This window comes from Halolamina salifodinae, from assembly GCF_017874235.1.
Classification (GTDB): domain Archaea; phylum Halobacteriota; class Halobacteria; order Halobacteriales; family Haloferacaceae; genus Halolamina; species Halolamina salifodinae.
Map to the genome: position 1 here is coordinate 717,225 of NZ_JAGGLC010000001.1, position 55,118 is coordinate 772,342.

Consider the following 55,118-nt stretch of genomic DNA (forward strand, 5'->3'; position numbering starts at 1 on the left):
TCGGTTCCAACACACCCACGTCCCGGTTCACTACACGGGCGTCGACTGTGTAGTACGGATCCTCGCCGAACCCGCCGAGACAGCCACCCGTCGCGACCGCCAGCCCAGACGCGATGATCCCCCGTCTGGTTTTCATGTGCTGGATATGTGTTGCAAGCTAAAAGAAGATGATGCTGGTACGGGGAACGCAGTCTGCGCCCGCTCCAGTCAGAGCCGATCGGCGTCTTCGTTCACCGCGCCGAACTGGAAGCCGCCGGTATCGTCGACGCCCGCCGACACCGTGCTCCCGTCGGGCAACACCGCCGGGTCAGCGGCGCGCTCGAAGTACTCGACCAGATAGATCGACGTGATGGCGCCCGCGACCGTCGCGGCCTCGAGGTAGTCGATCACCAGAATCACCGCGGCGGCGATTTCGTTGCCGAACTACCAGACGGTGGCGGCCAGCGCGGCCCCGGGCAGCGACGCCGCGACGGCGATGCCGACCGCGACCAGCGAGAAGCCGACGATGCCGAGCGGGTTCGCCAGCGAGAACCGGACCGCCGTCTTCAGCGACTCAGCCGCGTCGGCGTCGGCGACGACCGCCGCCGGCGCCGCGAACTGCAGCACCATCCCGACGCCGACTGTGAGCAACACGACCAGCAGCGACGGGAGCGCGACGAGAATCGCCGTCCGGCCAGCGCGGATGCTTGGGGGTCCACGAGGCTCCCGAGGCCGACGGCACCAAGGAAGAGGACTGCGCCGAGCGTGCCGACGACGACGACCCATAGCACCGTCACGGCGCCGTACGCGCCGACGAGGTCGATCCAGTGGTTCTCGACGGCCGACTGCGCGCCGGCCCACGCGCCCCGGTCGGTCCGGACGGCGTGGGCGCTCCCGACCAGCGCCGCGAGCACCTGACTCATGGTGGCATACGTAAGCCGAGAAAGAAATATCTGTGCGCGGCAAGGTCGTGTGCCGACCCAAAGGCACATTTACGCGTACCCCTAACCAAAAATAGAGAGATGTCACGCAGTCCGTCCCTTCCCGACCGTCCCCGGCTCGACTTGGATCCCGAGATGTCCCAGGCCGAGCGACTGGAGGCGATCCGGGAACACTTCGAGCGGCTCGTTCAGGTCAACGGGGAGCTGGACGACCGCCTCCAGGACGCCGAAGGGCGCAAGGAGGAGCTCCGTGGGGAGGTCGACCAGCTCAAACGGCGCAACGAGACGCTGAAAACCTCCTCGCTCTATCTCGCGACCGTCGAGGAGATCACCGAGGACGGCGTCGTGATCAAGCAGCACGGCAACAACCAGGAAGTCCTCACTGAGCTCTCCCCCGCGCTGGAGGGCCGGGTCGAGGCCGGCGACCGCGTCGCCATCAACGACTCCTTCTCGGTGCAGGAGCTGCTCGACGACGAAACCGACGCCCGGGCACAGGCCATGGAGGTCGAGGAGTCCCCGGACGTGGTCTACGACGACATCGGCGGCATCGACGACCAGATTCGGGAGGTGCGCGAGGCCGTCGAGGACCCGCTGATCAACGCCGAGACGTTCCGCGAAGTCGGCGTCGAGCCCCCGAGCGGCGTGCTGCTCCACGGCCCGCCCGGGACGGGGAAGACGATGCTCGCCAAAGCCGTCGCCAACGAGACGGACGCGACGTTCATCAAGATGGCCGGCTCCGAACTCGTCCGGAAGTTCATCGGGGAGGGCGCCCGCCTCGTGCGGGACCTGTTCGAACTCGCCTCCGAGCGCGAACCCGCCGTCATCTTCATCGACGAGATCGACGCCGTCGCGACCACGCGGACCGACTCGAAGACCTCCGGCGACGCCGAGGTCCAGCGGACGATGATGCAGCTACTCTCGGAGATGGACGGCTTCGACGAGCGCGGCGAGATCCGCATCATGGCCGCCACGAACCGTTTCGACATGCTCGACGAGGCGATCCTCCGACCCGGCCGCTTCGACCGCCTGATCGAGGTGCCCAAGCCCGGCATCGAAGGGCGCAAGCGTATCCTCGAGATCCACGCCCAGGACCTCAACCTCGGCGAGGACGTCGACTTCGAGGAACTGGCCGAAGGGCTGGAGGGCTACTCCGGCGCCGACATCGCCGCGCTCACCACCGAGGCGGGGATGTTCGCCATCCGCGACGACCGCGAGGAGGTCCGGACCGAGGACTTCGAGGCCGCCCACGAGAAGATCGAGCAGGCCGCCGAGGACGGCCCGACGACCGGCCTGACACACTACCAGTAAGGTGCAGACCACGGGCAGCCAGCCGGCACGGGGGATGACCCTCGCGGCGCTGCTCGTCTTTCTCGCGGTTCTTGCCTTCTACCTTACCCAACCCGGCTACACACAGCGGCGGCTGGTGCTGTTCGTCGCCCTCGGCACCGTGGCGACGCTGGGGACCATCGGCGCCTACACGGGCCGCGCACTCGTCGCCGCCGCGGGCGCCGTGCTGCTCGCACTCCTCGGCTTCCCGCAGGCGACGCTCTGGATCTTCGTGCTGCCGATGGCGGGCGTGCTCGCTGCCACCGCACTCCTGATCGCGCTGGACGAACGGACCGTCGAGCGCCGCTAGCCACCACAAAGCGTTTTTCGCGGCCGACACGAGCGCCGACTATGGTTCTCGACGACGTTCCCGACCTCCTCCTCGGCCCGCGATACCGTGGGTGTTGAGCGCCGTCGCCTTCGCGGGATGAGTCCGTAGCCCATTTCTCCGCGCGGCGCCGGTTTGGGGCATGAGCAGCATCATCCACGTCGTCGCCGGCGCGGGCACCGCGCCCACCGAGAAGGCCGCCTACGACGCCGCGCTCGCGGACGCGAACCTCCACAACTACAACCTCGTCCCCGTCTCCTCGGTCGTTCCCGCCGACGCCGAGGTGGTCCGGGTCGATCAGGCGCCGGATCTCGGCCCGGCGGGCAACCGACTCAACGTCGTGCAGGCGAAAGCCGCCGCTGTGGGCCCCGAAACCGTCGCTGCCGGCATCGGCTGGACCACGGGCCCGGGCCCGGGGCTGTTCTACGAGGCCGACGCCGAGGCCGAAGCCGACGTACAGGCCCGTCTCGAAGCCGGCCTCGATGCCGGCCGCGGGCTCCGGGACTGGACGTTCGGCCACGAGGAGACGCTGATCGAGGCCGCCGAGGCCGCGCCCGGCGAACATACCTGCGTGGTCGTGCTGGCGGCCTACGGCGAGAGCGAGCCGATCTGCTGAGCCGTCGCCGTCCCAGAAAGGTGAAAACGGTTCGACCGCACCCCTCCCTATGGAGTGGATCCCCGTCCTCGCCTATCTCCTCGTCGTTGGGGCGTTCACGGCGCTCGGCGCGCCGCTTGCCGCCGCGCTGTTCGACCACCTCCCCCGACGGGGGGCCGCGTTCGCGCTCCCGACCGCGATGGTCCCCTTCGCCATCGCCGTGTTCTGGATCGGCCAGCTAACGTTCGGCCTCCACACGCTCCTGCTCGGCATCGCCGCCGTCCTCGCGCTCACGGCCGCCGCGTGGCGCCTCGACGCCCGCCCGGACTGGCGGGCTGTCGGCGTTGCCTACGGCGTGTTCGCCGTCGGCTTCCTGTTCATGCTCTCGTTCCGCGCGGCGAACCCCGCCATCACGCCACAGGGCGGTGAGCAGTTCCTCCACTTCGCACTGGTCAACACCCTCGAGCGCGCCAACTCGCTCCCGCCGGAGGACATGTGGTTCGCCGGGCGGCCGCTGAAGTACTACTACGGCACGCAGATGCAGGTCGCGAGCCTCTCGATGCTGACCGGGACGGCGCTGCGCTACGGCTTCAATCTCGGCATCGCGACGTTCTACGGGATGCTGTTCGTTGTCGCCTACGGCGTCGGCGGCGCCGTCGTCTCCCGGCGCGGTGGCTCGTTCCGGATCGGCGGCGCGTTCGGCGCGTTCTTCGTCGCCCTCGGCGGCGCGTCGACGACGGCCATCCGCCTGCTCACGCCGTATCTCCCGGAGTTCCTCGCCGGCCCCGTCGAGCAGGCCGCATTCGGCTTCGTCGCCCGGCGCTTCGAGGGCGGCGATCTCGCGGCGACGGTCACGAACCTCTCGGACCCGTTCGACTGGGGCTGGTGGTACACCCGCTACGTCGTCCCCGGGACGATTCAGGAGGTGCCGCTCTACTCCTTCGTGAAGGCTGACCTCCACGGTCACACGTTCGCGAACCCCTACGTGCTCTTTGCCGGCGCGCTGGCGCTGGCGTACTACGTCACTCCGCCGGAGGAACAGAAGCGACGCCTCGCGCTGGTGTTCGGCGGCCTCGGCGCCGTCGCCGGCCTGTTCGGCTTCATGAACACCTGGTCGCTGCCGACCGCCGCGGGGATGGCGATGCTCGCCGTCGGCGCCGCCGACGCCCACCCGTCGACACTGCTACCCGACGCGTGGGGCGAGCGCCTCCGCCCGGAAACGGCTCCCGAGGACCGAAAAGAGTGGCTCGGCCACGAACTCTGGCGGGTCGTGCTCGCGGCCGTGGTTGGCGTCGTGGTGCTCCTCATCGGCGTCGTCGTCGCCTCGCCGTTCCTCGTGTTCGGCCACGTGCCGAGCAACGAGGGGATCGGCCTACTCCCGCCGCGGAGCCCGCTGCCCGCGTTCCTCGTGATGTACGGCGGCCTGCTGACCGCCTTCGGGGTCTACCTCACCGTGCAGGGCCGTGAGGCGGTCGAAGAGCTACCGGGCGAGTGGCTCGGCGCAGCCGGGGTGCTCCTCGTCGGCGCGCTCGGTTTCGCCGCGCTGGTCGAGAACGCCGCCGTGCTGGTGCTGCTCGGGACGTTCATCCTTGCTGGCTGGCTGCTCGTACGCTCCGGGAGGGCCGGCTTCGCGATGGTGCTGCTGGTCGCGGGTGCCGGACTCCTGCTCGCGCTGGAGTTGGCCCACGCCAAACTGCCGCTGATCGCCAACCCCCGGTGGAACACGTCGCTGAAGGTGGCCGTGCAGGCGTGGACGCTCGGCGCCGCCGGCGCGGGCGCGGCGTCGGCGCTCCTGCTTCGGGAGCACGGGGGGCGGCTCAAGGAAATTGCGACGGCGCGGATGGCCCCCAGTGGTGGCGAGGACGGCAGCACCCCGGAGAACGTCGCTGTCCTCTCCTCGGCGCTCGTCGTCCTGCTGGTCGTCGCCGTCCTGCTGGTCAGCGCGACGTTCCCGGTGATGATGTTCGCCGCCGAGGTGGGCGGCCCCGTCGAGGGCGGTCACTACGACCCCTCGCTGGACGGGTGGGAGGCCGTCGAAGGGTTCCACGCCAACGAGTACGACGCGCTGCGCTGGCTGAAAGAGCGCCCCGGCAAGCCCACCATCGTCGAGGCGCCGGGTGACTCCTACGGCTGGTCGAACCCGGCGTCGACGTTCTCGGGGCTGCCGACGATTGTCGGCTGGGACCACGAGGCCGAGTACCGGAGCCAGCAGGCCTACGAGCGCCGGGTGGGCTACGTCGAGACGGTCTACACCGGGGACTGGGACCGCGCGGCCGTCATCCTCGACTTCTACGACGTGCGCTACGTCTACGTCGGGCCGAACGAGCGCGAAGCCTACGACGGGATCCGCTCGTTCGAGCGGGAGCCGTTCTCAGTCGCGTTCGAGGGCGGCGCGGTCACCATCTACGAGGTGGATCAGTCCACGCTCCCCTACGAGGGAGACGGCGATTCCTGAGCCGCGTCGCCGTGACGGAACGGGCCACCGCCGGTGGGTTTATCAATCGATACCGCCAAGAACCGGCACTATGAACGGGAACTACGCCGGCGGCTACGGGATCACGGGTGGGACCCCCGAGGAGATCGAACTCTCGCCCGACGAGAAGCGTGGCCTCCGACGCGCCGTCTCCGGGATCGTCTCCCGCACCGAGTCTTACCTCCCCGACGGCTACGTCGTCGGCTCGGAACTCACCTACGGCTCCGACGGGCCGGAGGCGACCGTCGCCGTCCGACCGCCCGCGGGCCACCCCGTCAGCGCGGGGTTCCAGCCAGACGCCGAGGATATCGAAGCCGGTCTCGACGACGCCGACCGCGACGAAGTGGCGAAGGGTCTGGCCGCCAGCGCGGCCGCGCAGGTGATGTTCGCGATGGGCGACGATCCGGTGCCGGTCGCTCGGTAAGTAGCGGTTTTTGCGGTTTTGGAGGCGTTTTTCGACGGGTGGCGAGCAGCCGCTCTGTGTGGAGACCAGCAGCGGTCGAAAAGCCAGAAGATTCCGAGCGTACGAGGGTGTGCTGTCTCTCTCGAGCACTATTCGTTCAATACGAGTATAGGAGAATCAGCCGGTAAGTGGGGCTGCGCAGTAACCACGAGCGTTCGCGCGAACGAGGGGTCCGAAGGACCCGGTAGTGAGCGCGATTCCCCGGTCGAGCGTAGCGAGACCGGCTTTTTGGCATGAACGGGTTTTCGTCGAGCGGTGCGCGAAGCGCACCCGAGGCGAAAAGAGGTTCGTCTGCACTTATCTCTGAGTCTCCCCGAGTTTCCGATCAACGGAGTCCCGAAATGGCCGGTAATAGGGTTGCGTATCGAGCGCCAGAAGACACTTCCGTGACAGTACCGAGAGATTGGCCGTGTCTCCTCGTTCCGTACTCAGCGTTCTTGCGCTCGTCGTCGCAATATCGCTGATTGGTGCCCCGTTGACCATGCACGATTGGGGCGAGAAGGCCGCCATCCATGCCGAGCCAATCGAGAACACGTCGGGTGTCCCTGAGGAGACGCGAGTGCTACAGTACGAATCGCTATCCCCGAACGCACAGCAGGCGATTCGCGTAGCGATTCAACGGGGTGGTGTCACGATATACGGCACCGAAGACTGGCCGAAGGAGTTCTCGTACACCGACGTATTGGGGCGATGTGTGGTCGTCTACGAGGGACAATCCTACCGAGTAACAACTGCTGGAGGGCCCGGAGTGGGTACGAACCCGGTCGAACGTACGGCGCTGCAGTTGCCGTTTGTCGGCTACGGACTGTTCCTGCTGTACGTCGAGCGCCAAACCGACCGCGACGACCTCTCGCCTCGAACATCCGGCGCATTCGTCGCCGTCGGGGCCTCCTTCCACCTACTCGGCCCCGAGTTCGACTTCTGGATGCTCGGCCCGGTAGGGTACTCCGCACTCGGGGTTGTCGGGTTCCTCGTCATCGGCTGGTGGTCAATTCGTGACGCCCTATAGGTCGGCTCGTCATTGACGCCGAGTGATTTGTGCGTCTCCTGCACTAACCGACCCACACTGACCACCACCCGAAAAGCCCGACAGAACCGGTATCCCTCTACTTCCCCCAAAACGGGTCGCGCTTCCGCATCTTCTCCAGATACGCGTTCAGCGCCTCACGCTCGTCGGCCGGAATCTCCTCTTTCAGTTCCTGCTCCAGAATCTTCGCGTGCTTCTCGGGCAGGTGGATCCAGAGTTCGTCGCCCTCCTCGATATCCCGGCCCACCGTCGGGCCGTCGATGGCGACACTCACGCGACTCCCCGCGCGGGCCTCGTCGACATCCTCACCCTGCTCCTGCATCCCGGAGAGTTCGCCGATGCGCTCGGCGTCGCCGTTCTCGAACTTCGCGACGCGGCGGTTGTTCTCGATAGTGCCGGCCAGGATCTCGACGCCGACGACCGCGGGGTTGTTCTGCCGGAACGTGTGGTCCTCCAGGATCCGGAAGCGGGCGGGGCGGTGAATCTTGTCCAGCACCGTCTCCTGCTGTTCGCGCTGGCGCTCCTCGACGAACTCCTCGTAGTCCTCGACGAGCTGATAGATCACGTCGTGGTTGAACAGCCGAACGTCCTGCCGGTCGAGTTCGCGCTCGGCGTCGGAAAGCACGTCGACGTTGAAGCCGAGGATCACGCGGTTCTCGGCCTCGGTGGCGGTGCTGGCGACCGCGACGTCCCGCGGCGCCACGTCGCCGACCTCCGCGCGGAGGATCGGGATCTCGGCCTCCCGCAGCGCGTTGGCCATCGCCTCCAGACTGCCGAGCGTGTCGGCTTTGACGACGACGCCCTGCTCCTGCGTGTCGACCTCGATCTCGGAGAGCTCCGCCTCGACTTCGCCGATCACGTCCTCGAGATGCCGGCCGCGGACCACGCGGACCGGCGCGCCGGCCATCGCGTCGTCGAGGTCCGGCGCCGCGAGTTTCACACCCGAGGCCGCCTGCACGGAATCGAGGCGTTCGAACTCCGCCTCGGTCCGGATCTCCGAGAGCGCCCGCGGGCGCAGCAGTGCGCGGACCTCCGTGACGATGGGGCCCTCGACGCCGCCGACCACGATGCGGTCGCCCTCCGTGACGGTGCCGTCGTAGAGCACCACGTCCAGCGTGGCGCCGAACCCTTTCTCGTCTTTGACCTCCAGCACGGTCCCCTTCCCGGGGCCGCCGAGGTCGATCTCCATCTCGGTCTTCATGTAGCGCTGGGAGAGCCCCATCAGCACCGCGAGCAGGTCCGGGATCCCCTCGCCGGTCATCGCCGAGACGGGGACGACGCCGATGTTGCCCTGGAAGTTCTGGACGCGCCAGTAGAGGTCCGCCGAGAACCCCGCGTCCGAGAGCTGACCGATGATCTCGTAGAGGTTCTCGTCGAGCATCTGCCGGGCGCGGTCGGACTGGGAGTCGTAGGTCTCCTGGACCGGCGCGTCCGGCTGGGGGTTCCAGCCGGGAGTGGTGTCGATCTTGTTCGCGGCGACGACAAAGGGGGTCCCCGTGCGCTGGAGGATGTCCAGGGCCTCCTCGGTCTGGGGCTGGAAGCCGTCGTTCACGTCGACGACGAGGACGGCGATGTCCGCGAGCGCGCCCCCGCGGGCCCGCAGCGTCGAGAACGAGTGGTGCCCCGGCGTGTCGATAAAGAGCAGGCCGGGGAGGTCGAAGTCGTCGGCCATCACGAGGTCGCCGGCCATCGACGAGACGGTGTCGAGGGGGACGGCGGTCGCGCCGATGTGCTGGGTGATGGCGCCGGCCTCGCCCTCGCTGACCGCCGAGCCCCGGATCTTGTCCAACAGGCTCGTCTTGCCGTGGTCGACGTGACCGAGTACGGCGACGATGGGTGTCCGGAGCGATCCGGGGTCGGCGTCCGCGTCAGTGTCTGGGTTGGCGTCAGGCATCGAAAATCACCGAGAGAACGTCTCTTGAATCAGGGAAGTCGGGCGCGCCAGTTACCTGTTTCGACTCTCCGCGGGCGGCGGGGCGTCGGCGGGCGTCGACGCCCACGCGCCGGCCACGCCGGGCCGCGAACGCCGCCCCGTGGCGTTTATCACGCCACGGCCTGTTTAGCCGCGCATGGCCGATATACTCGCCGAGAACCTCTCGGGGAAGGCAGTCATGGGCTCGGACGGCACCGAGCTGGGGATGCTGTACAACATCACGATGGACCTCAAGACGGGCGAACTCCACGACCTGCTGGTCTCGCCCAACGAGGACACCCCGCGGGGGAAAGTGAACTTCGAGCGCGACGAGGGCGGCCGGTTCCGGGTTCCCGTCTCCCGGGTGCAGGCCGTGAAAGACTACATCGTCGTTCAACGGTAAGGATGGAGGTTCTCGACACGTCCGCGTTCATCCACGAGTACCACACCGACGACGAGACGATCTCGATCCCCCTCGTGAAAGAGGAGCTACAGGACGAGACCGAGTACCGCTTCGACGCGATGGAGGGCGCCGGGATGGAGCTCCATCTGCCGGCCGACGAGACGGTCGACCGGGTCGGCCGGGCCGCGACCGAGACCGGCGACGCCGGCGAGATCTCCGACACCGACACGCGCCTGCTCGCGACCGCGTTCGAACTCGATGCCACGCTCGTCACCGACGACTACGCGATGCAGAACGTCGCCGAGAAACTGGGTCTCGACGTGCAGGTGATCGCCCGCGAGGGGATCGCCGAGAAGCGCGAGTGGACGTTCCAGTGTGCCGGCTGTGGCCGTGAGTTCGACGACAACCGCGAGCGCTGCCCGATCTGTGGCAGCGACCTCGCCCGCAAGAACCCCGCCTGATTCTCAGATCGTCGCGTACTGGATCGCGTATATCGCGGCGTTGTAGCCGCCGTGGGCCACCATCGGCACGACGAGGTTCCCAGTGCGCTCGTAGAGATAGCCCAGCAGACAGCCCAGCAGGAACGAGAACGCCACGTACGCGAGCGCGCCGCTCCCACTCCCGATGTAGTGCAGCGACCCGAACAGCGCGCTGGCGCCGATGATGCCGGGCCACGGCCCCCACGCACGCTTCAGCAGCCCCTGAATCCCCCCGCGGACCAGTAGCTCCTCGGCCGGCCCGACCACCAGCACCGAGGCCGGGATCATGAGGAGGAAGTACGTGGCCTCGCGCCCGGTCGGATCGACCGCGGGGTTCTGGGACGGCGCCACGTCAACCAGCGAGAACAGCGCCAGCAGGACGATCTGGAGGACGTAGAGCGCCACGGCCGCGCCGACGGCGATGGCCGCACCCCGCCGGTCCGGGATCTCGAACGAGAGCAGGTCGCGGTCGCCTGCGGCAGCGACGAACAGCGCTACCGGCGCCGCGATGCCGACGAACTGCGCGACCGTGTTGGCGATCTCGTAAGCCGTCGTTCCCTCGGCGACGCCCAGCGCCGGCGCGGCGCCGGCCCACAGCGAGACACCGACGCTGCCGCCGACGACGCCGGCGACGAACAGCACGAACGCCTGAACCGTCCGTAGGAGGCGCGGCCCGGAGATGGGCCGGGTGGGCCGGGAGGACTGACTCATTGTCCGGGAAAAGTGGCCGCCGGGGCAAAGCGATGACGGTCGCGGGCGTCGACGCACGGCATCGACGTCGTCCGGGGCAGCGCTACTCGACGACCAGCCGATCCTTCCCACGTACCGCCTGGGCCTCCGCGAACTCGCCGCCGCCGAGCAGGCCGCGAGCGGCCTTCTTCCCCCACTCAACCGCGGGCTGGGTGAACGTCGAGAGGTCGGCGAGTTCGCCGTAACAGATGCAGGCAGCCTCCATCCCGAACAGCAGTTCGCCGAGGCCGCGCTCGTCGACGCGGTCGATCTCGATCCGGACGTTCGGGCAGTTCGCGGCCGTCAGACTCGCCTCGGTCGCCTCGAACTCCGCGTCGAGCAGCGTCCCCAGTGACTGGCCGCCGAGGTAGGAGAGCCCCTCCAGATCGGTCTCGGGAATCCCGCGGTCCGCGCGCTCGGTCGGGCGCACGAGCGTCACGAGTTTGTCCCGCGGGCCGGCGCGATAGAGTTGGAGCTGTGAGTGCTGATCGGTCGCGCCGAGCGCTCTCGCGGGCGTCTGGCCCCGCCCGTCCTTCCCGAGGCTCTCGGCCCAGAGTTGGGCGAACCACTCCGCGAACGTCTCCAGCGATTCGGCGTAGGGCATGAACGCGTTCGTGACGGCGCCGCGCTCGGCCAGCGCGTAGCTTGTCGCGCCGTAGGCGTACGCCGGCGAGTCGTAGAGCGACCCAGCCAGCCGATCCCGCTCCTCGGCGGCACCGGCGAGCACAGCCTCGATGTCGTGGCCCTGAATCGCCGCCGCCGCGAGGCCGACCGTCGAGAGCACCGAGAACCGGCCCGGAACGCCCTCGGGCACGTCGAGGGCGGGCAGGTCGTGCTTGGTCGCGAGATTCCGGAGGTTCCCCTCGGGTCCGGTGGTCACGAACGTCTGCTCGGCCCAGTCGACGCCCGCATCCGCCATCGCCTCGCGGACGACGAGGAAGTTCGAGAGCGTCTCGGCGGTCGTGCCGGAGTTCGAGACGACGTTTACGGCCGTTCGGGAGAGGTCCAGCGAATCGAGCAGGCGCGAGGTGTGCTCCGGGTCGACGTTATCGAGGAAGTAGGCGTCAGTCTCGCTCTCGAGACCGTTACAGAGCGTCGCCGCGCCGAGCGCGCTGCCGCCGATGCCGACGGTAAGGACTGCCTCGCTGTCGGCGAAGGGAGCGACCGCGTTCCGGATCCGGTCGGGGTCGGCGGTCTCGGGAAGGTTGAGCGCGGTGTAGCCGAACGCGTCGTCGGCCATGCCGTCGGCAATGCGTTCGTGGGCCGTGGCCACGTCGGCGTCCAGTTCGTCGAGGCCGTCGCGCGTGAGGGCGGGGTCGCCGCCCAGCGCGTTGCCGATGTCGGTGTGCATGGGTGGGGTGGCGGGTGGCTGGCGGAAGTAGCTTCGGAGAGCCAGCGCCGTCGACTCTGCCCCGTCGGAGTTATGCCGCAGCGGCCGAACCACAACCTATGTTCGACACCATCGTCATCGCCACCGACGGCTCCGAGAGCGTCCAGCGGGCGGTCGACGTGGCGCTCGACTTCGCCGACCGGTTCGACGGTCCCGAATCGCGTAGCGATTCGGTAGCCAACCAAAACGCTTCGCGTTCTGGTGACGCCGACGTCCACGCGCTGTTCGTCGTCGACGAGCGCGAGGTCGAGTCCTCGCCCGGGAGCGTCCGCGAGGAGCTCCGCGCCGCGCTGGAGAACGACGGCGAGGACGCCGTCGCCAGCGTCGCCGCGCGCGCCGAGAGCGCCGTCACGACCGCGGTCCGGGAGGGGCGCCCGGCCGCGACCATCTCCGACTACGCCCGCGAGGTCGACGCCGACGTGGTCGCCACCGGGACGCGCGGCCGTCACGGCGAGAACCGCTACCTGATCGGCGGCGTTGCCGAGAGCGTGGTGCGGCGCTGTCCGGTGCCGGTGCTGACAGTGCGACAGTTGGAGGGCGAGACGGACGGCGAAGAAGCGACGGCGTAGCGCCGTTCCACGGGCCTTATACCTCAGCTCGCCGACTTTCGGGTATGGAAGACGACCTCATCGAGACGAGCGAGTTCTCGCTGCACCGACGCTCGCTGCTGCCCGGGAAGGGCTTTTTCTACCCCGATTCGCTGGACGAAGACCGCACCGAGGAGCGCATCGCCGAGGCCGTCGACGGCGCCGAGGCCGTCGTGATCACCGACTCCGACGCCGACGGCCTCGGCTGTGTGGCGCTGATCCGCGAGGCCCGCGACGCCACGCTCGACGTGGCGCCATTCGAGGAGGCGATGGCCGAGGAGATGGCCGACGACGAGGCGGAGGAGGACGAGGCGGACGACGAGACGGGCGAAGACGAGGACGAGGAGGGTGAGGAACCTCACGAGCGCTCGACGGTCGCACTCGTCGCCTCCGGCCCCGGACGGCTCGAGGACTCGCTCGAACTGGTCGCGAAACACGTCGAGGAGGGCACGGACGCCTACATCTGCGACATCTGTCCGGACAGCTACAAGTACGTCGCCGACGACCTCGAGGCGCTGGTCGAGCGCTGCGGCGAGGTCCGGTGGTTCGACCACCACCAGTGGGGCGAGGAGCTCGAACAGCGCGTCCGCGATGCGGGCGTCGACCTCGTCATCGGCGACAGCGAGGAGGAGTGTACGACCGACGTGGCGCTGCGCTCGCTGGACTACGAGTTCGACGAGCGCTACCAGGAGCTCGCGGAGGTCACCCGGGACCACGACCTCTGGCTCAAGCGCGACGAGCGCAGCGACGACCTCGCGGACTACGCCTACTGGAGCGGCCCGGAGGAGTACGCCACCGTCGTCGGCGAGTACGGCGCCGCGCTGCCCGAGACCGTTCTGGACTACCTCTCACACCGCCGCGTCGAGAAGGAACAGCGCATCGAGGCCGCGATTTCGCGAGCCAACCGCCGACAGATCGGCGAGTGGACCGTCGGCTTCACCTACGGTCGCTGCTCGCAGAACGAGGTCGCCGAGGCGCTCCGGGAGGACGGCTGTGACGCCGCGGTGATCGTCAAACCCTCCGGCAGCGCGTCGATCCGCGGCTCCGAGGGCTTCGAGCGCTGCCACGAGGTCGCCGGACAGGTCAACGGCGGCGGTCACCCGAAGGCCGCGGGCTGTAAGCCCGATATCTACGACGACATGCTGGACATGGCCCAGCACTGGACGAGCGAAGGGCGGGCCGCGCGGACCGTTATTCGGCGTGCTTTTGAGGAGTTAGTGGCGGAGTAGGTCGGTTTTCGAAGGTCGAAGCGGCGTTCTTCGAGGCGGTATTTTTCTTTCCGGCGTCAACGGCTGCGCTCAGGACGGTTACCGCGACAGCGACGGCGACAGCATCTCGAAGCATGACAACTGATACCCGCGATGTGCCGGGCACGAGAGCCGGTCATCAGAAATCTCCGATTTCTGATTGGCAGACGAGAGCCTGCGGCTCTCGTCAACGTCGCCGGACTACGTCCGGCTGGCGAACGGGAGCTTCGCTCCCGTTAACGGCACAGCACCGAGTCCCCACCCCTCCCCCCGCGCTCGCGACGTTCGCGAGCGCGAGGCGTCCACCGCTCCGCAACTTCGGTGGCGCGCAAGCGTCCGCGCCTCCGTGCGCGGACTGAGCGCGCGAGGATCCCGCGAGCGAAGCGAGTTGGACCACGTGGGGGTGATACGAGAGGCGCGAAGCGCCTCTCGGCGACATGACGAGAGAGCTTCGCTCTCTCGAACCACTTGCTCCCACGGAGGACGAGTGAGCGAACGAGTCGGCCGGGGAGGAAGCGAGGCGGGAAAAACGCGACCAGCGGGAGCGGCAAACCGCCTCGGTAGCGAGCGGCGACGCCGCGAGCGCTGTGGCAGCGGTACGAGGCTGTGCGGTCACAAGTGGTCATGCATCGAGACAGTCTGTAGTCGAAAACCACACAACAGCACCTGCTCCGCTCCAAAAAGATACGAATTGTCTCTATTGAAACCCGGTTTGTTTACCACGCTCTGTTCTGAAACATCCGTTCATTAGGGCTGCGTATTTGTCAAATACGATTGCTCCCACTCAGCCCAATATTGGTTCTGGAACCAATATGAGGAGTGCAAGGAAGACAGCGAGGATACCAACGGCTAGTATCCGAAGTCTTCCTGCGGAGCGTCGTCGGTTGAGAGGCAGAGATTCGGCGAACCCAAGAAGAGCGAGCGATATACCGGTGAAGTGTAAGGTGTAGAGACCGTCGAGTAAGGCTCCAAAATACACCAAACCAAGAAGGCAAATGAACGATAAGAGGAAGAAGACGAGACCCGTCCGTCGTCCATCTGGCTCACGAAACAACATCCGTTGAACTGCCTTCACACGTACTAACGGAAGCTTGACCCGATAAAGCGTTCGGCTGTACTTACCGATTCACTGCAAATCAATTAGCAGTCAAAGGGTCAGCAAAGTCTACGGACTGAACCTACTCCTCGGACCGACTCCCGACGACCCACTTCTCGGAGTACGACTCCCCGCAGGCACACTTCGCGTAGGCGTGAATCACGTCGCCGTCGGCGTACATGCCGCCCACTTCGGGGTTCTCGGCCTCCGCGAACGCGAAAATGTACTGGACTTCGTGGTCGTCGCCGTCGCCCGCGGGACACGACCCGCCAGCGAGGTCGGCGTCGACGCCACCAGAACGTTCCGCGTTCTGGTTGGCAGACGAGGGCCTTTGGCTCTCGTCGACGCTGCCGCCCTCGCCCATCGCCTCCTTGGCGAACTCCATCGCGTCCTGCCCGGTGCCGGCACTGAACAGTTTGCGTCCCTGCTCGCCCGGGCGCACCAGCACGATGCCGCCGTCGACTTCCTCGCCGGCGTCGGCCAGTTTCCCGCTCTCGTCCAACTGATCCGCGGCGAGGAACAGCGCCACGTCCTCCAGGCGCTCACCCGCGAGGAACTCCGAACGTTTGCTCATACGGGGTGGAGGCGCTTCTACGGGAAAAACCGACCGCGTTGGCACGGCCCCGAGTCAGTCGAAATCGACGCCGGAGTCGTCGCCGCCGAGATCCCCGCCCTCGCCGGCTTGACCGTTGCCGGCAAGATCTTCAGCGATCCCCTGCAGCGACCCACCCGGCCCGCTGGTGTCGCGGTAGACCGTCCGCTCGCCGGGGAGGCGGAGACCGTACCGCTCGCCGGCCTCGATCTCGTCGATCTCGACGGGATCGCCCGGTTCGCGACCCTCACCGCGCAGCCACTCGACGAGGCGGTTCTCGGCGCGACCCGGATCCCGGGCCTCGCTCTTGAGGTCGTAGGCGCCACGCAGCAGCAGTCCCGTGCTGTCGCGTTCGATCTCGGCGTGACACTCCTTGCCGTCGATCACGACCCCGACGAACTCGCCGGCCTCGAGATCCAACGCCGCAGGAAGGCGCAGGCAGGGCCGGCGGGTGCCGCCGCTGCGGGCGACTTCGGCGCGGGCGGTGTGAACGCTGGCGTGGTCGCTGGGGATGCGGTCGGCCATCGAAAAACGGCTTCGGGCTTACTCCTCGTCGTCGCCGCCGAACGCCGCGGCGACGTCCTCGTCGCCGATGACTTTGGCGTTGACCTGCGCGCTCTCCTCGCTGAACTCGGCGCCACGCACCGTGATCCGGCATCGCTCGCCGTCCTTCTCGGGGTTGAAGCCGACGCCGCCCTCGAGCAGGAGCTGCTTGAGGTCCGAGCCGGAGACGTCCGCGCGCATCGGTCGGCCGGCGGCGTCGGAGCCACCGGTGAGTTCGAGCGTGGACGCCGAGAGCCCGACCACGTCGCCCTCGACCTCGTCGCCAAGCGAGCGCCCGAGGAATCGGTTGGCGTCCTGTCCGTCGACGTCCGTCTGGTACGTGTTGCCCGTGTCGGGGTCCGACACGACGAGCTTCAGTTCGGCCATACCTGAAAACTCTCGGTCGCGGCTGAAAAACACGTCGAAACCACCCGTTCCGGTGGGGAGGGGCCTACTCCTCGCCGGGCAGCAGCGCCTCGGGGGCCTGCTGGGTGAACAGCACGCGGTCGCTGTCGTCCAGCGGCCGGACGTAGAGGCGGCTCTCGCCGGCGGCCTCGATCCGTTCGACCGTCTCCTCGGCGTCCTCGATCTTGTAGTAGACGGGGATCAGCACCACCCGGCCGGCCGCCTCGGCCTTCATCACGACCACGGCGAACACGACGCCGTTGGCCTGCGCGTTGTACGCCTCGTACTCGTCGTACTCGGCCCCCTCGACGGCCGCCTGCACGGCCTCGAACTCGTTGCCCGGCACGAGCACATCGAACCCCATGCGGTCGTCCTCGTAGCCGTCGTCGGCCTCCAGTCGCGGCAGCGGCGTCACCGCGCCGGGGTGGAGTTCGACGGTCTCCCAGCCGGCCTCCCGGAGTTCGGCCGCGGTGGCCGCCATGTCGTCGACGGTGTCCTCCCAGAGGTCGGTCATGCCCTGCAGCGGGTGTCCCGGATCCATGCCCGACTGTGGACCCGTCAGGGGTGAAAAGCGTTCGCTTCCGGCGGACGCCAACGCTAAGCCCCCGCCGACCCCACTCGACCCATGAGCGACGACGCCAGCCTGACGGAGTTCGCGGGTGGCGACGATGGCGAGAGTGATCAGAAAGAGCCCGCCGAGATGCCGACGTACACCTACACGTCGACGCCCGACGGCGCCGAGTGCGACGCGTGCGGCGAGGCCGTCGAGGAGCGCTGGCACGCCGGCGAGGGCGGCGCCGTCGATGATCCCGAACTCGACCCCGACGCGCTGGTCTGTGCGGACTGCAAGGAGTGGTGACACGCGACCGCGGCGAGCGGCCTGCTACTTCCGTTCAAACCCGGCGGCCAACGTCTCCTCACTCACGCTGAGCACCGTCGGCCGCCCGTGCGGGCACGCAAACGGCTGCTCGCACTGCCCCAGTCGGTCCACGAGCGCCTGCGCTTCCTCACTCTCCAGCGCGTCGCCGGCTTTCAGCGACGGGTGACAGGCGAGATCCGCGAGCGCCGCCTCCCGGGCGTCCTCGGGGTCGTCGCCGCGGGCGAGCGCCGCGAGGGTCTCCCGAAACGCCCCCGAATCGGCGGGCCGACCCAGCGGTGCCGGCACGGCCGAGAGCTTCACCGTCGTCCCGCCGAACGGCTGGGCATCGAACCCCATCGCGGCCAGTTCCTCGGCGTACTCCTCGACTACCGCCGCCTCCGCCGGCGACAGCGAGAGCGTCTCCGGCGGCGAGAGGGCGACCTGATCGATCCCGGCACCCGAAACAGCGGCCTGCAGGCGCTCGTAGTTCACGCGCTCGTGGGCGGCGTGCTGGTCGATCACCAGTAGGTCGTCACCCTCGGCACAGAGGAGGTAGGTGTTGCGGAACTGCCCGAGCACCGTCGCCGCCGCGAGCGCCGACTCGCCATCTTTCGGTTCGAGCGACTCCTCCAACCCCATCGCCACCCCGCCGGAGCGCCGGAGATCCGCGGTCGTGAGCGCGTCGTTCACGCCAGTCTCGACCGCCGCCTCGACGGCCTCGCGGGCTGAGACCGCGACCTCCGCCTTCGCGGGGTGGACGTTGGCGTCGACGCTCGCCGGGGGGAGCGACACAGAGACCACCGCGACAGGGTGCCGGCCGTCGGGGAGGAGCGTGCCGTAGCCCCGTTCGACGGCCCGGCGGACGCCCTCGTCGACAACCGGCCGGTCGTTGATGGCGGTCCGGATGTGCGACCGGTCCGAGCGCGTCGTGGAGGGGTAGACGAGCACCCCCTCGACGCGGATTGCGGCCTGCTCCGCGCTCTCGTCGCCCGAAAGCGTCGTCTCGTGGGTGAACGTCGTCGATCTGGCGGCCACGTGGCGGTCGTAGACGGCCGCCAGCGTGTCGGCGTAGGCACCGCTTCCGGGCGTTTCGAACACCTCGCGGCCGTCGTGGGCGAGCGAGAACGACACGCCCGGGCGGGTGAGCGCGTAGCGCGCGACCAGCGAGGAGATCCGGGCGAACTCCGCGCCGGCGCCGCCTAGCGCCTCCAGTCTGGCCGGGCGGTCGGCGAACAGGTCCCGGACGACGACGGTGGTTCCACATGCTCGGCCGGCGTCAGAGATCTGGATGTCCCCTTCCGAATCGACCGAGAGCCGGGTTCCCGGCTCCGTGCCGTCGCTGGCGACCAGTTCGAGGCGGCCCGCGTCGGCGATGCTGGGCAGCGCTTCGCCGCGGAAGCCGAGGCTGGTGGTCGCCGGGAGCTCCGCGGCGTCCCGGAGTTTGCTGGTCGCGTGGCGCTCGATAGCCCGCGCGGCGTCGCCGCGGCTCATCCCGTGGCCGTCGTCGGCGACCCGGATGCGCTCGGTGCCGTCGCCGTCGATTTCGACCCGGATCGAGTCGGCCGCGGCGTCGAGCGCGTTGTCCAGCAGTTCGCCCACGACCCGTGCGGGACGGGTGATCACCTCGCCGGCGGCGATGCGGTCGACCGTCGCCTCGTCGAGGCGTTCGACCGTCGGCGGGTCGGTGGTGTCGCTCATCGCGAAACGCGGTCCTGTAGCTCCTGCAGGCGGTTCAGCGCCTCCAGCGGCGTGGTTCGCGCGAGGTCGAGTTCGCGGAGTTCGGCGGTGATTTCGTCGGATACGTCGGCGTCGGTGTCGTCGTTCGGATCGATATCCGGAAGCGTCTGCTGGCCCGGCGGCGTCTGGGGTTCGGAGCCCGCCCCGGCCTCTTCAGCCTCGACGCCTGCGCCGTCGGTCGCCGCCTTCGTCGGCGTCGGTACCGAGTCGGTCGCAGGATCGCTGTTGGCCTCCGTCTCACCCTCCTCGACCAGCGCTCGCGAGCGCTCGACGACGGAATCTGGAACGCCAGCCATCCGCGCGACTTCGACGCCGTATGACGACGAGGAGGGGCCTTCATCCACGCGGTGGAGGAAGGTCACGTCCTCGCCGTCCCGGATCGCCGTGAAGTGGAGGTTGAACACGCGCTCGCGCTCCCCGGCCAGCGCGGTCAGGTCGTGGTAGTGTGTCGCGAACATCGTCCGGGCGCCGATCTCGTCGTGGAGGAACTCCGTGGCCGCGCGGGCGATGGCGAGACCGTCGGCGGTGGAGGTGCCGCGCCCGACCTCGTCCAGCAGCACGAGGGAGTCCTCAGTCGCGTCGTGGAGGATGCCCGTGAGTTCGCTCATCTCGCGCATGAACGTCGACTGGCCGCCCGCGATGTCGTCGCTGGCGCCGACGCGGGTGAACACCCGGTCCAGCACGGTGAGACTCGCGGATTTCGCGGGCACGAACCCGCCGGCCTGTGCGAGCACGCAGATCAGGCCGACCTGCCGCATGTACGTCGATTTCCCGCTCATGTTCGGCCCGGTGATGAGGCCGACGCTGCCGGCCGGCAAATCGGCGTCGTTGGGGACGAACTCCGCTTGGGTGCGGGCGACGACGGGGTGGCGCCCGGCCTCGATTTCGAGCGAGTCGTCGCCGTCGTGGAACGCCGGCCGGCAGAAATCCGGGCCGACGGCGACCGTCGACAGCGAGAGGAGGGCGTCGAGATCCGCGAGGTCGTCGGCCAGTCCCTGCAGGCGGTCGGTCGCCTCGGCCACCTCGGCGCGGACCTCGCGGAACACGTCGTACTCCAGTGCGTCGGCGCGCTCGGCGGCGCCGAGGATCTCGTCCTCGCGCCGGCGGAGTTCGGGGGTGACGAACCGCTCTGAGTTCTTCAGGGTCTGGCGCCGGCGGTACTCCTCGGGCACCGAATCGAGGTGGCTGTCGGTCACCTCGATGTAGTAGCCGTGGACCTGATTGTGGCCGACTTCGAGGTTGTCGATCCCGGTGCGTTCCCGTTCCTGCTGTTCGAGGTCGGCGACCCACTCCCGACCCTCGCGCTCGGTGCCCCGGACCTCGTCGAGTTCGTCGTGGAAGCCGTCGCGGATCACTCCGCCCTCGGTGATCTCCTGGGGCGGGTCCTCGGCGATGGCGGTTTCGATCAGGCTCCGGACCTTCCGGAGTTCGTCGAGGTCCTCGCGGAGGGCCTGCAGGCGGTCGGCGTCGGCGTCCGCGAGCGCGTCCTTCAGGTCCGGGACGATGGCGAGCGTCTGGGCGACCGAGCGGAGGTCCCGCGCGTTCGCTCGCTCGCGGGAGACCCGCGAGACGAGTCGTTCGAGGTCGTACGCGGCGCTCAGGCGATCCCGTAGCTCCTCCCGGAGCAGCGTCCGGGCCGAGAGGTCCGCGACGGCGTCGAGGCGGCGCTCGATGGCTCGACGGTCCACCAGCGGGCGACGGAGCCACGACGCCAGCCGTCGACGCCCCAGCGCACAGACCGTCTCGTTGATGGTCTCGAACAGCGTGTCGCCGTCGCGGTCGCCGCCGGCGCGGTTCTCGAACAGTTCGAGGCTCCGGAGCGCGGCGGCATCGAGACGCAGGCAGTCCGCGGGGTCGTAGCGCTGGATCCGCGAGACGTAGTCGAGCGACCCGTCGTCGCCCTGCGTGTACTCGGCGTAGGCCAGCAAGCCACCGACAGCCCGGGTCTCGACAGCTGTGAAGCGGTCCGAGTCGGCGTAGGAAGCGAGCGTCTCGCGGGTCGCGTCGGCCGCGAAGGCGTCGTCGTCCCAGTCGGTCGTGGGACAGGGGGCATCGATATTGGGTGCGCCCGGGCCAGCGAGCAGTTCCGCGGGGCCGACGCGGGCGACTTCCTCCTGCGCGCTTGCGCGGTCGGCGGCGGGTGCGACCCGGCACTCGCCCGTGGAGACGTCGACGCTGGCGACGGCGAATTCGGGACCCTCCGCGTCGTCGGCGCCGATGACGGCGGCGACGTACGTCGAATCGGGCGAGAGCAGTTCGTCGTCGACGACGGTGCCGGGAGTGATGATCTGTGTGACCGCGCGCTCCACGATTCCGGCGGTCTCGCTGGGGTCCTCGACCTGATCGGCGACGGCGACGCGGTGGCCGGCCTTGAGCAGGCGCTCGATGTACTCGGCGGCGTTGTCGACCGGGATGCCGGCCGCGGCGTAGGTGCCGGTGGAGTCCTCGCGCTCGATCAGGGTGAGTTCACAGCGCCGCGCCACCGCCTCGGCGATACCGCAGAACGTCTTGTAGAAGTCCCCCACCCGGAACAGCACGAGCGCGTCGTCGTGCGCCTCACAGCGGTCGACGTACTGCTGGAGCATCGGCGTGAGCTCGTCGCGGCGCTCGGCCAGCTCCGCCGGGGGACCCGTGACCGCAGACATAGCCGAAAGAGGGTGGGCGAGGCGGAAGAGCGTTACGCGACTGCGCCCGGAACACCGGGCACTGATCGTCGAGGAAGTCGGGTGATCGGCGTTAGCTGACGAACTGGAGTAGTTCGTCGCGTTTGGCCTCGTGGAACCGATCGGCCAGCGCCTCCTCGAGGGTGTCGATGGAGCCGGTTTTCGCGGTGATCGGACAGATGGTCTCCTGCCACTGCTGCCACGGCGGGTAGAGCCCCAGTCGGTCACAAAGGTCGTTCAGTCGCTCGTCTTTGTCGTCGACCTTGTCCATCTTGTTGACCGCGACGATGGGGTCGATGCCCACCTCCTGCAGGAAGTGGAACATCTCCACGTCGTGGGGGATATCGCCCTTCGCCTGGTGGCGGTCGATGATGTCGATCACCGACTTGCCGTCGACGACCAGCACGCCCGCGAGGATGTCCTCGGCGTTCTCCTCGACGTAGCGCACCACGTCGGTCTTGATCTGCTCGCGATGTCCCTCTTCGACGCCGGACATGAAGCCGAATCCCGGCAGGTCGGTGAACATGAAGTCCGGCCCCGCCCAGTCGTAGTGGTTGGGCTGGCGGGTCACACCCGGCTTCCCACCGGTGTCGAAACTGTGGCCCGTCAGCTCCCGCATCAGCGTCGACTTCCCGACGTTCGACCGACCGACGAGTACGACCTCGTCGCCCCGGTTCGGTCGGTTCTGGAAAGGCATGGAGATCGGTAGTCGGCTGACGGGGTTAACGCTCACGGGTCCGAGGTGAGCTTCGATAAACCAAATAGCGCGATAGAGATTGGCGGAGTAGTGATGATCGACACCCTTGGCCCGGCGCCTCGACGCCACCCCGACGCAGCCACTCGGTTCTACCGAATTATGGGTTTCTGATAAAATAGTATGAGAAATACGTTCCCAGAGACAGTTAAAACAGGCGGAGGTTATCCCGTGCAAAACAACTATCATCATAGCCTCGGTAGTTTTTGGAGACGCATGACCAACTACGAGAGACACACCGCGGTCACCGACGAGGAGCGTCGGGAGTTCCTCAAGGTGATCGGCGTCGCGGGTGCCGTCGGGGCGAGCGGCGTGACGCTCGGCGAACTGAACAGTACGGTCGAACCCTCGAACGTCGAAGCGCTGAGCGCGGTCGGTGCGGCCGTCTCCGAGGAGATGGCCGGGGGCGTCAACCCCGACCTGCTCGCGACACAGCAGGCCGAGTTGGCGACGGCGCTGTCGGCGGCGCCCGCCGCCGTCGAGAGCGGGGCGGCGTTCCGGGAGCCCGGCTCCGCGTTCGACGATATCGCGGAGGCCGGCTGGCTCACCCACGACCACCTCGCGGAGACCGGCTTCTTCGAGACCCTGAGCGAGGAGATGCCGGCGTTCAACCCCGAGCGCCTGACGACGAGCACGCAGGCGTTCCTCGGATCCAGCGCGGCGACAGCACCACTGACGGATCTGGATCTGGGCGGGACCGAAGGCGTCGACCTCGTTGCGCCGATCATCAACCAGGCCGAGAAGCTGAGCCACTTCCACTGGATCGCCTCCGGCGACATCCCGGCCGAGCACCAGCTCGCCGACGTGCTGCCGCCGATCAGCCAGCGCGCCGCCGGCGGGGTACTACTCTGGCTCCAGAACCTCGACGACCATCTCTACCAGGACCAGGTGCTCCTGAACGAGCAGATCCTGGCCGACGGGATCTGGGAGGTTCGCGGGATGACCGCGGGCTTCTACCTCATGGCCGAGGGTGCGAAGGCGGTCAGCGCCGACTCGGACCGGTTCACCGACGCCGAACTCGGCGCGCTGTTCGCGACGAGCATCGCGCTCCAAGAGGTCGCCCAGCGGATGCTGCCGGTCCACATGCACTGGCTCGACGAAGCGGCCCGCGACCCGGGCAACGTGAAGATCGACTCCATCTCCATCTAACACTATGGCAACCGACAACAACGACGACGAGCGGCTGTCGGCGGCGATCGACCGTGACCTCCTCGGCGACGAAGTCGACGACCCCGAGGAGCGCATGAACTTCATCGACACCGGGGAGAACGCGTTCGGCGAGAACGTCCGGCAGGTCACCAACGAGGTCCCCGGCGAGGACGTGACCGACGAGATGCTCCAGGAGGACGTGAACCGGACGGACTCTTGGCTCCACTTCAACAAGGGTCACGAGCAGACCGGCTTCTCGCCCAGCGAGGCGCTCACCCCGGAGAACATCGACCAACTGGAGGAGGCCTACCGGGTCGATACCGGCAGCGGCGGCCTGCAGACGACGACGACCATCGTCCCCGGCGACGGCGACACGCCGCCGGTCATGTACTTCATCGGCTCGGACACGAAAGTCTGGGCGGTCAACGCCCGCACGGGCGAGGAGTACTGGACGTTCCAGTGGGCCTACCCGGAGGACGCCGACTACGAGATCCAGCCGCGGTTCCGTGGCGTCTCGGTGTACGAGGACAAGGTGATCTTCGGCACGGCCAACCTCCATATGGTGGCGCTGAACCGCTACACCGGCGAGAAGGAGTGGGAGACCGACTCCATGGGGTCGCTCCCGTCGCTCCAGAACCTCCCGTTCCCGTTCATCGGCTACTCTCACTCGGGCTCCTCGCACGTCTACGACGGCACCATCTACGTCGGGCAGGTCGGCGGGGACAACTCCCTGATGGGCCACACCCACGCGATGGCGCTCAACGCCGACACCGGCGAGGTCGAGTGGACCACCAAGTTCGCGCCGGAAGACGAGTGGCTCGGCGACCTCTGGAAGCACGCCAACAGCTCGCCGTGGAACGCCGCGGCCATCGACCCCGAGTCCGACACCGTCATCTGGAACGCCGGGAACCCCCGGCCGATGCTGAACCCGATGGTCCGGCCGGGGCCGAACCAGATGAGCGCCGGCGTCGTCGCGCTCGACGCCAAGACCGGCGAGGTCAAGTGGAACGACCAGAACTCCCCGCAGGACCACTGGGACTACGACGGCCAGTTCTGCGCGTCGATCGTCGACGTGGAGATCGAGGGCGAGGAGCGCCGCGCGGTCGTCTACGAGCACAAGAACGGCTGGGTGTACGTCTACGACATCGAGGACGGCCAGCTACTCTCGCGCTCGGAGCCCTACGCCAAGCAGAAGAACATTCACAGCTTCATCGGCAAGGGCGAGGAGAACTCCACGGAAGTGTGGCCGGCGGCCGCCGGCGCCTCGAACTACCCGGCCGACGGTGTCAGCCCGAGGACCGGCTACCGCTACTCCGGGTCGCAGGACGCCGGGAACATCCTCTGGATGGAGGAGTTCAACTACCCGGAGGAAGGCGTCGGGACGCCGGGGATGGGGACCGGCCCAGACGGCGAGGACGAGATCTCCGGTGGCGGCCAGCAGCACACCATCGAGGGCGAGAACTATCAGGCCTACGTGACCGCGACGGACCTCAGCACCGGGGATCAGGCGTGGCGCACGAAGCTCCCCGACAGCGAGGACCTGTTCAACAACTCCTTCGTGGTCTACCCCGGCGGTACCACGCCAACCGCGGGTGGGCTGGTGTTCAGTGGCTCCTCGGGCGGCCATCTGTATGCGCTCGACGACGAGAACGGCGATATCCTCTGGGAGGCCGACACCGGCCAGCGCATCACCGCGACGCCGTCCGTCTGGGAGGACCAGGCCGAGGGCGCCGTGTTCGTCACCGTCGCGGCGGGGAACCAGATCGTCGGCTACCGCGCCGACGTGGACCTCAGCGCGACGACCGAGACACAGACCGCCACCGAGACGGAGACCGACACGCCGACCGAGACTGACACCGCTACCGAAGCCACGGACACCACGTCCACCAGCGGCCCCGGCTTCGGCGCCGCTGCGGGTGCCGCCGGCGCGGCCGGCGCCGGCTACGCGGCCAAGAAGCGCGCTGACGACGAAGACGACGAAGAAACCGACGAGGAGTAAGCGGCCTCGTTCGCGGTTCCCTTTTCACGACCGCCGCCTATTTGCCCGGTCCCCGAGAGACCCAGCCGTGCGACTCGTACAGGTGATGATCCCCGCCGGGAAGCGCGACGCCGTGCTCTCGGTGTTGGACGAGAACGGGATCGACTACGCGCTGTCGGACGAGACCAGCGGCCGGCGCTACACCGGCGTCGTCTCGTTCCCGCTGCCGACCAACGCGGTCGAGCCGATACTCGATCAACTACGGGAGGAGACCGGCATCGACCGCGAGGCCTACACGGTGGTGCTCGACGCCGAGACGGTCATCTCCGAGCGCTACGAACAGTTGGCGGAGGAGTGGACCTCCGGCGAGGAGGGGGACCGGATCGCCCGCGACGAGCTAACCGCCCGGGCCGCCGATCTGGCGCCCGACTGGGTGCCGTTCCTCATGATGACCGCCATCAGCGCCGTCGTCGCCACCGCGGGACTGCTGCTCGACTCGCCGGCGGTCGTCGTCGGGTCGATGGTGATCGCCCCCCTGATCGGGCCGGCGATGGCCACCAGCGTCGGGAGCGTCGTCGACGACCACGAGATGTTCGTCCGCGGGATCAAACTCCAGACGATGGGCGCGCTGCTCGCGGTGATGAGCGCCGCGGCGTTCGCGGGGCTGTTACGCTACGGCAACATCATCCCGCTGGGCACGAACGAGGTGCTCGCGGTCGGCGAAGTTCGGGAACGGCTCTCGCCGGGCGTCCCCTCGCTGGTGGTCGCGCTCGCGGCCGGGATCGCGGGCGCGCTGTCGCTCTCCTCGGGGGTCTCCTCGGCGCTGGTCGGCGTGATGATCGCCGCGGCGCTGGTGCCGCCGACCGCCGTGGTCGGGATCGGCATCGCGTGGGGCCGGCCCGGCGCCGTACTGGGGTCGGCGGTGCTCGTGGCGGTGAACTTCCTCTCGATCAACCTCGTGGCGCTGGTGGTGTTCTGGTACCAGGGCTACCAGCCCGAGGAGTGGTTCAAAGCCGACGAGGCCCGCAAGGAGACCGCCCAGCGCGCCGGCGCGCTGATTCTCGCGGTACTGATCTTTTCCTCGGTGCTCGTGGGCGCGACGTACGCCGCGACCCAGCGCGCCGCGTTCGCCGACGACACCCGGGCCGAGACCGAGGCGCTGCTGGAAGAACAGCCGTCGCTGTCGCTGGTCTCGTTTCAGGTCGAACACGGCGCGGCGTTCCCGTTCCGGACGCCCGAGCGCGTGGTCGTGACCGTCGGCCATCCGCCGGGGACTGATCCGCCGGCGGTAGCGGCGACGTTGGCCGACCGCATCGAAGCTATCGAGAGTGGGCGATTCGGCCTCGGCGGCGGCGCTGACGTGCAGGTAGAAGTCCACTACACCGCAGTAGAGACGAGCGGCTCGGTGGATCCGGCGCCTCAGGCGTTGCGTGACGGCGGGATGTCCGGCTCCCAGTCGACGGCCTCGACGACGGTGTCGAGCACGTCGTCGACGTTCTCGCCCTCGGCGACGCTCATGTAGGCGTCGGCCTCGACGTCGGTCGAGACGTCGGACTTGTTGCAGACGGTGACCATCGGCGCGTCGAACTGCCGGGATAGCTCCTCGCGGAGCTCCAGCTGGGCCGCGAGCGGGTAGCCACACTCCTCGGAGGCGTCGACGACGAACAGCACGGCGTCGGCGAGGTGGTGCAGCGCCGAGACGGCCTGGGCCTCGATGTCGTTGCGCTCGTCCTCCGGGCGGTCGAGGAGCCCCGGCGTGTCGACGATCTGGTAGCGGATGCGGTCGTGGTCGAAGTGGCCGACGTGGACCGCCGTCGTCGTGAACGGGTAGGACTCGATGGCGTTGCGTGCGTTGGTGACCGTGTTGACGAACGAGGACTTCCCCACGTTGGGGTAGCCCGCGACGACGATAGCCGGTTCGTCGGGCCGGATGTCCGGCAGCGTCTTGAGTTCGTCACGCGCCTCGCCGATGGCGAGCAGGTCGTCCTCGACCTCCTCGACGATGTCGGCCATCCGGGCGAACGCCTGCTTGCGGTGCTTGCGCGCGGTGTCGGTGTCGGAGTTCCGGATCTTGCCGGTGTACTCGTCGCGGATCGACTCGATCTGGCGGCCGGCCCACGTCACCTCGCTGAGCGCCTGCCGCAGGCGGTCGACGTCGACGATGGCGTCGGCGAGTTCGTAGTAGAACGGGTCGACGTAGTCGAAATCCGGCCAGGCGGTCACGACGTTCTGGAGGTTGTCCGAGAGGATGTTGCCGGCGGTCCGCAGCATCGCCTCCTGGGCCTCGTAGGGGGACTTGGCGCGCCCCGTCCGCGCCGCCCGGGAGAACGCCTTGTCCAGGAGTTCCTCCGCCCGGGGGGTGGTCGGAAGATCTTCGAAAGTCATCGATTACGGGAGTGTAGCCGCCCAGCGCGTAAAAGCGCGTCCGTTGGGGGACCGCGGGCGCCGGCGCGGTGTCGCTACGTCCGCGGCGGCGGCTCCCCCGGTTGGAGCGCATCGAGCGCGCCGGTCGGCGATGTCGCCGTCAGTCGTCGGCGACCAGCACGGTCTCGACGTACTCGTCGGCGGTCTGCCGGGCGGTTTCGAGCGCCTCGCCGTCGTCGAGCACCACCGCGCGGGTGCGGGCGCCGTCGACGATCGTCATCAGCGCCCGCGCGGCGTGGTCGGCGTCGACGTCCCGAAACACGCCCTCGTCGATGCCGTGGTTGATCACCGCCTTCAGCATGTATCGGAGATACTCGTCGTTCTGGCGGAAGCGCTCGCGGAACGCTTCCTTGTAGGGCGCCTGACTCCGCATCTCCAGCATCGCGACCAGCAGCTCGCGGTACTCCGCCACGTCGACCAACAGCTTATCGAGTAGTAAGTCCATCCGTTCGGCCGGGTCGGTGGTCTCCACCTCCCGGACCGACGAGGCGAACTGGTCGATCAGGTGGTCCAGATACGCCGCGAGCAGGTCGTCCTTGGTGTCGTAGTGGTAGTGGATCGCCGCGGTGGATTTGCCGTACTCCTCGGCTATCCGCTTGATCGTGAGGTCCGCGTAGCCGTGATCACGCAGCGCTCTGGAGGTCGCGCGCATGATCCCCTCGTTCGGGTCCGCGGATCGGCGATCCGGCGCATCAGGCATCATCCACATAGTTCGCCCGCCCGCGGCATAACCGTTGTGACCCAGCCGTCAGTTCAGCGATAGCCGCCGAGACGCCGTTTGACCTCCGTATCGGCGGATCGACGACGATGATCCAACCCTCCAAAACGCTTTTGACTGACTAGTCAGTAAGTACGATATGCACGCGAGTTTCGAGTCGAAGATCTATCCGCAGTCGGCGGGTCGGTACGGCGCCGGGGTGGGCGACTGATGGGCGTGCGAAGCCGTCTCGGTGCCCTGTTCAAGGGGAAAGAGGAGTTCAACCTCACTTCCGGCGGCATCGGGAAGCCCCTCTTTTTCCTCTCGATGCCGATCGTCGTCACGAACCTGTTCCAGACCGCCTACAACCTCGCGGACACGTTCTGGCTGGGCCAGTACAGCACCGACGCGCTGGCGGCCATCAGCTTCGCGTTCCCGATGGTGTTCCTGCTCATCTCGCTGGGGATGGGTATCTCCGTCGCGGGCAGCGTGCTGGTCGCGCAGTACACCGGCGCGGGCAAGGACCGCGAGGCCGAGTACGCAGCCAGCCAGACAGTCACGTTCGCAGTGATCGCGTCGGCCCTGCTCGGGGGGGTCGGCTTCTTCTTCGTCGAGGAGTTCCTGCGGCTGATGGGCGCCTCCGAGGACGTGTTGCCGCTGGCGACCCAGTACATGGAGGTCGTCGCCGTCGGCCTCGTGTTCATGTTCGGCTTCTCGGTGTTCATCGCGCTGATGCGGGGCTACGGCGACACGATCACGCCGATGCTCGTGATGTTCGGCTCGGTCGTGCTCAACATCGCCATCGACCCGTTCCTGATCAACGGCTGGACGCTCGTCGAGGGCGCGCCCCTGCTCGGGACGATCACGTTCCCCGAGATGGGGATCCAGGGCGCCGCCATCGCCACGGTGTTCTCCCGCAGCCTCGCGCTCGCGGTGGGGCTGGCGATCATGTTCCGCGGGAACCGCGGCGTCGAGATCAACTTCCGGGACATGGCACCGGACCTGAGCTACCTCCGTCGGCTGGTCCGGATCGGGATCCCCGCCTCCATCGAGGGGACGGGCCGCGCGCTCTCGATGAACCTCCTGCTGTTCATCGTCGCCTCGTTCTCGGATCCCGTCGTCGCGGCGTACGGGATCGGGACGCGGGTGTTCTCGGTCGTCTTCCTGCCGGCCATCGCGGTCGCACGCGGCGTCGAGACGATGACCGGCCAGAACATGGGCGCCGGCAAGCCCGAGCGCGCCGAACAGGCCGCGGGGCTCGCCGCGAAAGTACTGTTCGGCGTGCTCTCGATCGCCGGCGTCGTCGTGTTCGTCTTCCCCGAGCCGATCGTCTCGGTGTTCGTCGGCGCCGACCAGGCTGACGCTGCCCAGGTGATCCAGGTGGGCGCACAGTTCCTCCGGATCGTCGCGCTGACGTTCGGCTTCATCGGGATCATGCGCGCCTACACCGGGAGCTTCCGCGGCGCCGGCAAGACGCTCACTGCGGCGGCCATCTCGGTGCTGACCCTCGGCGTGATCCGCTTCCCCATCGCGTGGATCACCGCCGAGCCGCTGGGCGAGACGGGGATCTGGCTCTCCTTTGCCGTCTCGAACGTTCTCGGCGCGGCGATCGCCTACGCGTTGTACAAGCGCGGGACCTGGCGTGAGTCGGACCTCACCGAGGAGAGCGTCGACATCGATACCGGCGTCGAGGTGGCGACCGATGACTGAGCGGACGGACCGGCCGGTCGTCTGTGGCCCGCGCCGCGTGGCGCTCGATCACAGGGTCGAGGCGGCGCTCGACACCGTCGAGGAGGACGGGCTGGCGCTGGCACGGACGGTCGTGCGGGAGAGTCCGGACCGGTGGTACGGGCAACTGCTCGCCCTCGTTCACGACGCGGTCGCCGCCGTCCCGGCGCCGGAGCGAGTGCTTCCGGCGGCGACCGCGATGGAACTACTCGAGGGCTACGCCCGCCTCCGGAGCGAGCTACTGGTTCAGCTGAACGAGACGGTGGCCCACTCGTTCACGCGGGCGCCGCGCGAAGCGCTACTGGCCGGCGACTACCTCAACGCGGCAGCCTACGCGACGTTGAGCGACCTCTCACATCCGGACCTCGACGACGCCGTCGAGACAATCGCATCGGTCTCGGAGTCCGTCACCGGCGCGTTCGGCGTCGGCGACGAGCGGCCGGACGCTCGCGACGTGCTCGCCGACACCGCCGGAGCGCTAGGGGCGGGCGCGGCCCGCCTCGGCACCACGCTCGCCGGCGTCGACGGACAGCGACGGGCCCGGCTCGTGAGGGCAGGACGGGGCGCCAGCATCGCTCGTCGGGTCGAGTCGCCAGGGCAGGACGGCGGGACGCCGACGGTGCTTCCCACGCCGAGTGACGAGCGACGGCTCCGCCGGTACGCGACGCGGGAGCGGGCGGCCGCCGAGCGCGCCCTGACTCGGCTCGGGCCGGACGCCGACGCCGCCGCGCTGCGGACGGCGGCGCTCGGACGCGGCGATCGCTGACGCCGGTCGAGTCCACACCCCGGGCAGCCGCGTGGAACGAGAACGACGACCCGGCTAGGCGGCAGGGAGTCGTGACTGCGGGCTCTCTCGGCTGTGTGTCAGGCGCTGTCGCTGGTTCTCTATCGCTCTGAGCGGTTTATCGGTCCAGATACTCCTGCTGGATCGCGACGACCTCGCTGGAGTCCGCACACTCGCTGTAGCGTCTGAGCGGCTCCTCGTTGAGTTCGAGGAACGTCTCGCCCCAGGTGAACTTCGCCAGGATCTGCTCGGCCTGTTCGTTCTCGCCGAGGATCACGAGCGCGGCGGCGAACGCCTCAACGGTCGTTAGCTCCATCGGCCGGCCGAAGTTCACGGGGTTGGCGGCGACGAGATACGGGAGTGCGCGGTGGTCGCCGTCGATGGTGAACTGCTTCTCGCCGGCGGACTCCCACGAGCAGTCGAGCGCGACCAGCGCGCGCTCGGCGGCTTCGCGGTCCGCGGGCGAGAGCGCGCGCTCGGCGTGGGGGTTGAGCACGACCCCGTAGGGTGTCGCGCGGTCCGAGCGGTGCAGTTCCGCGAGGTCGAACCGCGAGAGCTTCCGGGCGGTACACTTCTCGGGGTCGTCATCGCCCTCGTAGCGAACGTGCAGGTCCACACCCGCGCTGGGCGCCCGAGCGGCATATGCCCCCCGGAGAGCCACCGGCTTCTTGGCCTCGCTGGCCCACCAGTCGATATGGGCCACACCGAGTCAGTCGAGCGCTACTACGAGGCCATCGACGCCGCGGACGGCGACGCCCTCCGAGACGTGCTCGATTCGGGGTTCCGCCACGACCGCCCGGACCGGACCATCGACGGCCGCGAGCGGTTCGTCGAGTTCATGCTGACCGAACGGCCCCGGACCGACACCGTTCACGCCGTCGACACGCTGTTCGTCCCGGAGGACGGCGACCAGTCCGAGGTCGCGGCCCACGGCCGGCTGTTCGGCGACGACGGCGAGGAGCTGTTCGCGTTCGTCGATCTGTTCACGGTCGAGGACGGGACGATTGTGGATCTGCGAACGTTCACGAACTGAGCCACGGCGCGTGACCAGCGACGACCGTCGGGTCGGCGCACGGAGCGGATGCCGTGGCTCGAGGAACTGAGCCACGGCGCGTGACCAGCGACGACCGTCGGGTCGTCTCACCAGCGGCGCGACGCTTTCCCACCTCGCGCTACTCGCGGGTCACTTCGTTCCCCGCTCGTTAACCGAGGCGGTTTGCCGCCGCGCCGGAGACGCGACGCTTTCCCACCTCGCGCTACTCGCGGATCACTTCGTTCCCCGCTCGTTAACCGAGGCGGTTTGCCGCCGCGTCGGAGACGCGGCGCTTTCCGACCTCGCGCTACTCGTCGCCGACGGCCGTCTCCCCAACGGCCTCGCGGCCCTCGACGACCTCCTGCCCGCCCATGTAGGGCTGAAGCGGTTCGGGCACGTCGACGGTGGCGTCCTCGTTCTGGTAGTACTCCAGAATCGCCACCAGCACGCGCGGGACGGCGACGCCCGAGCCGTTGAGCGTGTGGAGGTACTCCGCCGATTCGTGCTGCTCGGGGCGGTACTGGATGCCCGCCCGCCGGGCCTGGAACTCCCGGAAGTTCGACACCGACGAGACTTCGAGCCAGCGGCCGCCCTGCTCGGGGCCCTCTTCCATGTCGTCGCCGGGCGCCCAGACCTCGATGTCGTACTTCTTGGCCTGCGTGAAGCCCAGATCGCCCGTACACATCTCGAGGATGCGGTAGGGGAGCCCCAGCGCCTGCAGCACTGATTCGGCCTCCGAGACCAGCCCCTCGAAGCGCTCGTCGCTCTCCTCGGGCCGGACGAAGTTCACCATCTCGACCTTGTTGAACTGGTGGACCCGGACGATGCCGCGGGTCTCGGTGCCGTGCTCGCCGGCCTCCTGCCGGAAGTTCGGCGAGTAGGCCTGATACTTCAGCGGCAGGTCGTCGTCGAGCAGGATCTCGTCGCGGTGGAGGTTCGTGACGGGGACCTCCGCGGTCGGGAGCAGCCACAGGTCGTCGTCGTCGTATGGTTCGTCGTGACTCCCCTCGAGTCGGTAGGCGTCCTCGGTGAACTTCGGGAACTGGCCGGTGCCCTCCATCGACCGGCTGTTGACCGGGATCGGCGGGAACACGTCGACGTAGCCCTGCTCGCGGTGGGTCTCGAGGAAGAACTGAGTCAGCGCGTGCTCGAGGCGCGCGCCCTCGCCCTTGGCGAAGTAGTAGCCGCCGCCGCTGACCTTCGCGCCGCGCTCGAAGTCGAGGATGTCCAGTTCCTCGCCGAGGTCGTAGTGGGGCGTGACGTCGTCAGGAAGGGCGCGCAGGTCGTCGAACCCCTCGCGCCGGCGCTCGACGTTCTCGCTCTCGTCTGCCCCCCGGGGCACGTCGTCGTCAGGGAGCATCGGGATCTGCATCATGCGCTCCTCGAGTTCGGCTTCGAGTTCGTCGGCGCGCGCCTCGACTTCCTGCAGGCGCTCTTTGAGTTCGCTCGAGCGCTCGATAGCCTCTTGGGCCTCCTCGTCCTTGCCTTCACGTTTGAGTTCGCCGATGGTCCGGCTGACTTCGTTGCGCTCGTGGCGGAGTTCGTCGCCTTCGCCTTTCAGGTCGCGCCACTCGTCGTAGATCTCGAGGATCTCGTCGAGGTCCACGTCCTCGACGCCCTTGGCGTCGAGCGCGTCCCGGACGCGCTCTGGCTCCTCTCGGAGGGTCTGTCGGCTGATCATGGGCGGGGTTCTCGGTGGCTCGGGAAAACCGTGTCGGGTCCGTGGGAATGGGTTGCGGAATGAGTGTGCGCGTTCCCTTTCGAGGGGTGTCTTTGTTGCGGCAGCAGCTCGAACGCTGGAACAGCTTCCGCGACGGCGAACAGCACCGCGGAGTTCCCATGACCTCTGGGACCGCAGGGTGCCGGGCACAAGGCCCGGCACAGCGCCGAGTCCCCACCCCTCCCCTCGCGCTCGCCGACCGCTGGCGAGCGCGAGGCGTCCACCGCATCCGCACCACAACCGCGGGGCGCGAAGCGGGCGCGACCTCGTGTCGCGCCTCAGCGCGAGGGACGAGCGAGGGTTAAGCCCGAGCGAGTCGGCTGGGGAGGCTTGAGGCCGCTGAGCCGTCAGTGGTGCGGTACAAGTAGTCAAGCATCGAGATGCTGTTGCCGCCGCTGTACCAGTCTAAACCCCAATAAACAGCGGAGAATCAATCGTGGGGGGCGAAAAAGACCTCCAGCCCGTTTCGGGTGATTCGCACGTCGATGGTCCCGGGCCCGGTCACGTCGACCTGTTCGACGAGTTCGTACGGGCCGGCGACGACGTGCACGCGAACGGGGATCGGCGACTCACCCGCCTCCGGCGACGGGGCGACATCGTTGGCGAACTGCCGCGATCCGGGCGGCACCGTCCCCTCGAAATCAGGCTCCGGCGGATTATCGGGGTCGTACTCGGCGACCGGCGTCGCAGTGGCGGTGACTCGCTGCTCCCCGCCGCTGCGGTTCTCGATTGCCAGTTCGACCGCGTCGTTGGTCAGGGAGCTACAGCCAGCGAGCGCGAGCAGCGGGAGGGGCAGGAACGCGCGGCGTGAGGGCGCCATCACCGAGGGTCGGGGTTCAGCGGAGAAAACGGTTGCCGTCGCGGGCGAGGCTGGAAAACGTCGCGCCGTTGGCGCGACGGCAAACAGCCTCGTTACGCGAGCAGGGCGGGACCAGCGGTCCCGCGTGTAACCGGGAACGAAGTGACCCGCGAGCCTCAGTCTCGTGGAAAACTGAAAACTCAGCGTCCCTCGTCGCCGGGGGGTACCGGATTCGTTCCTCACGGCTCGCTTTGCTCGCCGTTCGGTTCGAGGCGGTTTGCCTCCCCTCCGTCGGGGCAAGCCCCGACGTGCACCCACTCACTTCGTTCGTGGGTACTCCGGGGAGTTTCCCCACCTCGCTACTCCTCGGGGTGGGCCCACGTCATCGCCTCGCGGACCGCCTCCTTGCGCCCGATGAACGTGATGCGGTCGCCACGCTGGAGCGTGTAGTCCGCCTCGGGGACGAACGACTCCTCGTCGCGACAGACCAGCCCGATCAGGCAGCCCTCCGGGAGTTCGGGGCCGATATCGCGCACCGTCTGGCCGACCAGCACGTCGGCAGTGACCTCGATCTCCTGGACGTCGCCGGACTCGCCGATGCCGCGCATCCAGTTGGCCAGCGCGGGGCGCTCGATGTGGTTGTCCATCGCCTGCGCGGTGGCCATCGCCGAGGAGATGGTGGTGACACCCAGTTCCTCGAAGGCGTCGACGTTTTCGGGGTTGTTCGTCCGCGTGATCACTTCCTCGGGGTCGAACTTCGACTGGGAGAGCTGCGAGATCAGCAGGTTCGCGTCGTCGTCGCCGGTGGCGGCGATGACGAACTTCGCGTTATCCGCACCGGCAGAGCGCAGCACCTCGGTCTCGGTGCCGTCGCCGGCGTGGACCGTAAAGCCCGCGTCGCGGGCCCGCTGGATCCGGTCTTGGTCTTTCTCCACGATGACGACGTCCTCGCCTCGGTCTTCGAGGCGGGTCGCAAGCTCTCGGCCCACGTCCCCGCCTCCGACGGTGATGACTCGCATAGGTATGATGTTGAGTTTCTCCGCAATCCGGCGGGCCAGCCCCGCCTCGAACACGACGGTCAGTAGGATGGTCAGGAAGACGGTGCCGACGAGCACGTCGGCGGCCTCGGGCATCCCGATCTCCGGGCTCCGGAGTTCGATGGCGAACAGCGTCGCCACCGAGGCCGGGATGATCCCGCGCGGGCCGACGACGCTCATGAACAGCTTCTCCCCCCGGGTGAACCGGTCGCCGACGCTGGAGACGAACACCAGCAGCGGCCGGAGCACCAGCGCGACGACGACGACGATGCCGATACCGGCGACGCCGAGGTCGAGCAGCACGTCGAAGTCCAGCAGCGCCGCCAGCATGATGAACACGAACGAAAGCACCACCAGCGTCACGTCGCCTTTGAACGCCGCAATGTCCTCCTCGTAGGGCACGTCGGCGTTGCCAAGCAGCATGCCCGCGACGGCGACGGCGGCGACGCCGGACTCGCTGGCGAGGTAGTTCGCGGCCGCGTAGGCCACGAGCGCGCCCGCGAGCACCAGCAGCCGCGCGTTCCGGGGGGCGTTCCCCGGCGAGAGGTCGACGTACTGGAGGAGGTAGTAGAGCAAGCCGGCGACCAACATCCCGACCAGCAGGCCGTAGCCAAGCCGCTCGGCGAACAGCCGAATCAGGGCGCCGGCGCCGGACGCGTCGGTGGTGATGATGTTGAAGATGACCACCGCGGTGATGGCGGCGGTCACGTCGTTGACGATCCCCTCCGTATCGAGTGCGATCCCGACTCGGTCCCGGACCGGAACGATGTCGAGGATCGGCGCGATCACGGTCGGCCCCGTCGCCACCAGTAGCGAGCCGACGAGCATGGAGACCAGCCAGCCCACGCCGAGGAACAGGTGGACGGCCACGGACGTGCCCACGAACGCGATCAGCGCGCCGACCGTGACCAGCCGGAACACGGTCTTTGGCGCCTCGCGTAGCTCCTCGATGCGGAGGTGGAACGCCCCCTCGAAGACGATGATCGCGACCGAGAGGCCGACGATGGCCGGCAGCGCCGTGCCGAACTCGTCCGGGTTGAGCACCCCCGCTACTTCGGGCCCGAGCAGGATGCCCGCGGCGATCAGGAACACGATGCTCGGGATCTGGAAGCGATCCGAGAGTACCTGCGCGACGACGCCGACGCCGATGATGCCGGCGACGAGCGCGATCAGCACCGCTGATTCGGCGCCGGCCATCTAGGACCCTCCGACCGCTGACTGTCGATTCGCCTGCACACGGATAAGTTCCGGTCGGGGTCGCTTAAACGTGGCTACTGTGCCACGCCGGATCCGTCATTCGTACAGGTCCTCGATCTCGTCGGCCCAGCGGTCGAGGATCTTGCGACGCTTCTTCTTCATCGTCGGCGTCAGCAGGTCGTTCTCGGGGGTGAACGCCTCCTCGACCAGTTTGAACTGCTTGATCCGCTCGTGGCTCTCGAAGGCCTCGTTGATCCGCTCGACCTCACGCTGGAGGCGGTCGCGCACGCGGTCGTCGTGGCAGAGTTCGGCGTCGCTGTCGGGCAGGTCCAGCCCGTCGGACTCACCCCACGCACGCACCGCCTCGAAGTCGGGCACGAGCAGCGCGCTCACGAACTTCCGGGCGTCGCCGATCACCATCACCTGCTCGATCAGTTCGTTCTCGGCGAACGCGTCCTCGAGGGGGCCCGGCGGGACCATCTTCCCCGTCGAGAGTTTGAGTAGCTGTTTCGCCCGCTCCCGGAACGCGATGTAGCCGTCCGGCCGGATCTCGACCACGTCGCCGGTCCGGAACCACGGCTCCCCGCCGTCGTCGCTCTCGTCAGACTGCGTCTGACTGTCACCGGAAGCCGACGGCTTCCGGTTGCTCGAGGGACGGTGTCCCTCGCTGCCAGACGGGCGCAGCTCGTCGGCGTCGACGAACGCCTTCTCGGTCGCCTCGGGCTTGCCCCAGTAGCCGTCGGTGACGTTCGGCCCGCGGACGAGCAGTTCGCCCGTCTCGCCCTCGACCTCCTCGCCGACGACGCCGACGGACTCGTCGAGGTTCGTCTCCACGTCGACCACCGGCGGGCCAATAGTGCCCGGTTTGGGGTCCTCGATGGGGTTGACGCTGAGCACCGGCGACGTTTCCGTCAGTCCGTACCCCTCGAGGATCGGGATCCCCATCCCGTGGAACAGCCGGCAGAGCCCCTCCGAGAGGCTGCCGCCGCCGGAGACGAAGAAGTCGATGTTGTCCCCGAGCGCCTCGCGTACGCTGGAGTAGACCAGCCGATCGGCGATGTCGTGTTTCGCCGAGAGCAGGGCGCCGGGGCTCTCCGCGCGTTCGTGCTCGCGGGCGACGTCGACGGCCCACTCGAAGATGCGCTGGCTGATGGGTGACTCGCTGGCCTGCTCGCGCACGGCGGCGTAGAGTTTCTCGTACACGCGCGGGACGCTGGTGACGGTGGTAGGGTTGACCAGTTGGAAGTCCTCCCGCAGCGTATCGGCGCTTTCGGCATAGGCCACCGACGCCCCCGCGGCGAACAGGAGAAAGTGGCCCGCCAATCGCTCGAACACGTGGGCAAGCGGGAGAAAGGAGAGCGCCACCGTGTCGCCGTCGGTGGTCGGCATCTCGGGGTCGCGGTCGGGTCGGGGGCCGAACCGCCGGAAACACTGGTTCACGTTCGACCGGAAGTTGCGGTGGCTGAGCTCCACCCCCTTCGGCTGGCCGGTGGTGCCGGAGGTGTACACCAGACTCGCCAGGTCCTCGGGCGCGCGCTCGTCGAGCCACCCCTCGTAGGTTTCCTCGTCGAACGCTTCGGCGCCGCGCTCGTGGAGTTGGCCCAGCGTGAACACGTCGTCGCGGTCCCGGACGGCCGCCGCGGCGCCGCTGCCGTCGGCGGGTTCGTCCATCACGATGACGAACGAGAGGTCGAGTTCGTCCTCGACGTTCAACACTTTGCGCAGCAGGTCGCCGTTCTCGACGACGACGCCGTCGGCGCCCGCATCGCCCAGCAGATACTCGGTCTGTTCCTCGGAGGAACCGCTGTAGACGGTGGTGACGACGCCCCCGGCCGCGAGCACGCCGAAGTCACACTGAGCCCACTCCAGCCGGGTGTCGGCGAACAGGCCCACCCGGTCGCCGGCCTCGACGCCCAGATCGCGAAAACCCGCCGCGAGATGGCGGACGATGTCGCGGGTCCGTTCGTAGCGCAGGTCGGCGAACTCGCCGTCGGGCGCCGCGGGGATCACCCCCTCGGCGACCAGCGAGCGGTCGTGGATGTCGCCCTTGTAGCGCTGTGCGACGCTCCCCTCGTTGCGCTCGGCGCTGGCCTCGAACATCGCCGGCAGCGTGTCGTCGTCGATGACGGGGTGGTCGAACCCCCGCTCGGCCTCCCGGATATCCATAGGCCCGGGATCCGTCGGGAACGACCATAAAGTTCCGTACACCCCGGGGGTGTTGTTCGGGGTTGATCGGGGCGGGAAGCGGTTTGTGACACGCGGCGGAACTGGCGCCCGTGGGAACCCGCGCCCTCGTGCTCGCGGTCCTCCTCGTGCTCGCCGGCTGTAGCTCGCTCTCGGGAACGCACACCGTTGCCCGGCCGGGCTACGTGATCGCCGAGCCTCTCGACGCCGACGGGGTTCCGGAGAACGCCACCGTCGTCGACGCTGCAACTATCGAGCCGTCCAGCAACGGCCTCGACGAACTGCTCGCCGAGGCGGTCGAGCGAGACCAGCGGGCGAGCCGTGAGCTGCCCCGTTCGGAGATGGCGGAAGTAGAAGACCAGCTATCGGCGGCACCGCGCCACGACGACAGCCACTATCTCCGGTACGAGGGAGAGATCCTCCGCGTCCACACGAAGTACCTACAGTGACTCACTCCTGCTGATCCAGATATGCCAGTACCCCCCGCACGTTCAGTCGCATCTCCGCCTCGGCTTTCTCCTCGCCCCACACGTCCGCGCCCGCGGACTCGTCGGCGTGGTCAACGAAGTGCTCGATCACCACCTCGTCGTCGCCCAACGCCGCGCGCTTCTGCCGGACTGCCTCGACCCACTCGACCAGCGTGCGCTTGTAGCCCGAGAGCTTCTCGGCGTCGAACGCCCGCGGGCCGAAATGCGCGAACGCCAGCGTCTCCGGCTCCAGATCCACGATGGTGGAGACGTCCCGGCGCGCCTGATCCAGGTCGAACTGCGGCGGCGGACTGGTCTCCCGAATCGTGTCGACCGCGGGGATGTACAGCCCCGCGGCGTCGCCGGTGTAGACGATCCCCTCGCCCGGATCGTGGAACACGTGCTGATGGGGGGCATGTCCCGGCGCCTCGTGGGCGACGAGCGTGTGGTCGCCGAGATCCACCTCGTCGCCGTCCGCGAGGCGGACCACGCGCTCCGCCGGTGCCGGAACCGGGTCGGCGTAGTAGGACCACTGCTCGCCGACGGCGTCCTTGGTGCCGGCGACGAGGCGCTCGGGGTCGAGCAGGTGTCGCGCGCCGCGCTCGTGGATGTACGCCTGCGCGTCGGGGTGGTCCGAAAGCAGGCGGCCGGCGCCGCCCGCGTGGTCGAGGTGGACGTGGGTGAGGACGACGGCGTCGAGGGAGTCGATGCCCAGTTCCGCCAACGCGTCGGCGATGGCGTCGTAGTCGCCGCCGGTGCCGGAGTCGACGACGGCAGGGCGCTCGCCGTCGATGATGTACACCGAGCCGTACTCGGCGGTGCCGTACATCCCGGTGTCGACGTAGTGAACGTCTGTCGTGTCTTCGACCGCCTGAACGTCGCCGATGGCCATGGGGTCGGGTGGGTCGGTGTGGGGAAAGCCGGTTCGGTTCCGGTGAAGATGATTGGTGGGTTGTCGTGGTGGATCTGTTTCAGAGATGGACACCGACGGCTACTGCGACCGCAACAGCATCTCGTTCGTTGGCAACTGAGAGACCGCAGGGCGCTGGGCACGAGGCCCAGCGCAGCACCGATTCCCCACCCCTCCCCCGCGCTCGCGGCAGGCGCGAGCGCGAGGCGTCCACCACACCGCGGCAGCGGTGGCGCGCGAAGCGTCCGCGCCTCCGTGCGCGGACCGAGCGCGAGGGTCCCGCGAGCGAAGCGAGTGGGACCACGAGGGAGCGAAGCTCCCTCGGAGGACGAGCGAGGGTTAAGTCCGAGCGAGTCGGTTGGGGAGGCGTGAGGCCGCTGAGCGGTCAGCGGTGCGGTACAAGTGGTCAACGATAGAGATGCTGTTCGCGGTCGCCGTCACAAATCCACCCGAAAATCAGCTCACACCCCAAAACCCCACTAACCGCCTACTCCATCAAGAACTCAATCGCGGCGCCCTGCCCGAACCCGACACAGAGCGTCGCCAGCCCCCGCGAATCCCCGCGCTTCTCCATCTCGTGGAGCAACGTCACGGGCAACCGGGCCCCACTCGCGCCTAGCGGGTGCCCCAGCGCAATCGCGCCGCCGTTGACGTTGAACTGCTCGTCCGGGATCCCCAGTTCCTCCTGTGCGTACACACACTGGGAAGCGAACGCCTCGTTCAGCTCGACGAGGTCGTAGTCCTCGATCTCCGTCCCGGCGCGCTCCAGCAGCTCCTTCGTCGCCGGCACAGGCCCGATCCCCATCACCGTCGGGTCGACGCCGGCGACCGCGTTCGTGCCGACCTCGGCCATCACGTCCAGCCCGTGCTCCTCGGCGAACTCCCGGGAGGTGACCATCACCAGCGACGCGCCGTCGGAAATCTGGCTGGAGTTGCCCGCGGTCACCGTCCCGTCGCCCGTAAAGGCCGGCGGGAGGTCCGCAAGCTTCTCCGCGGTCGTGCCGGGACGGATCCCCTCGTCCTCCTCGACGACGCCGTCGTCGACGACTTCGCCGTCTTCGGAGTCCGCCTCCGGCGCACTCCCCGTCTCGATGGGGAGGATCTCGTCGTCGAAACGGCCCGACTCCGTCGCCTCGGTCGCGCGCTGCTGACTCCGAGCGGCGTACGCGTCCTGCGCCTGGCGGCTCACGTCGTACTCCCCGGCGACCTTCTCGGCGGTCATCCCCATCTGTAGCTGGAAGAGGTTGTACTGCTCCGAGAGCTCGGGGTGGAGATGCTCGTAGGAGTCGCCGTCCATCGGCACCCGGCTCATGTTCTCGACGCCGCCGGCGACGATGCAGTCGCGGTTGCCCGCGGCGACGGCGTCGGCCGCGGAGATGACCGCCTGCATCGACGACGCGCACCAGCGGTTAATGGTCGTCGCCGGCGTCCCCTCGCCCAGCGAGGAGAGCAGGGCGATGACGCGGGCGACGTTGTTGTCCTGTTCGCCGCGCTGCTGGGCGACGCCCCACATCAGGTCGTCGACGGCGTCGGCGTCGACGCCGGTGGTGTCAAGCGCGTCCTCGATCAGCGGCACCGAGAGGTCCTCGCTTCGGGTGTCGGCGAAGACGCCGTCTTCCTTGCCCTGCGGGGTCCGACGCGCGTGCACGACGACTGGTGTCGACATACCGCTCGCGTGGGGCGGCGACGGCATAAATCCGACCGAACGCGGGGGCCGTGGTCGAGGGTTCAAAGACGATGAGGCCATTAAACAATCGCCTAGTTCCTCGACCTTCCGTCGTATCCACGGTTAGAATCCAGTTGAGCAAGTGGGATTGAGGGAAGAACCTCCTCAACGAAATACAGTAAAAGACGTACGATGTATGCTACGGCCTCTAAGGGCTAAGATAGGATACATCACATGGATTGACGGGATCTAAGGATGTGCCCGCAGATACACATATATCGTTAAGGACCATCACAATCAGTCAATATCGCCTTGCGCCGATTTGGCGTGTCTCTTACGGTGCAAACGACACGACGGATTTATTGTTTTTTGCATTTTAGAGAAATTATGCTGAACAGGCGGGAGGTGCTTGCGGGGATCGCAATGTCGGCAGTCGGGGTGGCCGGATGCCTATCCACTAGTACCACTACTGCACGTATAGATGACATTAGTCTTCAATCACTCGTTGAACGGGAGGTTACGGTCCATCTTCGGGTAGCGAAGGATGGCGAGGAAATGCTGGACCGAAGTTACACGCTCGCACCTGACAGTGGTACGTCATCAAACCCTGCACCACTTATTGAAGAATCGTGGATGGACTCTCCCGGTACGTATGAGATCACGGTTATGTCCTCGGAAACTAGCCAGAAAGAATCACGGACGGTCCCCAACCGGGGCTCCGGGTGTTATGCGATTATTGTCAGGGTGAGTGAAAACGGCATAAGTATTCCGATGGATTCTGAGAGTTCGGGTTGTTGATTAAAATCAGTTTTTATCCGCCCTTAGGCGCTATTCACGATGTTTGTCTGCTACTAGTGTCATCGGATACCTCTCAATGATTGCGTTCGGTTCCTCTTCGGGCCCCCCAATGGATCGCTTCTCAGCCTCAGTAGGAGTTCGCACACCATACTTTTGCCGCTCTTTATTCGTCATGTCCGATGGGTGTGGTATCTCGTGGAAATCTTCTTCGTGAAGCCCTCGGGTGCGACCAAGCGCCTTACCCTCCCCATGAACGCTCCCAGACGTGTTCCATCCCGTTCGCTGGGCGCGTCGACGGCCCGTCGCGGCCGTGCTGGCGCTCACCGCGCTCTCCCTCCTCCTCCGCCTGGTCGCGCCGCTGTTCGAGCGCCTCGGCCCGACGGCGTTCGCCGCCCGCCTCCCGGTGGCCCTCATCGGCGGCTTCGCGCCGCTGGCAGCGCTGCTGTTCCGGCGTCCGGCGGGCGGGGACGGACGGCTGCTCGACGACGCCGAGAGCGTCGTCCTCGCCGGCCTGCTCGCGGTCACGCCCGGGTCCGTCTACTACTCGCGGTTCATGCGCTCGGACGTGCCCCTGGCCGTCTTCGCGCTGTTCGCGCTGGGCTTTGCGGTCCGGGCGCTCGCGACGGGGCGTCGGCGCCACGTGGTCGCCGCGGGGCTGTTCGCCGGGCTGGCGGTGCCGACGAAGGAGAACGTCGTGCTGTACGCCGCCTGCGCGCTTGGCGCCGCCGCCGTCGCCGTCGGCTGGCCCGCCGTCGTCGCCGGCCGACGGTCGGCAACGACGGCGCGAGCGGCGTCGACGCTCCGGCGCTCGACCGCGCGCGCCGGCGAGGCAGTCCGGTACCACCTCCCGGCCGTCCCGCTCGCCGTGCTGGCGGCGCTCGTGCCGGTCGTGTTCTTCCTCGCGCCGCGCGGGCCCGTCGGCGATCCGGCGCTGGGCGCCGCGCTGGCGGGCGACGCCGGCTGGCTCGCGCTCGTCGAGCGTGCCACCGCGGGCACGTGGGAGACGTTCGCGTCGAGCCACTGGACCGGCGGCCGGAGCCACTCCTACCTGATCTACGCCGGGAAGCTCTGGTTCGTGCTGCTGGTGGGCGCGCTCCCGGTCGTCGTCGGCGCCGGCTACGCCTCCAGCCGGGAACTCCGCGAGCCATCGCGCCCGCTGGTGGTTGGGCTGATCGCGCTACGACCTCGGCCTCTACCACGAACAGGCGGTGGTGGTGTTCGTCGACGAGTCGCGGCTGGACAGCGGTTGATACGCTCTGTTCGTGATGCGTAGGAAGAACTATCACGGAGCGCGGCGACAGAAATGCATGGGCGAACCGAGAACCGCTGGCTCAGCGGGGCGTCGATGGCGTTTCTGAGCGACCCCGTCGACGGCGCACTGAGCATCGTGACCGCGGCCGGGCTGCTAGTCACGTACCACCGCCACGGTACGGATCGGGGCGACCTCCACCCAGTGGCGTCGCCCGTACTCGCGGTCTGTATCGGCGCGCTCAGCGTGTTGCAGGTGCTCCCGAGCGAACCGCGCTGGGCGTGGCTGGGCGTCGCCGCCGTTTTGCTGTCGGCGCTCGCCGTCGAGACGTACACGACGGTCAGCTGGTACTTCGCGCCGATCCTCCGTCACTGCCGGCCGTTCGGCGGGCGGTGAGCCGCCTCATCTCGCCCCCCGACCCCGGTTTCCGACGTGCTTAACCGACTGGACCGGCAACATTATCCAGATGAGCGACCCCGCTGTCGACGTCGTAGAGTTCCTGTTGACCGCCCACACCTATACGGAAGCGGAGGATCTGGACGAGGGCGATCTGCCGCCCCGCTACCGACAGGTGTTCTGGTCCGACGGGTCGATCGAACGCCCGCTCGCGGTCACGCAGGACCGCGCGCGAACCGCCACCGGCGTCGACCACCCGTGGGACGCCGTCTCGGATCTGCTCTTTACCCAGCGCACGGAGTTCTCCGGCGAGATCTCGCTGACCCAGCCGGATATGGCCCTCGAGTGGTACCTCGACCGCGTCGAGGACGAGCGCATCGCGGCCAACCCCACGCTGGCCCACGCCGCCCGCAACGAGGACTCGGTGTCTGTCACCCGCGAGGGGGCCCGCGAGGACAACCAGCCCATTCAGGCCGACCGCGTCTGGATCGACTCCCTGCTCGACGAGTACTTCGACGAGGAGGAGGACGCGGAGATGCTGGACCTGGTCCACATCCTCGCGCCCGAGGAGATCGAGACCACGCTGGACGACCTGGTGTTGACCAACGACCAGAACGACGAGGTCGACAAGATCGTCACCGCCATCGAGAACCGCGACTACCTCGCCAGCATCGGCCTGAGCGAGATCGGGAAGATCCTCTTCGTCGGCCCGCCCGGCACCGGGAAGACCACCATCTCCCGGGGGCTGGCCCACGAACTGGGTCTCCCCTTCGTCGAGGTCAAACTCTCGATGGTCACCAGCCAGTATCTGGGCGAGACGGCCAAGAACGTCGAGAAGACGTTCGAGGTCGCCAAGCGACTCTCGCCGTGTATCCTGTTCATCGACGAGTTCGACTCCGTCGCCAAGACCCGGAAGTCCGACGAGCACGCCGCGCTCAAGCGCGCGGTCAACACCCTCCTCAAGAGCATCGACGACATCTCGCTGGTGCGCGACGAGGTGCTGACCGTCGCCGCCACGAACCACCCCGACCAGCTCGACGCCGCCGCCTGGCGGCGCTTCGACGAGGTCGTGAACTTCCCCAAGCCCGACCGCCAGATGCGCGAGGACATCCTCCGCATCATCACGCGGGACATGCAGATGGCGGCGTTCGACCCCGACGAGGTCGCCGAAGCGACGGAAGGGCTCACGGGCTCTGACCTCCGGATGGTGCTCCGGGAGGCCGTCCTGCAGGCCCTCACCGAGGGTCGTCGCGAACTCACGCAGGACGACGTGATGAGCGCAGTCCAGGGCTTCGAGGAGCGAGACAACCTGAAGAACATGGACGATTTCGATAATTGGACTGGCTCACCCGGCTCCGGTAATAAATCCGATAACGAGGGGCACGACCACTCTCACGACGGGTCGCACGAACATGAAGTCGAAACAGAAGCGTCAGACGACTAACTGAAGGTGGTCTGCGGCCCTTGATTCTCCCTCCTCATAGAATGAGCTGAGGGTGATAATCTCCCGTCGGTTTTTCGGGAGAACAGAAAACTTCACCGAAGAGTGGGTGTGCTGATCGCCGCTCGATGTGGTGGAGGTGGTGGTAGATACAGAGGGTGTATCAACTATTCCAACAGAATAAAGGCGTATAGATTGAAACAAGTGAATCGACATGCCCTCCGGGAAAGACCGTTTAGTCATGACAATTTAGGTTTGTTCGTCGTATATGGAGTTCTTCTCGGTGTTGGGACCTTACTCGTCGGCTACGGCATCCGCGACTTCCTTCTCTTCTTGGAAGGGTATACGTTCGATACACGTGGGTATGGACCAGACATAATCCGAATTGTCGTCGTCTCTTCCGTAGGCTGGTTCCTCATGCTCTCCGGACTCATGAAAGCGAGTCTTCTCACCCTGAAATCAAGTTGTGACTGACCACAGTCAGTTATAGGTCCGCAGTAGCTACCTAACAGCGATTTCGCGACACAATAGCCGAAACGAATACCGACCCTCAGCCAGAAGTGGACTCAACATCGAGCGGGGGGAAGCGCAACGACTCTCCTCGATCTGGAGAACTGTCGGTATAGGTACACCTCATGCACTTTCGACTCAGGATCCACAATAGCGAGTCCAGTATATGGGTTCATACGCTGTTGCGGTGCTTCTCCAATATCACGTTCTGAAGCCCTAAAATATTGATTCACTAGAAAGCTATTAACCTCAAGAACATGGACGTCACCAACCCATCCCTGAAGGGGTGGGCTTGTCGGTGGACTCCCGTTCTGGCCGACCCTACTGGACGGCAGGCGAGTAGCCGCCGTTCACGTTCAGCGTCCCCGACTTCAGGGCGAGGTGACGTGTCGCCCCTCCGTGCGGAGACTTTTGCCCCGCACGGAGTAGCCGAAATCCGATGTTCTTCGCCGCGTTGTAGTCTGCGTTGACCTCGTACCCACACTTCTGACAGCAGAACTTCTCTTGCGACGGGCGGTTCTCGTCCAGCGTCGTCCCGCACTTTGAGCACCGTTTGGACGTGTACGCCGGGTCTACCTGCGTGGTTTCGATACCCTCCGCTTCGGCCTTGTACGCCACGTAGTCGTAGAGTCGACGGAACGCCCACGCATGGAACTTTTTCGAGCCCGGCATCCGGTCACGGATGTCCGTCAATTCCTCAAACGCGATCATGTCGCACTCGTGCGCAACAGCTTCCTGAACGATGGCTTTCGAGATACGGTGGAGATAGTCCTCTGCCCACCGTGTCTCTCGGCCGCCCATCTGCTTAATCGTTCGATGGGCCGACTCCGTTCCCGTCTGCTGTAGGTCGCCACGCACCCGCTCGTACTCCCTGCGACGGTGATTCAAGTAGCCACCGCTCCAGAACTGTCCAGTTGATGTGATGGCGATCTGTTCGATACCGAGGTCGACGCCGAGGACTGTGCTGTTCTCCGCGTCACCGTCGTCCGGTATCTCCGACTCCACCTCGGCCTTTGTGCCGATGTGGAGAAAGAACGTATCCGTCGCGTCGCGGTACTGAAGCGTCGCACCTGTTACCTCGTACTCGTCGTTGCGGAGGTACTTGGTCTGGGGGTTGTCGCCTTCGGGCGGCAGGGCGTACTCGGCTTCGACACGTCCGTTCACCGTGGAGAGGGATACGCGGTCGTCGTGGAACGTCGCACTCCGTTTGTCGTAGTGCACCGAGGGCGTCGTGAAGTGTGGTTGCGACGCCTCCTTGCCGTTCTCCCAGCGGGCGACGACGCCTTTAATGGCTTCGGCGGCCCGGTTGCGTGCGGATTGCACGAGGTTCGCTTGGAGTCGAGTCTGTTCGCGCACGTCAGAGTACGTCCGGTCGTGGAGTTCCGTTTTCGAGGTGGGCTTGTAGTCGTCTTGCCATGCGTCTTGAACAACGTAATTGCACGCCAACAGGTACTCCTCAACGGTTTCGTGGAGAAGAGTTGCGTCGCTGCCGTCAATATCGAGTTTGACGATGACCGTTCGACGCACCTCCGCCATACATCATATGTATAGGGGTAGATTCATAAATTCTATGTTGGAATTGTGGAGTCGGATGATCGCATTCTGGTGGTTTGATGCCCAGTGTATCGGCTTCCTCTCACGTCATCAGAACTCGAAGAATTCTGATTGGCTAACGGGACGCTTCGCATCCCGTGAACGTCTAAAGCCCTAGGTTCCGTCTCGAAATTCGTATGATCGACGGCGAGGGCGCGGCCATCGCCGGCGACAACGATCAGGAGCACGAGCACGGCCACGACCACGACCACGACCACTAACGGATCGGTTTGGCCGGACCCCGGGGGTACAAGCCGTCCGCGCCCGACGGCCCCGGTATGGATCGCGCAGCTTTCTTCGACCGACTCGACGAGGAACTCCGGACCGACGCGTACGCCGATATCGACGCCAGCCCGAACGGCCTGCAGGTGGGCCGGCGCGAGGGCGACCTCGAAACCGTCGCGTTCGCCGTCGACGCCGCCGAAGCCACCATCGACGCCGCCATCGACGCCGGCGGTCACGAATCGCGCAGCGATTCGTTAGCCAGCCAGAACGCACCGCGTTCTGGCGACGCCGACGTGCTGGTCACCCACCACGGCCTCGTCTGGGGCGGCCTCGACCGCGTGACCGGCCGAGAGTACGACCGCATCGAACCACTGGTCAAAAACGACGTGTCGCTGTACGTCTCCCACCTGCCCCTCGACGGCCACCCGACGCTGGGCAACGCCGCGGGCCTCGCCGACCTGCTGGATCTCTCGGCCCGCGAGTCCTTCGGCGAGATCGGCACTGAAACCGTGGGCCTGCTGGGTGAGCGTGACGACCCGATCCGGGTGGGCGCGCTCTCGGAACTGCTGGCCGACGAACTCGAAACCGGCGGCGAGGGCGTCCAGACGCTCGCGTTCGGCCCCGAGGAGGTCGAACGCGTCGCCGTGCTCACCGGCAGCGGCGTCGACTGGCTGGACGAGGCCGTCGCCGCCGGCGCCGACGCGCTGATCACCGGCGAGGGGAAACAGCAGGTGTACCACGAGGCTCGCGAGGCCGGGATCAACGTCCTGCTGGCCGGCCACTACGCCACCGAGACGTTCGGCGTGCGCTCGCTCGCGGCGCTGGCCGAGGAGTGGGGGCTGGAGACGGTGTTCGTCGACCACCCGACCGGGCTGTGAGTCGGTAGTCGGTCCCGACTGGCCCCTGAGGATCCGACAGAGAAGCCGCGATAGGTGCTCTTCTCCGACCGCTGAACGGTGCGGTTTTCCCCCTCGATGCGCTCGCTGGCCCATGGACGAGACGACGACGGCGGCCGTCGAGTCGTGGGCCGGGACGGGCGTCGCCGACGCCACGGAACTCGATGGCGGCGAAGTGGGGAGCGTCCACCGCGTCGACCTCGCTGACGGCCGGCAGGTGGTCGCCAAGACCGCCGATACCGACCTCCGGACCGAGGCGGAGATGCTCCGCCACCTCGCGAACCACGGCCTCACAGTTCCCGAGGTGTACCACGCCACAGCAGACCTCCTCGTGATGGCGTTCGTCGAGGGCGAACCCGAGATCACCCGAGCCGTCGAGCGGGATCTGGCGGACCGACTCGCCGCGCTCCACGCCGAGACGGCGCCGACGTTCGGCTTCCCGGTCGACACGCTCTCCGGGAAGCTGGATCTCCCGAACCCCCGGACCGACGACTGGCCGTCGTTCTTCGGCAACCACCGACTCGGCTACATGGCCGAGCAGGCGGTGGAGGAGGGGCTGCTCTCGAACGCCGACGCCGGCCGGATCGAGAGGCTGTGCGCGGAGCTGCCGGAACTGCTCGATCACGACCCCGAGCCGTCGCTGATCCACGGCGACGTCTGGCGCGAGAACCTCGTGACCGACAGCGAGCAGGTGCTGGCGTTCCTCGATCCGGCCTGCTACTACGCCGACCCGGAAGTGGAGTTGGCGTACATCGCGTGGACCGACACCGGCGGCGACGCCTTCTTCGAGCGCTACCCCGACCTGCCGCGGGGCGTCGGCGACCGGCGGCCGATCTACCGCCTGCTGCCGATGCTGGTGCATCTGCGCCACTTCGGCGACGAGTATCTCCAGCCGATTCAGGAGACGCTCGGCGAGTTGGGCTACTGACGGCTTAGCCCGGTGATGGGCAGGAAGAGGCCGGCGACGTAGCCGAGAAGCCCCGGGGGCATTCTCAGTTACTGCCCGAGCGCGGGGAGACGGCCATCTCCTCGATCCGGGCCTGCTCGTCAGCGATGCGCCGGAGTTCGACCGCCATCCCCTCGGCGTCGCCGTCGCTCTCGACGGCCGCCATCCGGTCGGCGGTGCTGGCAAGCAGCGCCGCGGCCTCGGCGACCGTCTCGCGCTCCTCGCTGTCGAGGCGCGAGAGGACCTCCGTGTAGCATCGCTCGGTGGGCTCCTCGGTGCTCATAGCGGCTCTTCTCGGGGGGAGACCATCAAACCACCCGTGGCCGGTCCGGGCTCACGCGACCGCGCGCCGTGGCGAGAGCAGGAACGTCGCCGTGCCCGTGCCGTCGGCGACGGCGAACGACAGTGTCACCGGCTGTTCGGTCCCGAGCTCCATCGCGACCTCGCTCCCGACCGGGATGGGGCGGGCCAACTCCCGGAGGTAATCGAGGCTGAACAGCGACTCCGCGTCGGCCGGCGAGAGCGCGGCGAGGTCCTCGCCGGGGAACGCCAGCGCCACGTCGTCGGTATCGCCCGATGCCTCGACGTAGAACGTCTCAGCCCCGGCGTCGATGCCCAGCCGGACGTGGGTCGAGACCATGTCGGCGGCGTCGACGAACCGCGAGACGTCCCGGCCCTCGAGCGTCAGCGACGCCGGGCAGTCGTAGTTCATCTCGGCGGGGTCCAGCGGCTCGCGGATCGCTTCGGGGTCGATCAGGCCGAGCGTGTAGGCGAGTTCGCCCACCAGCACGTGGAGGCGGCGGCGCTCGGCGTCGAGCACGAGTCGGACCAAATCGCCCGGGTCCGCGAGGCTGACGACGGCTGCGAGTCGTTCCACGTCGATGCCGACCGTCTCGCCGCCGGCCTCGTAGCGCTCGAACGCCTCGGCCGGGAGGTCCAGCGAGACGGCGGCGACGCTCGCGGGGTCGACCGCGCGCACGCGGAGCGCCTCCGGGGCCAACTCCATGCGGCACTCGTCGACCAGCGCGCCGACGACGGCCAGCGATTCGTCGAGTCGGTCGGCGTCGATGGCGGCGTCGACGGCGGGGTCCTGCGGCAGCGAGACGGTGGGGGAGACGGCTTCGGGCATGGACAGGTCCGGGACCGGACAGCCCATAAGGGTTTTTCACAGGAATGCGGTAGATAATCAGTTTCAGAGTATCAAACACAACCTTTATCGAAGTCGTACTCCGTTTCCGGGTATGAGCGACGACGGCGACGCCCGGGAGCGTGGGATCCTGAGCGAGGCCGACCGCGCGTACCTGCGCGGGGAGACGGCGTTCTCGAACGTCCAGTCCGAGCGCAACGCCCGGGCACGGATCCGGGACCGGCTGTTCGAGGCGGTCCGGGATTTCGAGCTACTGGTCGAGCATCTGGACGAGCACGACCGGGAACTGGTGTTCGAGAAGCGACTGGGGAACCTCGCCGGGCCCGAGGCGTTCGACGCGCTGGTGTCGGCGCAGGCGCTGCTCTACCAGGGAATCGGCGATACCGACCTCGACGTCGAGGCGGTGCTGAACGAGGCGGTCAACGTCGCCGAGGCCGGCGAAGGGCGCGCGGCGACGGTGGATCTGGACGTGACTTACGAACGACTGAGCCCCGAGGGGCTGCTGCACAAACTGGAGGAGGGCGGGGAGCTGTCGCTGACGGAGTTGGCGTATCTCCACGGCCACGACGACGTGAGTCGGGACCGGCTGGCGCGGCACGTCGCCGACGACGAAACCGTCGACGACGGCCGGATCCAGTCAAAAGTGACGGAGTTCTAGACGTTGTGAGCCCGGGGTCAGACCGCGTTTTTCGGCAGAGAAACAGCTTCCGCGACGGCGTTTCGATGCTTGGCCACTTGAACCGCACTGCTGACAGCCCGGCGGCCTCACGCCTCCCCAGCCGGTTCGCTCGGGATTAACCCTCGCTCACCCCTCGCGCGCTCGGTCCGCGCACGGAGGCGCGGACGCTTCGCGCGCCACCACCCTGCGGTCATCAGTCGCCACCGAACGAGATGCTGTTACGGCGAGTCTCAGCAAAACACCGCACCGTCGAAAAACCGCCTACCACCCGCTCATCGACCGCTAGAAGTCGCCGTTGACGATGTCGGCGACGCGGCCGGCGTCGTAGAGGTCGTCCTCGGCGTCGTAGAGGTCCTGTGCGGTGCGCTCGGTCACGACCATGTTCGTGATCGGGCCCTGGTAGAGCGGGCCGCCGCGGTAGACGTCGCCGTTCTTGACCGCGGTGAGGTCGCTGGCCACGTCGTGGTTCTCCATGAACGAGACCACGGTGTCCTGGAACTCCTCGGCGGTCTGGGCCTCGTGACCCCGGCAGAGCAGCACGTCGGGGTCGATCTCGAGCAGCGTCTCGTAGTCGACGCTGCTGCGGTCGCTGTGGAAGTCACGCACGTCGGTGTCGGCGAAGGCGTCCCGGACGCCGAGTTCGCGCAGATGCTTGAAGCTCGACCCCTCGCCGATGATGTACGGCGAGAACGATTCGGGCTCGTTGCCGGCGGCCCAGACCACCGCAGCCGACGGGCGCTCGCCCTCGGCGGGCACGACGCTCTCGATGGTCGACTGGAACTCGTTGTGGACCTCGACCATCGCCTCGTAGCGCTCGCCCTCCTGGAACACCTGCGAGAGCTTCTCGAAGGCCTCGTAGAGGCTGTAGTACTGGTAGTCCTCGTGCCAGCCGTAGCCCCGCGAGAAGATGCTGCTGCCGAAGAAGGGCCCGACGTTCTCCTCGATCTCGTCGACGTCGGCCTGCTCCCAGCCGCTGAAGCGGTTCAGCAGGAAGTTCGGGTCGATCACGTGGACATCACCGCCGAGTTCGTAGAACAGCTCCTTGTCCACGCCGTCGCTGTAGAGGTTCCGCATCCCGCTCTTGTCGACGGAGACGCCGTCGATGGCGTCGTAGTACTGGGTGTGGTAGCGGTTGGTGAGCCAGAGCGCCTTCGGCGGCTCCTGACCCAGCGCGACGCCCATGTCGGCCCAACTGCCGTTGTTGGCGACCCACGTCTCGGGGACGCTGTCGAACTCGACCTCGCCGACTGGCTCCATGGAGACGGAGTAGGTCTCCCCGCCAGTCTCGGTCGCGGTGCTGTCGCCGCCGGCACAGCCAGCGAGCAGTCCGCTGGCGACGAGCGCCGCCCCGCCTGCCAGATAGCTTCGACGCGTCGATGTGGTCTCGTGATCCATACGGTTTAGGCCGACCTAAGGGGACAAAAGGCTGCCGGAGTTTAGGCGGGCCGAAAGAGTGTGGGGTGACACTGGGGGTTGGGCCATAGTCGACGACGCGCCGCGACGAGACGCGGCACTGGTCGACGTTATGCTTCAGAAACGCCGAGGAGGGGATTTGAACCACGGTCACTCCGCTCGCGACTGCTCGCGTCACTCCCTGATTCAAATCCCACCGATCAGCTACCACACCTGACAGCGCCGTGCCCGGAGCAGACGCTCCGGGCTGGGCGTGTTGTCTACGGTGAAAACGCCGAGGAGGGGATTTGAACCCCTGAGTCCGTGAGGACAGTAGATTTCGAATCTACCGCCTTGGCCAGGCTAGGCTACCTCGGCTCACCCAATCATCGGCGGGGCTCCGGTTAATCGGTTACGGTTCAGCGCAGCGCGTTCACCAGCGCGACGGCGCCGACCACCAGCAGGAAGACGGCCGCCATCGGCTGGCCCCCGGCAGCGGCGAGGTACACCGCGTAGCCGACGGCGACGGCGACGGTGCCGGCGAGGAACGACGACGCCACGTGGACGACCTCGCCGCGGAACGTCGAACTCTCCTTCCCCAACTGCTCGCCGACGGAGACGGCGTTACTCGCGGCGTCCCACGCGAGCACGCCCGTGAGCGCGGCGACGAGCAGCGGCGCCGCCGGCGCACCCGTGTAGCCCGCGTACAGCACGCCGAGCAGCACGATCCCGGCGCCGTTGGTGATCAGTCGCTGTGAGGGGAGCGCCAGCCCGACGAGCAGCACGACCAGTCCGATTCCGGCGGCGGCGGCACCCGTCGGGACGACGATACCGGTCGCCGCAACCGCGAGGAGGCCGAAGCCGGCCGCGACGGCGATGCCGAAGCGAGACGGTTCGCGCGTTATCTCGCTCATCGCCCCCACCTCCGGTCGCGATGGCGACCGGTCTTGTGGAGGGGAAGAGCGCAGGTCATCGTCCCCACCTCCGAGTCGCCCGCGTTAGCTCCACCGCAAGCGGGCGCTCACCCCAGTCGATCACCCGGATCCCGCGGCTCCGGAGTCCTCGAAGCCGGGCGTCGCGCTCCAGCCGAGCCAGCCGGTGGGGCGTGCTGTCGGCGACCGTCGGGTCCGGGCTGATCAGCGTTAGCTGATGGCCGTAGGCATCGAGGCGCTCGGCGACCGAGGCGATGTAGTCGTCCGCGGCGGGGCTGAACAGCACGACCTGTGCGTCCGCGGGGAGGCGTCGACGGAGCCGCCGTAGCGTGATCGAGGGGTAGAACGGCCCCTCAGCGGGCGCCACCGCGAACGCCGGGTGGTCCGCGAGCATCCGCCGGGTGGTCGCGCGGTGCCGTTCGCCCGTCGACGGCGCAAGCCAGCACTCCTCCGGGCCGTAGCTGGCCAGCCCCACCCGGTCGCCGGTGGCCAGCAGCGCCGAGAACGCCTCGCCCGCGGCGTCGACGCTACGCTCGACGGCGTTGGGCGTCTCGTCGTCGGGCGCGCGGTAGGCGTCCTCCCGGCTGTCGATCAGCAGCACCACCGTCGCCGC

54 protein-coding genes and 1 tRNA gene (2 of these 55 cut by a window edge) are annotated in these 55,118 nt (G+C 67.6%); 24 read left to right on the forward strand and 31 right to left on the reverse strand.

Annotated features, from left to right (window positions below; translation table 11 throughout):
* From J2753_RS03785 to J2753_RS03800, 4 genes are all read right to left on the reverse strand, one after another.
* Positions 1-136: the start of a hypothetical protein gene (locus J2753_RS03785; RefSeq protein WP_209490558.1), read on the reverse strand. Its footprint begins 413 nt before the window's first position; 136 of the gene's 549 nt are visible here — the first part of the coding sequence; it begins with the start codon at positions 134-136; its stop codon lies off the left edge, out of view.
* Positions 137-207: 71 nt separating this feature from the next.
* Positions 208-390 (reverse strand): hypothetical protein, encoded by a 183-nt coding sequence (locus tag J2753_RS03790; protein WP_209490559.1) that lies wholly within the window; start codon positions 388-390, stop codon positions 208-210.
* A 33-nt stretch (positions 391-423) separates the two neighbouring features.
* Positions 424-609: a hypothetical protein gene (locus J2753_RS03795; protein WP_209490561.1), complete on the reverse strand. Its 186-nt coding sequence runs from the start codon at positions 607-609 to the stop codon at positions 424-426.
* Positions 546-902: a hypothetical protein gene (locus J2753_RS03800; RefSeq protein ID WP_209490564.1), complete on the reverse strand. Its 357-nt coding sequence runs from the start codon at positions 900-902 to the stop codon at positions 546-548. Before J2753_RS03800 ends, J2753_RS03795 begins: the two co-directional genes overlap by 64 nt.
* Positions 903-1,001: 99 nt before the next feature.
* On the opposite strand from J2753_RS03800, the gene pan2 reads away from it, so the two are divergent.
* From pan2 to J2753_RS03830, 6 genes are all read left to right on the forward strand, one after another.
* A complete protein-coding gene (gene pan2, locus J2753_RS03805) occupies positions 1,002-2,228 on the forward strand; it encodes a proteasome-activating nucleotidase Pan2 (protein ID WP_209490566.1) in 1,227 nt (408 codons plus the stop codon).
* 1 nt (position 2,229) lies between these two features.
* Entirely contained in the window at positions 2,230-2,556 is a 327-nt protein-coding gene (locus J2753_RS03810) for a hypothetical protein (RefSeq protein ID WP_209490568.1), read from the forward strand.
* 160 nt (positions 2,557-2,716) lie between these two features.
* On the forward strand, positions 2,717-3,190 hold the full coding sequence (locus J2753_RS03815) for a pyruvoyl-dependent arginine decarboxylase (protein ID WP_209490570.1): 474 nt from the start codon (positions 2,717-2,719) through the stop codon (positions 3,188-3,190).
* A gap of 49 nt (positions 3,191-3,239) precedes the next feature.
* Complete coding sequence (locus tag J2753_RS03820) at positions 3,240-5,624, forward strand: DUF2298 domain-containing protein (RefSeq protein WP_209490572.1); 2,385 nt, start codon at positions 3,240-3,242, stop codon at positions 5,622-5,624.
* Positions 5,625-5,694: 70 nt separating this feature from the next.
* Positions 5,695-6,066, forward strand: a complete 372-nt coding sequence (locus J2753_RS03825; protein WP_209490574.1) for a DUF5811 family protein — start codon at positions 5,695-5,697, stop codon at positions 6,064-6,066.
* 448 nt (positions 6,067-6,514) lie between these two features.
* Positions 6,515-7,114 carry a hypothetical protein gene (locus J2753_RS03830; protein WP_209490576.1) on the forward strand — a complete coding sequence of 200 codons (600 nt, stop codon included), beginning with the start codon at positions 6,515-6,517 and terminating at the stop codon, positions 7,112-7,114.
* Positions 7,115-7,211: 97 nt separating this feature from the next.
* Here J2753_RS03830 and infB read toward each other — a convergent pair whose 3' ends face one another.
* The gene (gene infB, locus J2753_RS03835) at positions 7,212-9,026 is read right to left on the reverse strand and encodes a translation initiation factor IF-2 (protein ID WP_209490578.1); all 1,815 of its coding nucleotides are present in this window, start codon (positions 9,024-9,026) and stop codon (positions 7,212-7,214) included.
* Positions 9,027-9,201: 175 nt separating this feature from the next.
* Here infB and J2753_RS03840 point away from each other — a divergent pair, with 175 nt between their 5' ends.
* Positions 9,202-9,447 carry a PRC-barrel domain-containing protein gene (locus J2753_RS03840; RefSeq protein WP_053947046.1) on the forward strand — a complete coding sequence of 82 codons (246 nt, stop codon included), beginning with the start codon at positions 9,202-9,204 and terminating at the stop codon, positions 9,445-9,447.
* A gap of 2 nt (positions 9,448-9,449) precedes the next feature.
* On the forward strand, positions 9,450-9,908 hold the full coding sequence (locus J2753_RS03845) for an NOB1 family endonuclease (RefSeq protein WP_209490581.1): 459 nt from the start codon (positions 9,450-9,452) through the stop codon (positions 9,906-9,908).
* Between the two features lie 3 nt (positions 9,909-9,911).
* Here the strand turns inward: J2753_RS03845 and J2753_RS03850 are convergent, their stop codons facing one another.
* Complete coding sequence (locus J2753_RS03850) at positions 9,912-10,637, reverse strand: CPBP family intramembrane glutamic endopeptidase (protein WP_209490583.1); 726 nt, start codon at positions 10,635-10,637, stop codon at positions 9,912-9,914.
* A gap of 82 nt (positions 10,638-10,719) precedes the next feature.
* Entirely contained in the window at positions 10,720-12,006 is a 1,287-nt protein-coding gene (locus tag J2753_RS03855; RefSeq protein WP_209490585.1) for a glucose-6-phosphate isomerase, read from the reverse strand.
* A gap of 98 nt (positions 12,007-12,104) precedes the next feature.
* Between J2753_RS03855 and J2753_RS03860 the strand changes: the two genes are divergently transcribed.
* Positions 12,105-12,614, forward strand: coding sequence for a universal stress protein (locus J2753_RS03860; protein WP_209490586.1), 510 nt, complete (start codon positions 12,105-12,107; stop codon positions 12,612-12,614).
* 44 nt (positions 12,615-12,658) lie between these two features.
* Positions 12,659-13,861: a DHH family phosphoesterase gene (locus tag J2753_RS03865; RefSeq protein WP_209490588.1), complete on the forward strand. Its 1,203-nt coding sequence runs from the start codon at positions 12,659-12,661 to the stop codon at positions 13,859-13,861.
* A gap of 802 nt (positions 13,862-14,663) precedes the next feature.
* Here J2753_RS03865 and J2753_RS03870 read toward each other — a convergent pair.
* The 5 genes from J2753_RS03870 to J2753_RS03890 form a co-directional block, all read right to left on the reverse strand.
* The gene (locus J2753_RS03870) at positions 14,664-14,954 is read right to left on the reverse strand and encodes a hypothetical protein (RefSeq protein ID WP_209490590.1); all 291 of its coding nucleotides are present in this window, start codon (positions 14,952-14,954) and stop codon (positions 14,664-14,666) included.
* 103 nt (positions 14,955-15,057) lie between these two features.
* A complete protein-coding gene (locus tag J2753_RS03875; protein WP_209490591.1) occupies positions 15,058-15,549 on the reverse strand; it encodes a DUF5807 family protein in 492 nt (163 codons plus the stop codon).
* A gap of 54 nt (positions 15,550-15,603) precedes the next feature.
* On the reverse strand, positions 15,604-16,092 hold the full coding sequence (locus tag J2753_RS03880; RefSeq protein ID WP_245334419.1) for a DUF7112 family protein: 489 nt from the start codon (positions 16,090-16,092) through the stop codon (positions 15,604-15,606).
* A gap of 18 nt (positions 16,093-16,110) precedes the next feature.
* A complete protein-coding gene (locus tag J2753_RS03885) occupies positions 16,111-16,497 on the reverse strand; it encodes a 30S ribosomal protein S6e (RefSeq protein ID WP_209490592.1) in 387 nt (128 codons plus the stop codon).
* A 64-nt stretch (positions 16,498-16,561) separates the two neighbouring features.
* Positions 16,562-17,056, reverse strand: a complete 495-nt coding sequence (locus tag J2753_RS03890) for a DUF7529 family protein (RefSeq protein WP_209490593.1) — start codon at positions 17,054-17,056, stop codon at positions 16,562-16,564.
* Between the two features lie 84 nt (positions 17,057-17,140).
* Here J2753_RS03890 and J2753_RS03895 point away from each other — a divergent pair, with 84 nt between their 5' ends.
* Positions 17,141-17,374, forward strand: coding sequence for a DUF7573 domain-containing protein (locus J2753_RS03895; RefSeq protein ID WP_209490594.1), 234 nt, complete (start codon positions 17,141-17,143; stop codon positions 17,372-17,374).
* 24 nt (positions 17,375-17,398) lie between these two features.
* Here J2753_RS03895 and mutL read toward each other — a convergent pair whose 3' ends face one another.
* From mutL to engB, 3 genes are all read right to left on the reverse strand, one after another.
* Positions 17,399-19,072, reverse strand: coding sequence for a DNA mismatch repair endonuclease MutL (gene mutL, locus J2753_RS03900; protein WP_209490595.1), 1,674 nt, complete (start codon positions 19,070-19,072; stop codon positions 17,399-17,401).
* On the reverse strand, positions 19,069-21,756 hold the full coding sequence (mutS, locus tag J2753_RS03905; protein ID WP_209490597.1) for a DNA mismatch repair protein MutS: 2,688 nt from the start codon (positions 21,754-21,756) through the stop codon (positions 19,069-19,071). Before mutS ends, mutL begins: the two co-directional genes overlap by 4 nt.
* A gap of 91 nt (positions 21,757-21,847) precedes the next feature.
* The gene (gene engB, locus J2753_RS03910; RefSeq protein WP_209490599.1) at positions 21,848-22,471 is read right to left on the reverse strand and encodes a GTP-binding protein EngB; all 624 of its coding nucleotides are present in this window, start codon (positions 22,469-22,471) and stop codon (positions 21,848-21,850) included.
* A 273-nt stretch (positions 22,472-22,744) separates the two neighbouring features.
* Here engB and J2753_RS03915 point away from each other — a divergent pair, with 273 nt between their 5' ends.
* From J2753_RS03915 to J2753_RS03925, 3 genes are all read left to right on the forward strand, one after another.
* Complete coding sequence (locus J2753_RS03915) at positions 22,745-23,677, forward strand: hypothetical protein (protein WP_209490601.1); 933 nt, start codon at positions 22,745-22,747, stop codon at positions 23,675-23,677.
* Between the two features lie 4 nt (positions 23,678-23,681).
* Positions 23,682-25,676 (forward strand): outer membrane protein assembly factor BamB family protein, encoded by a 1,995-nt coding sequence (locus J2753_RS03920; protein WP_209490603.1) that lies wholly within the window; start codon positions 23,682-23,684, stop codon positions 25,674-25,676.
* Positions 25,677-25,743: 67 nt separating this feature from the next.
* Complete coding sequence (locus tag J2753_RS03925; protein ID WP_209490605.1) at positions 25,744-27,177, forward strand: TIGR00341 family protein; 1,434 nt, start codon at positions 25,744-25,746, stop codon at positions 27,175-27,177.
* Here J2753_RS03925 and J2753_RS03930 read toward each other — a convergent pair.
* A complete protein-coding gene (locus J2753_RS03930) occupies positions 27,075-28,040 on the reverse strand; it encodes an NOG1 family protein (RefSeq protein ID WP_209490606.1) in 966 nt (321 codons plus the stop codon). The two genes, J2753_RS03925 and J2753_RS03930, sit on opposite strands and share 103 nt — an antisense overlap.
* A 139-nt stretch (positions 28,041-28,179) precedes the next feature.
* Positions 28,180-28,779, reverse strand: coding sequence for a TetR family transcriptional regulator C-terminal domain-containing protein (locus tag J2753_RS03935; RefSeq protein ID WP_209490762.1), 600 nt, complete (start codon positions 28,777-28,779; stop codon positions 28,180-28,182).
* A 228-nt stretch (positions 28,780-29,007) separates the two neighbouring features.
* On the opposite strand from J2753_RS03935, the gene J2753_RS03940 reads away from it, so the two are divergent.
* Positions 29,008-30,486: an MATE family efflux transporter gene (locus J2753_RS03940; RefSeq protein ID WP_209490607.1), complete on the forward strand. Its 1,479-nt coding sequence runs from the start codon at positions 29,008-29,010 to the stop codon at positions 30,484-30,486.
* Positions 30,479-31,270, forward strand: a complete 792-nt coding sequence (locus J2753_RS03945) for a hypothetical protein (protein WP_209490608.1) — start codon at positions 30,479-30,481, stop codon at positions 31,268-31,270. The genes J2753_RS03940 and J2753_RS03945 overlap by 8 nt, the downstream gene beginning before the upstream one ends.
* A 136-nt stretch (positions 31,271-31,406) precedes the next feature.
* Here the strand turns inward: J2753_RS03945 and J2753_RS03950 are convergent, their stop codons facing one another.
* Positions 31,407-31,904, reverse strand: coding sequence for a DUF367 family protein (locus tag J2753_RS03950; RefSeq protein ID WP_209490609.1), 498 nt, complete (start codon positions 31,902-31,904; stop codon positions 31,407-31,409).
* Positions 31,905-31,982: 78 nt separating this feature from the next.
* On the opposite strand from J2753_RS03950, the gene J2753_RS03955 reads away from it, so the two are divergent.
* Complete coding sequence (locus J2753_RS03955; protein WP_209490610.1) at positions 31,983-32,321, forward strand: nuclear transport factor 2 family protein; 339 nt, start codon at positions 31,983-31,985, stop codon at positions 32,319-32,321.
* Positions 32,322-32,628: 307 nt separating this feature from the next.
* Here the strand turns inward: J2753_RS03955 and serS are convergent, their stop codons facing one another.
* The 4 genes from serS to J2753_RS03975 all read right to left on the reverse strand — a co-directional run bounded on the left by serS (position 32,629) and on the right by J2753_RS03975 (position 39,240).
* Positions 32,629-34,002 (reverse strand): serine--tRNA ligase, encoded by a 1,374-nt coding sequence (gene serS, locus J2753_RS03960; protein ID WP_209490611.1) that lies wholly within the window; start codon positions 34,000-34,002, stop codon positions 32,629-32,631.
* 469 nt (positions 34,003-34,471) lie between these two features.
* On the reverse strand, positions 34,472-34,861 hold the full coding sequence (locus tag J2753_RS03965; RefSeq protein WP_209490612.1) for a hypothetical protein: 390 nt from the start codon (positions 34,859-34,861) through the stop codon (positions 34,472-34,474).
* 338 nt (positions 34,862-35,199) lie between these two features.
* Entirely contained in the window at positions 35,200-37,074 is a 1,875-nt protein-coding gene (locus J2753_RS03970; protein WP_209490613.1) for a cation:proton antiporter domain-containing protein, read from the reverse strand.
* Positions 37,075-37,170: 96 nt separating this feature from the next.
* Positions 37,171-39,240: an AMP-dependent synthetase/ligase gene (locus tag J2753_RS03975; RefSeq protein ID WP_209490614.1), complete on the reverse strand. Its 2,070-nt coding sequence runs from the start codon at positions 39,238-39,240 to the stop codon at positions 37,171-37,173.
* A 110-nt stretch (positions 39,241-39,350) separates the two neighbouring features.
* Between J2753_RS03975 and J2753_RS03980 the strand changes: the two genes are divergently transcribed.
* Positions 39,351-39,707, forward strand: a complete 357-nt coding sequence (locus J2753_RS03980; RefSeq protein WP_209490615.1) for a hypothetical protein — start codon at positions 39,351-39,353, stop codon at positions 39,705-39,707.
* Between the two features lies 1 nt (position 39,708).
* Here J2753_RS03980 and J2753_RS03985 read toward each other — a convergent pair whose 3' ends face one another.
* On the reverse strand, positions 39,709-40,617 hold the full coding sequence (locus J2753_RS03985) for an MBL fold metallo-hydrolase (protein ID WP_209490616.1): 909 nt from the start codon (positions 40,615-40,617) through the stop codon (positions 39,709-39,711).
* Positions 40,618-41,122: 505 nt separating this feature from the next.
* Positions 41,123-42,301, reverse strand: coding sequence for a thiolase family protein (locus J2753_RS03990; RefSeq protein ID WP_209490617.1), 1,179 nt, complete (start codon positions 42,299-42,301; stop codon positions 41,123-41,125).
* Between the two features lie 1,063 nt (positions 42,302-43,364).
* Between J2753_RS03990 and J2753_RS03995 the strand changes: the two genes are divergently transcribed.
* The 3 genes from J2753_RS03995 to J2753_RS04005 all read left to right on the forward strand — a co-directional run bounded on the left by J2753_RS03995 (position 43,365) and on the right by J2753_RS04005 (position 46,188).
* Positions 43,365-44,372: a glycosyltransferase family 39 protein gene (locus J2753_RS03995; RefSeq protein ID WP_209490618.1), complete on the forward strand. Its 1,008-nt coding sequence runs from the start codon at positions 43,365-43,367 to the stop codon at positions 44,370-44,372.
* A gap of 30 nt (positions 44,373-44,402) precedes the next feature.
* Positions 44,403-44,744 carry a hypothetical protein gene (locus J2753_RS04000; RefSeq protein WP_209490619.1) on the forward strand — a complete coding sequence of 114 codons (342 nt, stop codon included), beginning with the start codon at positions 44,403-44,405 and terminating at the stop codon, positions 44,742-44,744.
* Between the two features lie 70 nt (positions 44,745-44,814).
* Positions 44,815-46,188 (forward strand): ATP-binding protein, encoded by a 1,374-nt coding sequence (locus J2753_RS04005; RefSeq protein WP_209490620.1) that lies wholly within the window; start codon positions 44,815-44,817, stop codon positions 46,186-46,188.
* An 828-nt stretch (positions 46,189-47,016) separates the two neighbouring features.
* On the opposite strand, the gene J2753_RS04010 is transcribed toward J2753_RS04005, so the two are convergent.
* Entirely contained in the window at positions 47,017-48,231 is a 1,215-nt protein-coding gene (locus J2753_RS04010) for an RNA-guided endonuclease InsQ/TnpB family protein (RefSeq protein ID WP_209490621.1), read from the reverse strand.
* 335 nt (positions 48,232-48,566) lie between these two features.
* On the opposite strand from J2753_RS04010, the gene J2753_RS04015 reads away from it, so the two are divergent.
* Complete coding sequence (locus tag J2753_RS04015) at positions 48,567-49,391, forward strand: Nif3-like dinuclear metal center hexameric protein (RefSeq protein WP_209490622.1); 825 nt, start codon at positions 48,567-48,569, stop codon at positions 49,389-49,391.
* Between the two features lie 112 nt (positions 49,392-49,503).
* Positions 49,504-50,337 (forward strand): fructosamine kinase family protein, encoded by an 834-nt coding sequence (locus tag J2753_RS04020; protein ID WP_209490623.1) that lies wholly within the window; start codon positions 49,504-49,506, stop codon positions 50,335-50,337.
* 64 nt (positions 50,338-50,401) lie between these two features.
* Here J2753_RS04020 and J2753_RS04025 read toward each other — a convergent pair whose 3' ends face one another.
* Together J2753_RS04025 and J2753_RS04030 are read right to left on the reverse strand one after the other, a co-directional pair.
* The gene (locus J2753_RS04025) at positions 50,402-50,638 is read right to left on the reverse strand and encodes a hypothetical protein (protein WP_209490624.1); all 237 of its coding nucleotides are present in this window, start codon (positions 50,636-50,638) and stop codon (positions 50,402-50,404) included.
* A gap of 51 nt (positions 50,639-50,689) precedes the next feature.
* Positions 50,690-51,484: a DNA polymerase sliding clamp gene (locus tag J2753_RS04030; protein ID WP_209490625.1), complete on the reverse strand. Its 795-nt coding sequence runs from the start codon at positions 51,482-51,484 to the stop codon at positions 50,690-50,692.
* Between the two features lie 112 nt (positions 51,485-51,596).
* On the opposite strand from J2753_RS04030, the gene J2753_RS04035 reads away from it, so the two are divergent.
* Entirely contained in the window at positions 51,597-52,160 is a 564-nt protein-coding gene (locus tag J2753_RS04035; protein ID WP_209490626.1) for a hypothetical protein, read from the forward strand.
* Between the two features lie 303 nt (positions 52,161-52,463).
* Here the strand turns inward: J2753_RS04035 and J2753_RS04040 are convergent, their stop codons facing one another.
* From J2753_RS04040 to J2753_RS04055, 4 genes are all read right to left on the reverse strand, one after another.
* Positions 52,464-53,576 carry an ABC transporter substrate-binding protein gene (locus tag J2753_RS04040; RefSeq protein ID WP_209490627.1) on the reverse strand — a complete coding sequence of 371 codons (1,113 nt, stop codon included), beginning with the start codon at positions 53,574-53,576 and terminating at the stop codon, positions 52,464-52,466.
* Between the two features lie 290 nt (positions 53,577-53,866).
* Positions 53,867-53,951: transfer RNA gene (locus J2753_RS04045), tRNA-Ser, on the reverse strand.
* Between the two features lie 41 nt (positions 53,952-53,992).
* The gene (locus J2753_RS04050) at positions 53,993-54,487 is read right to left on the reverse strand and encodes a DUF7519 family protein (RefSeq protein WP_209490628.1); all 495 of its coding nucleotides are present in this window, start codon (positions 54,485-54,487) and stop codon (positions 53,993-53,995) included.
* A gap of 55 nt (positions 54,488-54,542) precedes the next feature.
* A protein-coding gene (locus J2753_RS04055; RefSeq protein WP_209490629.1) for a DUF58 domain-containing protein crosses the window boundary here: on the reverse strand, positions 54,543-55,118 show its final stretch. 699 nt of this gene lie beyond the right edge of the window; 576 of the gene's 1,275 nt are visible here — the last part of the coding sequence; its start codon lies beyond the right edge, outside the window; its stop codon occupies positions 54,543-54,545.

What these genes read in the sequence shown, in the direction of transcription:
- J2753_RS03820 (WP_209490572.1), top strand. Translation starts at nt 3,240, where the DNA reads ATGGAGTGGATCCCCGTCCTCGCCTATCTCCTCGTCGTTGGGGCGTTC.
- J2753_RS03865 (WP_209490588.1), top strand. Translation starts at nt 12,659, where the DNA reads ATGGAAGACGACCTCATCGAGACGAGCGAGTTCTCGCTGCACCGACGC.
- mutL (WP_209490595.1), bottom strand. Translation starts at nt 19,072, where the DNA reads ATGAGCGACACCACCGACCCGCCGACGGTCGAACGCCTCGACGAGGCG.
- J2753_RS03800 (WP_209490564.1), bottom strand. Translation starts at nt 902, where the DNA reads ATGAGTCAGGTGCTCGCGGCGCTGGTCGGGAGCGCCCACGCCGTCCGG.
- J2753_RS03895 (WP_209490594.1), top strand. Translation starts at nt 17,141, where the DNA reads ATGAGCGACGACGCCAGCCTGACGGAGTTCGCGGGTGGCGACGATGGC.
- J2753_RS03815 (WP_209490570.1), top strand. Translation starts at nt 2,717, where the DNA reads ATGAGCAGCATCATCCACGTCGTCGCCGGCGCGGGCACCGCGCCCACC.
- J2753_RS03965 (WP_209490612.1), bottom strand. Translation starts at nt 34,861, where the DNA reads ATGGCGCCCTCACGCCGCGCGTTCCTGCCCCTCCCGCTGCTCGCGCTC.
- J2753_RS03855 (WP_209490585.1), bottom strand. Translation starts at nt 12,006, where the DNA reads ATGCACACCGACATCGGCAACGCGCTGGGCGGCGACCCCGCCCTCACG.
- J2753_RS03975 (WP_209490614.1), bottom strand. Translation starts at nt 39,240, where the DNA reads ATGGATATCCGGGAGGCCGAGCGGGGGTTCGACCACCCCGTCATCGAC.
- J2753_RS03875 (WP_209490591.1), bottom strand. Translation starts at nt 15,549, where the DNA reads ATGAGCAAACGTTCGGAGTTCCTCGCGGGTGAGCGCCTGGAGGACGTG.
- J2753_RS04020 (WP_209490623.1), top strand. Translation starts at nt 49,504, where the DNA reads ATGGACGAGACGACGACGGCGGCCGTCGAGTCGTGGGCCGGGACGGGC.
- J2753_RS03955 (WP_209490610.1), top strand. Translation starts at nt 31,983, where the DNA reads ATGGGCCACACCGAGTCAGTCGAGCGCTACTACGAGGCCATCGACGCC.
- J2753_RS03890 (WP_209490593.1), bottom strand. Translation starts at nt 17,056, where the DNA reads ATGGATCCGGGACACCCGCTGCAGGGCATGACCGACCTCTGGGAGGAC.
- J2753_RS03990 (WP_209490617.1), bottom strand. Translation starts at nt 42,301, where the DNA reads ATGTCGACACCAGTCGTCGTGCACGCGCGTCGGACCCCGCAGGGCAAG.
- J2753_RS04050 (WP_209490628.1), bottom strand. Translation starts at nt 54,487, where the DNA reads ATGAGCGAGATAACGCGCGAACCGTCTCGCTTCGGCATCGCCGTCGCG.
- J2753_RS03885 (WP_209490592.1), bottom strand. Translation starts at nt 16,497, where the DNA reads ATGGCCGAACTGAAGCTCGTCGTGTCGGACCCCGACACGGGCAACACG.
- J2753_RS03840 (WP_053947046.1), top strand. Translation starts at nt 9,202, where the DNA reads ATGGCCGATATACTCGCCGAGAACCTCTCGGGGAAGGCAGTCATGGGC.
- J2753_RS03920 (WP_209490603.1), top strand. Translation starts at nt 23,682, where the DNA reads ATGGCAACCGACAACAACGACGACGAGCGGCTGTCGGCGGCGATCGAC.
- J2753_RS03880 (WP_245334419.1), bottom strand. Translation starts at nt 16,092, where the DNA reads ATGGCCGACCGCATCCCCAGCGACCACGCCAGCGTTCACACCGCCCGC.
- J2753_RS03970 (WP_209490613.1), bottom strand. Translation starts at nt 37,074, where the DNA reads ATGGCCGGCGCCGAATCAGCGGTGCTGATCGCGCTCGTCGCCGGCATC.
- J2753_RS03850 (WP_209490583.1), bottom strand. Translation starts at nt 10,637, where the DNA reads ATGAGTCAGTCCTCCCGGCCCACCCGGCCCATCTCCGGGCCGCGCCTC.
- J2753_RS03845 (WP_209490581.1), top strand. Translation starts at nt 9,450, where the DNA reads ATGGAGGTTCTCGACACGTCCGCGTTCATCCACGAGTACCACACCGAC.
- infB (WP_209490578.1), bottom strand. Translation starts at nt 9,026, where the DNA reads ATGCCTGACGCCAACCCAGACACTGACGCGGACGCCGACCCCGGATCG.
- J2753_RS03795 (WP_209490561.1), bottom strand. Translation starts at nt 609, where the DNA reads ATGGTGCTGCAGTTCGCGGCGCCGGCGGCGGTCGTCGCCGACGCCGAC.
- J2753_RS03985 (WP_209490616.1), bottom strand. Translation starts at nt 40,617, where the DNA reads ATGGCCATCGGCGACGTTCAGGCGGTCGAAGACACGACAGACGTTCAC.
- J2753_RS03860 (WP_209490586.1), top strand. Translation starts at nt 12,105, where the DNA reads ATGTTCGACACCATCGTCATCGCCACCGACGGCTCCGAGAGCGTCCAG.
- J2753_RS03915 (WP_209490601.1), top strand. Translation starts at nt 22,745, where the DNA reads ATGACCAACTACGAGAGACACACCGCGGTCACCGACGAGGAGCGTCGG.
- J2753_RS03825 (WP_209490574.1), top strand. Translation starts at nt 5,695, where the DNA reads ATGAACGGGAACTACGCCGGCGGCTACGGGATCACGGGTGGGACCCCC.
- J2753_RS04000 (WP_209490619.1), top strand. Translation starts at nt 44,403, where the DNA reads ATGCATGGGCGAACCGAGAACCGCTGGCTCAGCGGGGCGTCGATGGCG.
- mutS (WP_209490597.1), bottom strand. Translation starts at nt 21,756, where the DNA reads ATGTCTGCGGTCACGGGTCCCCCGGCGGAGCTGGCCGAGCGCCGCGAC.
- J2753_RS04010 (WP_209490621.1), bottom strand. Translation starts at nt 48,231, where the DNA reads ATGGCGGAGGTGCGTCGAACGGTCATCGTCAAACTCGATATTGACGGC.
- J2753_RS03930 (WP_209490606.1), bottom strand. Translation starts at nt 28,040, where the DNA reads ATGACTTTCGAAGATCTTCCGACCACCCCCCGGGCGGAGGAACTCCTG.
- J2753_RS04005 (WP_209490620.1), top strand. Translation starts at nt 44,815, where the DNA reads ATGAGCGACCCCGCTGTCGACGTCGTAGAGTTCCTGTTGACCGCCCAC.
- J2753_RS04015 (WP_209490622.1), top strand. Translation starts at nt 48,567, where the DNA reads ATGGATCGCGCAGCTTTCTTCGACCGACTCGACGAGGAACTCCGGACC.
- J2753_RS03940 (WP_209490607.1), top strand. Translation starts at nt 29,008, where the DNA reads ATGGGCGTGCGAAGCCGTCTCGGTGCCCTGTTCAAGGGGAAAGAGGAG.
- J2753_RS03945 (WP_209490608.1), top strand. Translation starts at nt 30,479, where the DNA reads ATGACTGAGCGGACGGACCGGCCGGTCGTCTGTGGCCCGCGCCGCGTG.
- J2753_RS04035 (WP_209490626.1), top strand. Translation starts at nt 51,597, where the DNA reads ATGAGCGACGACGGCGACGCCCGGGAGCGTGGGATCCTGAGCGAGGCC.
- J2753_RS04030 (WP_209490625.1), bottom strand. Translation starts at nt 51,484, where the DNA reads ATGCCCGAAGCCGTCTCCCCCACCGTCTCGCTGCCGCAGGACCCCGCC.
- J2753_RS04040 (WP_209490627.1), bottom strand. Translation starts at nt 53,576, where the DNA reads ATGGATCACGAGACCACATCGACGCGTCGAAGCTATCTGGCAGGCGGG.
- engB (WP_209490599.1), bottom strand. Translation starts at nt 22,471, where the DNA reads ATGCCTTTCCAGAACCGACCGAACCGGGGCGACGAGGTCGTACTCGTC.
- J2753_RS03935 (WP_209490762.1), bottom strand. Translation starts at nt 28,779, where the DNA reads ATGCCTGATGCGCCGGATCGCCGATCCGCGGACCCGAACGAGGGGATC.
- J2753_RS04025 (WP_209490624.1), bottom strand. Translation starts at nt 50,638, where the DNA reads ATGAGCACCGAGGAGCCCACCGAGCGATGCTACACGGAGGTCCTCTCG.
- serS (WP_209490611.1), bottom strand. Translation starts at nt 34,002, where the DNA reads ATGATCAGCCGACAGACCCTCCGAGAGGAGCCAGAGCGCGTCCGGGAC.
- pan2 (WP_209490566.1), top strand. Translation starts at nt 1,002, where the DNA reads ATGTCACGCAGTCCGTCCCTTCCCGACCGTCCCCGGCTCGACTTGGAT.